Here is a 40,469-nt window from a genome sequence, read left to right on the forward strand (position 1 = left end):
AATGATTAAATATCAAATATATAACTATAGTTAAGCGATTAATATCGCATCAGTACTATTTTGCCATTGTGAATGATGAGGCCCTTGTAGTCAGCTCCCACGCGTTGCCCTTGGATGTTGTAGCGCTTGTCGTCTGACGCCTTGTCGGCATGAATGTCGTGAATGCCGGCGGGCAGGGTGTAGGGTATCAGTTCGACGGGAAAGTTGGTGGGGACGTAGTAAGTGGTGTGGTCAACCGTTCCGTCGTCGTTGATGGTGAAGTAACAGGGACGCTTGTTGCGGAGGTGATACCATTGGGTTCCTGTGGCCTTGCGGAAGTAATAAGGGGTGCGTGTGCTGGCTGTCATGCGCATGGTGAGGGCCAGGTAACGCTGGTCGGCCAAGTTCTGCAAGTCGTAGCAGGGACCGTCGACGTTCTCATTGGTAACCTTCCAAGCCTGCTGTTGCAACGCATCACCTTCCTTTTTGGCTGTAAACGTGGCGTTGGCGTAGGGCAGGCCCTCCACGGTGTTGTTGGTGAGGTAGGTGTCGTGAAACCGGTCGCGGATGAGATAGTAGCCCTCGGGAATGGCGCTGTCGAGCGTATCGCTGAGGTAAGCGACGTAGCAAACGGTGTAGCTCTTGCCGAAAAGGGTGTAGACGAGCGTGTCGACGATGGTGGCTTGGATATCATTGTAGGTCACGCTGCGGTCGGTAGAACCGCTGCTCCATTGGAAACGGATGTCCTTGAACGTGCTGGGAACGTAAGGGGCAAAGGCCACCTTATCGCCCGGTTGGCACAGGCATTGCACCGTGTCGACCTTTACCTTGCCGTTGACGGCCATCTGGGGACGGAAGTATTTCAAGTGGACGCGTATTGTGTCGTATGAGATGGCACCTCCTTGGTTCTTGAATGCCACGGTGAACAGGGTGTCCTTGCGGAGGTTTTTCACTGTGATGTTGCTGCTGGTGGCGCCTGTGCTCCATGCGAAAGATCCGAAACCGTCCTTGGAGGCAGCCTTCAACGTGATGGCGTCGTCGTAGAATATGGTGATCGAATCGGTAGCCGTCACGCCATTGTAGGTAGCCGACACCTCGACGGGAGTTGGTTCGCAATCGCCTTGAACGGCAATGGAGAAGCAGAGATAGCTCTTCACGCCATGCTTGTTGGTGTAGCAAACGCGATAGACATAGCTCTCGTTGGCGGTGACGGTGAGGTTGCGTGTGGTCTCGCCGGTGTTCCATTGCCACTGGCCGGTGTCCTCGCTGCCGTCGCGAAGCTGCGGCAACAACTTGATGACCGTTCCCTTGGCCACACCTGTGTTGTTGTTGGTCTTGAAGGTGTTGGCCAGTCCACCCAACTCGTTATGGCAGAGCGTGTCGTTGCCCACCACCATCTTGGGAGCGAGCAGCGTGGGCACTTCCTCTGTCGTGGCCTTGTGGTCGCGGTAGTTCATCAGCACCGAGTAGCCCAGGTGGTCGTAGCCTCCACTTGTGGATCCTTGTCCACCGCCATCGGGTCCGTTCTTGATGAGGTTGGCGTAGGCCATCTCTGAATAAGGCATGTCTTTGCCAAGCACGCCTTGGTAATGGCCAATCACCGTTCCCCAATAGGGGCGAATTTGGTTGCCAAGGGCCGGACCGGTCATTGTCCAGCATCGGTTGTCGGTGTAATACATGCCATTGGTGCCATACTTATAGTTGGTCCAGGGCAGACCTTCGATGTTTTGCGTCTGTGCGGCAACAAACTCTATGCCGGCGGCCAAGCGGTTGTCCATGAACGAGAACAGGTCGTCGCCTTGGTTCCAAGCCATGTGGGCGATGTCGATGGCCAAGCCGGCGGCCATCGTGGCGTGGCCGATGTCGCGGCCACTCTCCTGCATCTGTCCGATCGTTCCGTACGAAGAGGCTTTCAGGTTGGCGGGAGTGTTGGTAACGGTCACCACGAGATTGCCCATGAACTCGGTCAGACCATCATTCAAAATGGGATTGGCCGTGCGGGGATCGGTGAACGTTCCCACCTGGTCGTACTTTATATAGCTCAGGCCTTGGTTATAGATGAACACGTCGTCGCACAGCACACCGATAGACATGACACACAGGGCGTTGCACAATCCCCAGTTGCTCCAATAGTGCCCAGGGGCTTGCCACCATCTCCCAACGTTCTCCCAGGTGCCATTGCGGCCACGAAGGAAGCCCATGGCAGAGGGGTACCACACCTGCAACATCCATTGGCGGAACTGCTCGAAGCGCTCGGGCGCCCAACCTTCATAGTCGCGCAACAGCTCGGCGGCTTGCGCAAACTGGTAGCCGTAGAGGCCTGCAGCGAGGGCGTAGTTGGAGTCGCCACCGATGCCCTTGGTGGTGTTGGCCCATTGCATGAGCACATTGATGGCATGGCTGGCATTGGCCTTGTTGCCCGTTATTTTCCAAACGAGGGCGTTTTGGTAGGCTATTGTGGCACCGCGGGCTGCGTTGATGTAGTTCTCTCCCTTACCGCCACCGCGCACAATGGTTTGCACGGGCGATGTGCCAGCGGTAGATTGTGCGTAGGCGGCTTGGGTCAGCACTTTGACGGCGGCCGTGATGGTGGGGTCGCCCTTGGCCAACAAGTCTTTGATGCGGTCGAAATCTTCCTGCGTGTGCAGGCCTCCGGGATGTACGAATCCGCGGTTGGTGTTGTAAGATTGGGCCGTTACTCCTATTGTAAGGAGCAAAGTGGTGAGAAGTGCGTAGATCTTCTTCATGGTTGTTTATGTATTTCTGTAGTTTTGTTTCTGATGTTCTCCCTCATCGTTGAGGGTGTTTAGATGCGTTATTTGAGGTGTTTCGCTGCGTCGCTGAGGGTGTTTCGCTGCGTCGCTGAGGGTGTTTCGCTGCGTCGTTGAGGGTGTTTGGATGCGTTGTTGTGGGTTATGAGGACTTGCGTTGATGTGTCTTGAAATCGAGAATCGTGAGTTTCGCGCTTGCCCATCTGTGGGTTAGAAACCGGCGGCCTTGAGCGTTCGTCTTACGAGAAGGCGCGTTCGGTAAAGCCGACCCTCCACCCCGCGCAGCGAGAAGGAGGTGATTTGCATGATTTCTTGTGTCGATTTGTTGTCGAACCTACTGAGTTTGTAGACCCATGCATCCTTGTCGGACATGCGGTTGACGACGCGCTGCTCGACCTGTTCCATTTGTTGGCATTCCAACTCGTGCTGTTCCACGATGGTCTGGGGCCTCATTTGGGTCATCATACGCCTGCAATAGGCTTGGTGGCGCAACCAATCGGTGCGTTTCTGATAGGCAATGGTGATGGCGAGACCTTTTAGACCTTCGGGAAGGATGATGTCGATCGTCAGGATTTTGACGAACACCTCTTGCACGAGATCCCTGGCGTCTTCTTCGGGTATGTTGGCTTTCTGGAAAATGGCCAGCAGCATGGGAGATGTCTCCTCATACAAACGACTGATCGTATCGAGATGTTGGGTGGCTCTTGTTTCCATATAGGGCAGCTTTAGAATGATTTTCTGCCGCAAAGATAAGGTAGAAATCCTAAGGCCGCAACGATTTGCCCCACCAAGAATATCTATCCCACCAAGGCGATGCACTTATCGTCTAACAGTTTGATATTTAACTGATTGCGGAGAAATAGCCTTTGCACTTTTCCGTGGGAAAGTGCAAAGGCGCTTACTCTTTCAGGCTTTTCATGTAGTCTTTCGGCGTCATTCCTGTGGCTTTCTTGAAGGCCACGAGGAATGGGTTGCGGCTCTTGAATCCACAACGCTCGGCAAGGGCGGTGATGGTAAGGGTGCGACTGTCTGGTTGTTGGGCCAACTTCATGAAGGCTTTGATGCGATATTCGGCAATGAAGTCGTAGTAACTGCGGTTCAATACCTGCGAGAACACCTGCGATAGCGTGTGGGTGGAGCACCCGATCGCTTGGGCCAGGTCGGCCATTTGCAGGTCGGGGTTGAGGTAAGGCTTCTCCTTTTCCATGTAGCTAAGCAATGCCTGCTGCCATTTCCGGCCTTCCTTCTTGTCGAGTCGGCTCTTTTGGTACTTCACGGGTTGCGGCGCGAAACGCTTCCAGAAGTAAGGCTTTTTATGGTAACGGCACCACGCCACATGGCCGATGAGCGCCAACAGCAACAACACTATAATAAGGAGGAGGATGGCGCCCGATGTCATGGGCACGTCGACCACGATGCATCCATTCACTTCAGGCATGCCCACCGCCTCTATGCGGAGCGTGTATCGTCCAGGCCACAAGTTGCGATAGGCAATGATGCGTGTGCGGTCGGCCATGTTCCAGTGGTCCTCGTGGCCTTCCAACTGATAGCGGAAGGTCAGGTCGCGCGTGTTTCCGAAGGCGAGAGGTGTGAACCTCACGGTGAATTCATTGTTGTGTCGGCTCAAGGTGAGCAGGCTGTCGAGCAGCACGCCACTGATCTCTTCGGGTGTGAACCAATGGTCGGTTTGTATCTCCGACAATGTGATGGGGATATGGCGGAACTTTGTTTGGCGGATGTCGCTTAGCTTGGCGTACACCAATCCGCCATTGGTGGCGGCCCAATAGGTGCCGGATGACTCGTCGATCTGTATGGCGTGCGACTGGAATTGCGAGTTGGCAAATCCGTCGATGTGGCCAAACCGACGCGCCGTACCTTGTTTGTCGACGAAATAAATGGCATCGGAACAGGTAATGATATAGCACTTGTCGCCAAACGGTAGGATGTCGAGGAGCGTGCTGTAGCTGTCCAGATCATTGAAGCTGAGTCCCCTTAGGATGCCTTCGGCGGGGTCGATCGTGCCTGGAAAGCCGTTTTGTGGGATAAAGATCATGCGCCCATTGGCCAACCGCTTGATGCTTCTCAGCATGCCCATCTTAACCAACCTCGGCATCATGCCTGACGTGGTGATCATGTGATAGTAGGAATTCCACATACATTGTCCACTTGCTGTGGAGATCCAACCTTGTCCATCGTTCGCCAATCCGATGCAGAACACTTCGTTGTCGGGCAGTTGCGAGTTGCGCGTGGTGTAGAGATGTAGCGCTCCCGAGCCGTTGCTGTAGTGGCCCAATCCGGCCGATGAGCAGATCCACACTCCTCCCTTGTCGTCGCTCACCATATCGTAGATGTTGGCTCGGGCCAGTTGGGCCAGTTGGGGCGAAGGCATAGGTGCGAGCGTGGTGGCGCTTATGCGGTGCACCCCACCCCCAATGGTTCCCACCAGATAGGCATCGCCCACCTTTCGTATGCTTGAAACGATGTCGGCGCCCAGCGTCTCACGCCCCACGTAAGCAGCCGTTTTCCGCTTTTGGTCGACCACATAGAGTCCATTGCGTGTGCCCATCAATATGCGGTCGCCATCCAACAGGAAACTGCGTACGGCATGATCGGCACTGTCGAACACCCCAGGCAGGCGGAACGTATGGAAGATGCCACGGTTGAGATAGCTGTAATCGACACCGAAGAACTTATATCCGATCCAGTCGATTCCCTCGTTATCGCGACAAAACACCATGGCATTATTGATGCGCATCCTTGTTACATCGGCAGACGAGGCCAAGGGTTGGCTTGTGTATCGGTGGGTGATCGTGCGACGGTTGGGGTCGACCTGCATGCAGCCGTCGAACGCCGTGACCACCAATAGCTGGCCTTGGGCATCGACCGAAAGGTTGGTTGCCGCATGGATATCGCTGATAAAGGAGGAGAATTGGTTGGTTTTGGGGTTGAAAACGAGTAGGCCATGCTCACGCGTTCCCAAGTAAACACGCTTTTTGTCGCTGGCCATCGATAAGAGAGTGGCGTGGGTGAATGGTGCGGGCAGGCTGTGGAAACGAGCCGCCTTGGGGCGTTCCACCGGTGCTGTTGCCACCCGATTGGCAGCGAGGAGGCACAAATGCTTTCCGCAAACCGCCGTCTTCCTCACACTATGGCTGTTTGTCGGCTGATGGGCAAAGATGTTAACCGCCTCCACCCGGTCGTGGCTCATCTTGAAAAGCCCTTGTGCCGTGGCGATGAAAAGCGTTCCATCGGAGGTGCGCAAGAGGTCGAACACCTCCGTGTCGATGACGTCTTGATGCACGCGGCGCATGGAAAGATGTCGCCGGTCGACTTTCCATAGGCCCACATTGTTGCCTATCAGCAGCGTTTCCCGGTCGTTCTCCATGATGGTGTTGACGCGCAAGTTTCTTTGCGTGTTGTTTTCGGGGAAGTCGATGTTGAGGAGATGTGTGCCGTCGAAGCGCGACACGCCCTGCTCGGTGCCGAAGAACACGAAGCCATATTGGTCGCGTAGCACACTCGTCACCGTCGCAGAGTGCAGTCCGTCTTCTTCAGTCAACGTACCCCATTGCCTTGTTTGCGCTACGCTGCCCAAGGTCAGTAGGAGCAGGAGATATAGTAGGTTTTTCTGTTTCATGCGATGAGGGATGATAGGGGTTATCGGCACCCGTTGCGTATGTTTCGTGGGTGATGGCAGAGCACCGCCTGTCGGAGCGACTCGTCGTCCATGTGGGTGTAGATTTCGGTGGTTGCTATGTCGGCGTGGCCCAGCAAAACCTGTATGACGCGCAGGTCGGCGCCTCCCCTTAACAGGGCCGTGGCGAAGCTATGGCGTAGCGTATGGGGCGACAGGTTTTTCTTGATGCCCGCCGCCTCGCCCAGCCGTTTCACCATGATGAGGATCATGGTACGCGTGAGGTGGTGCCCCCTTCGGTTAAGAAACACATAGTCGTCCTCTCCGGGCTTGATGCGCATCTGCCTCCGATCGTCGAACCAAAGCTCCAGTTCGCCCACCGCCCGTTCGGAGATAGGCACCAGCCGCTCCTTGCCTCCCTTACCCACGACGCGCATGAACCGCTCGTTGAGGAACAGGTTCGACAACTTCAGTTCCACCAGTTCGCTCACCCGCAAGCCACAGGAGAAGAACACCTCGATGATGGCTCGGTTGCGGTGGCCCTCCGCTGAGGTAAGGTCGATGGCGGCCTCAAGCCGGTCTACTTCCTCGGTTGTTAGGTATTCGGGCAGGTGCTTGGGCAGATGGGGCGACTCCAACAGTTCGGTAGGGTCTACCTCAAGGTATCCGTCGACCACGAGGTAATGGTAGAACGTGCGTACCCCACTGAGGATGCGCGCTTGGCTTTTGGGCCCTATGCCCCGCTCGTGGATCCAAGCGGCAAAGCGTTGCAGGTCGTCGAGCTTCACGTCGGTTGGCGTGAGGCCCTGCTCACTTAGGTGGTTGAGCAGCAGGTGGAGGTCGTGGCGGTAGGCGTCGATGGTGTTTGGCGAGTAGTTGCGCTCCAGTTTCAGATAGCGTATGTAGCGCCTGATGAGTGGCGCCAGCGTTGTGCCGTGGGGGGCCTCACCCTGTATTTTTGTGAACGATTTGCTTTGCGCTTTATCCATTTTAGCTTACCTTTGCATGAGATAGATGGCACATGGCAACCCGAAGGCATGCTTTTCGTGGCACTCGTGCCATCTATCAATATGGCAAAATTAGCGAAAACGAAGCAAAAGACCAAGGAAATGAAGAAAATTCAGATTGTAAACGGCCCCAACCTCAACCTGCTGGGAAAGCGCGAGCCGGGCATTTACGGCAGCCGTTCGTTTGAGAGCTACCTGTCCGCCTTGCGCGAGCGTTACCCCGATGTGCAAATAGATTATTACCAAAGCAACATCGAGGGCGAACTCATCAACAAGATGCAGGAGGTGGGTTTCGATTATGACGGCATTGTGCTCAACGCCGGCGCTTACACCCATACGTCGATCGCCCTGCTCGACTGCATCCGTTCGTTGCGTTGCCGGGTGGTGGAGGTTCACATCTCCAATGTGCACCAGCGTGAGGAATACCGCCACCACTCCATGATATCGGCGGGCTGCAAGGGTGTTATCTGCGGCTTTGGCCTCGACAGTTACCGTTTGGCCATCGAGGGATTGCTGGCCGATATGAACCAAGCGAAGGGCTGATGATGACTCTCGACGACTACATTCTCAATCACATTGAGCCCGAGGGCGACTACCTTCACCGCCTTTGGCGCGCCACCAACATCCACACCATTCATGGACGCATGGTGAGCGGCCACCTGCAAGGGCGCCTGCTCAAGTTGCTGGTGCTCATGCTCAAGCCCCAGCGCATCCTCGAGGTGGGAACCTTCTCGGGCTATTCGGCCCTCTGCATGGCCGAGGGACTGAAGCAGGTGCACCTCTCACGCGGCACCGAAGGCGTGCGCCCCATGCTCTACACCTATGAGATCAACGACGAGATGGAGGACTTCACTCGGCCCTGGATTGAAGGGTCGGATGTGGCCGACTACATCGATTTCCGCATTGGCGATGCCATAGCCGAGGCGCCCCGGTTGGGGTTGACGTTCGACATGGCGTTTCTCGATGGCGACAAGCGCACCTATGTGGAGGCTTACGAGACCCTGTTGCCCCTCATCAACTCTGGCGGCGCCATCCTGGCCGATAACACCTTGTGGGACGGGCACGTCGTTGACCCAGCCTACGACCACGACCATCAGACGGTGAGTATACGCCAATTCAACGACCATGTGGCCGCCGACCCACGTGTGGAAACCGTCATCCTGCCCGAACGCGACGGCATGACGCTCATCGTGAAAAGGTGACCGCGCCCTCCTTTCCCTAAAAGACATGAGATAACACCAGTCGGAATTGAATTAACCCCTTGTCCGATTTGGCTTATCCCCCCGATCGGTCCCATAGAAATCTAATGTCCGATTTGGGTTAAACTGCGAGCTCCTATTTCAGGATGTCATCCCGAAATAGGAGCTCGTGGTGTGATGCGTTTTTGAGTTGTGCGCCAATGGTGGCTAATGGGTTTCCTGGATGAACGCGCCGTTTTGCTTGACATACTGGATGAGGCGGTTGAACACCCGACTCTTTTGGAGCGTAGGGATGTTGCCCGTGAGGATGAGTTGCTTGCGCGCCCTTGTGAGCGCCACGTTGAGTTTGCGGTCGATGACGCGCCCATCCTCGGTAAACGAGTTGGCGGTGAGGAACTCGAGTTGGTAGCGTTGCTGAATGGTGAACGAATAGATAATGACATCGCGCTGCGACCCTTGGTAGCGCTCTACGGTGTCGATGCTGATGTTCTCCAGCTCGGGCATGCCCAACTTCTCTATCTCCTTGCGTATCATGGCAATCTGGTTGCGGTAGGGCACAATGACTCCCACGGTCTTTGCGGGGTCGAACTGTTCGCCGTAGAAGCGCCGTGTGCGTCGCAACATGTCGGCCACGATGCGCGCCTCGTCGGTGTTTACCTTGTCGGAGATGTCGGGGCGTCGGCAATCGGCCGAGGCGATGAAGATCATTCGGTGCTCCGAGAGCGCGCGGTCGAGGTCGTCTTGGCTCGTTGCGGTGTAGGCCAACGATGTGGCCCTTTGGTGGGCGAGGGGCACAGGCTGCAACTGTTCGGCAAAATAGAACTCGTGGTTGGGGAACTCCGCGATGTCGGGATGCATTCGCCCCTGCCGTGAGAGGATGCCGATAAACTCGCTTCGGTGGTTCTTCTGCTCGATGCGTATGAGGCGTTCGAAGAGCGAGTTGCGGCAATCGGTGAGCCCGATGGCGTTGAGCCTCTCGTCGTCGACCACCGATTGGCTGGCGTCTTGCTGCACTACGGCTGGCAGTTGCTTATAGTCGCCGACGAGGATAAACTTGTCGGGACGGGTCAGCAAGCCCACGATGTTGGGTTCCAGGATTTGGCTGGCCTCGTCGACGATGGCCAGGTCGAAGTGTTTGAGGTCGAAGAGGTAGGTTCGGCTGAGCATGGTTGCCGTGGTTCCCACGATGACCTGCGTGTCGAGAATCTTGCTTTTGATCTCCACCAACTTGCTATATTGCTCTAGTGCGTGGTCGAGCAGGTGGTTGCGAAAGCGCTTGTCGCACGTGTGCTCGTTGCCGATGCGCAAGAAATGGATGCCGTTGTCGCATAGCATGCCGCATATCTCGTCGACCGCCCGGTTGGTGTAGGCCATGAGAAGCACGTTCTTTCGAGGGGCCGTGGCGTCGCCGTCGGCTTGTCCCTCCGTGTTGGGCGCAATGGTCTCCTTGACCAGGTATTGCAGGGCCATGCTCGTCTTGCCCGTTCCCGGCGGACCGATGAGCAGGAAGTAATCGTTGGCTTGCATGGCGCGCAGCACGATGTCGTTGTAGGAAGGATTGTAGTTGCGGCTGAGGCGAACCGTCGGGTTGCGCTCGGGTTGGCGCTGGCCGAGCAGCAGCGCACATTTCCCCGTTTTGTCGTTGATGAGCTGGTGGAGGCTGCGCAAGGCCGATGTGGCGTTGGCTCCGGTCTCCGCATGCTCTATGCACCACGCCACGGGATGGTTGCCCACGGTGTTGCGCCGTCCCGCCTCCTCAAAGATGTCGGGGTTTTGCTGGCCATCGCTCAGTTGCACCGTTACCTCGTCGGAACGAATCTCGGTAAGGGCGCCCCGGAAGAGCAACGACCTACGCACGTCGGGCAGCCCCTCCTCGAAATACGGATAGAGGTAAACCACGTCGCCCATGCGGAAGTTGGGCAGGAAGTCCTCACCCTGGTTGGGCACGCTTAGCGTAATGATGTCGTAGCCGTTGTAGGTCGACGATTGGCGCTTGTTGGTGATGCGCAGGTTCGTATAGATGTTTCCCGTTTCCTTTTTCTCCGTGAGGGGCATGTTCCAAAGGTCGGCCGCCGCATTGCCCGTGCCTTCCACAACGCCCAGTCGGCTTGCCAGTTGCTCGCGGTAAACAAAGTTGGCCATGTGGCAGAAGTAGCTATGCGTGAGCGGGTCCATGTCGTGCAAGGGCTCTGTTACCGCACATAGTTGTGGGTAAAGGTAGTTGTTCCACAATTTCTCGTTCACCTTCTGAGTGCGAAGGGCCAGTGGGTCGAGCTCGTCGATGATGGAGTTGAAGCCATTGCGGGCAATGTTGAACTCCGTCGTCACTATCTGGTTGCGCAGCTGGATGGCCTCGTCGATGAGCTGTCGGAAGTAAGTGGCTCGCGGAAGGCCCATGGGCATGGGATATTTGGAGTAGAGCAATCGGCCGTCGATGCTGTTGTAGGGCAGCGAGAAGTTGCGACTCAGACACTCGTAATAGAGCAACAACTGTACGTAGTGGGGCTCGGTGAGCATGCTTCCATGCACCGTGGACCGTTGGGTTTCGAGCGAGAAGTTCTTGCCCGACTTTTGCTCGACAAGCAGCCGGAGGTCGGTCGTCATGAGGTCGATGCGTCCTTGCAGTCCCATCTGCTCGCATACGAAGCTCGGTTCGAGAATGGCCTTGTGCCGGTCGTATGTCGATCGGAAGAGCGCATCGACCGCCTTCTGTATGTTTTCCACCTGTTTCCGTGCCTCCAGGTGGAACGATGTTTGCTTGTTGAGGTCCTGGCAGGTGCAGTATTCGAGGGCTTTCTCTCGGAAGTTCGACTTGAACGTCACCGTCCAGTCGTAGTCCTCGCCCTTGTTGATGATGTCGTCGAGCGCGCTTCCGGCAAAGTTTCCGATGAGGATGGCTTGCGAGTTGGCCGCCTCTTTCAGACGCTTGAGGGTGTAGACGAAAGGCGAATGGCCATAGGGCGTGAAGCAAGCGGCCAGCGAACTGATGTCGATGAGAAAATCGGGCTCCACGATAACCTGCCTCACTTGGCACGCCTCTTGGCCCTGTTGGGGAGCCACGTCGATGAGGTTCACCTGCGTTCCCGCCTGCAACAGGTCGGCGAGGTACTGCAAGCGCGGCTCGCTGCAGTCCACTTGGAGCATTTTTTGATCAGCGTCTTGTGCCGTCTCCACCGTTACCATGTAGCCTTTCACGGCACGCACGATGCACCGCACACATCGGCGGTCGATGTGTCGCATGGAGGGTTGAGGCTTGCGCGACATGGGTATGTGCCCGATGAGCTCGGCAGGAATGTCGGTGTCGAACACCTTGGAGATGAGTACCGCCAGCGCGCGACAGTCGTAGAGCAGCTCCTCGCGTTGGAGTGGGGCGGCGCTGTTGGAGTCGTGTCGCATCTTTTGGATGTCGAAATAATCGTTCGCCCCGATGCGTTTCAACTTGCAGAGCACGTCGACCTTGGCAAAGAGCGACCCTATGGCGTCGGGTGTTCCGGCCAGTCCAGCGGCGCATGTGAGCACCAATGTCTCGTGCATCAGCTTGTTGAGCGTGGCGGGTTTCACCTCTGTCGCCGTGGCGATGTAGGCCACGCGATGGAAGAGCTCGGTGGCGGTGATGTTTGAAGTCATGCTTGTCGGAGGTCTACTGTTGGTTTTTGTCGACCTGAGCCTTCTCCCATTCGATGAGGCGGCGCTTCAGGTCGCGCCCCCAGTGGTACTCTCCGTAGGTCCCGTCGCTGTGTATCACGCGGTGGCATGGCACCAGTACGGCTATGGGGTTCTGCGCAATGGCCGTGGCCACGGCGCGCACCGCCGTAGGCTCCCCTATGGCCTCGGCCACCTCTTGGTAAGAGCGCGTCTGCCCGAAGGGTATTTTCAGCACCTCCTGCCACACGCGAAGTTGAAACGCGGTGCCCCGCAGGTCGAGCTGCAGGGGATGGTTGAGCTGCCCAAAGGCCACGCGGCTCACGGTGTGGGCCATGTCGTCGTCTTGCGTGGTGGGTGTGTATTCGCCCCATCGCTCGGCCAATTCGTGGATGGTCTCTAGTCGGTTGAAATCAAGAAACTGCAGGTCGCAGACCCCTTGCTCGGTTCGTGCCACGATGATGTCGCCAAAGCGGCAATCGCTAAATCCGTATACTATCTCGTTACTCATACTTGCAAAGATAGTGTTTTGAAGTTAAAAAAAAGCGGTAAATGGTTAAAAAGTGGTGGCCTTTCGGGTGGTTCATCCCGAAAATGCTTACCTTTGCCCTTCCTGCCCAATGGGTGGGTGGAATCCTATGTTTACAAAATCAAACGATATGACACAAGAAGAACTGATGCGCCGGGCCATTGCCCTGAGCGAGAAGAGTGTGAAGACGGGCGGCGGGCCTTTTGGCGCCGTCATTGCCCGTGGTGGCGTAGTGGTGGCCGAAGCCTCAAACAGCGTGACGATCGACGACGACCCGACAGCCCACGCCGAGGTGAACGCCATCCGCATGGCATGCCGCGGACTGAAGACGTTCGACCTGAGCGGGTGCGACATCTACTGTTCGTGCGAGCCCTGCCCCATGTGCCTGGGCGCCATCTATTGGGCGCGCCTCGACCGTGTGTATTATGCCAACGACCGCAAGGACGCGGCCCGCATAGGCTTTGCCGACAATTTCATCTACGACGAGTTGATGATCGACCCCGACAAGCGCAACAAGCAGTTTAGCGTGTTGCTGTCCGAGGAAGGTCGTCGGGCCTTCGACATGTGGATGGAGAAGTGCGACAAAACCGAGTATTGATGCCTTGCCGGGCAACGTAATGGCACGGTGGATTATTGTCCGCCGAGCCGTTCGAAGAAGGTGATGACGTCTTCCCAGGTTTTAAACTCATCCGACCCGAAGGCCAGAGCGGTGCCCAGAAATCCCTCGCAGGGTTCCGCGTCGATGAAATAGTCGCCGTAGAGCAGCGCCTTCTGGTTGGTGTAAACCACGTGGTCGTGGGCGGGTGTGCTGAGATATTGCTCCGTCCATTCGGCCATCTGGCTCAGGGCGTTGTGGCCGTTGGTGGGCGCCGGCCCGACGATGTACACCTGATAGCGCTCCACGAGCATGGCAAACGCCTTTTGCAGGCACGACTTGGGATGGCCGTAGCTATCCTTCAGCGTCGACGAGTCGATGTAGACGATGGGGCGCTCGCGACCCTCCTGGCGGTCGTCGATCCAGCGTATGACGGGCACCACGCCATCGAGAAACGACCGGTCGTCCATGCGGTGGGCGCCATGGAAGTGGGCCGCCTGCGGATAATGGGCGGTGAACAGTCCGAACGTGTCGACCAGTTCATCCTTATCGCCAAACAGTCCCCAGACGCGTTGCTGCTCGCGCTTGCGCTCGTCGGCGTCCATGGCCTCGAGCGTGGTGAAGCACTGTTCGGTTATTTCCTGGTACTCCTTCTCGAGCGCCTTGGTCATCATAAATTCCTTCTCGCCGTCCTGTCGTGGGTTGGCCCACACCTGCTTGCCCGTCATACCATGGCTTTTTAGTGTCTTGGCCATCTCGAAGGCCGGGTTCACGCAGATGCGGTCGTATCCGTAGAGCATCTCCGTGTACATGCCGCCCATTGATGTGCCGATGATGAGGTCGGGACGCTCCTCCGCCGCTTTGGCGCGCAGCAGCTCCATGGCCTCGGCAGGATGGAGCGGTAGGTCGAATGCCACCACCGTGGCCTCGGGAAACGTTTCTTGGATGCGCTTCACCGTGCCCGAGGCAGCCGACGAGGCGAATCCGTGGTTGTACATAATCTTCTTTCCCCGCATCAGGTCGGGGAATTGTTTGATGTATGGATTTTCCATTTTGGGCTTGTATTTGTTGTGGTGCAAAGTTAATGTTTTTTGTCAGAAAACCATCAATCATCGGGGTGAATAAATTGTAGGAATGTGCCCGATTGTTTTTGCCTCAACCCCAATCGGTCATGAATGATAGAAAGAATGGCTACCCATTCGGCCGATAAGGCTCAGCCCACCCTTGGGGCTAATAGGTAATCGTTCGTGTTCAAACAAGAGAAAATGGGGTGGGGGAAGTAGGTTAAGAGGTTGGGTTGACGACCGATGCTCAATGGAGGGCGCCTCTGAATTAAGCCAACAATCTATAGCCGAATCTACACATTTCTTTTCCACGACGGATATATTTGGCCGAAATACGCCATTCTCGGTGCGTTTTCGTAACAGCCTAACACTCAAACGCTTATACTTGTTGCGCATCGCTCAACATTCCACATTTAACATTCCACACTATAAAACATGCCTTTTCGCAACGCGAAACATGCCCATCGGCAATGCGGAAGACGCCAAACGGTGGTGCGGTTAGGCATCTTTCGCAACTCGAAAGATGCCTTGTCGCAAGCGGAAGTCACGTTTTTGTCGCCTCCATTCCGCAAAAACGCCCATTTCGTTCGCTGGTTCACGCAAAAATCCGACACAACTTTCTAACCAAAAACTCTGACAGGCTTATCCATTGTTCGCTTTCAACCCAAAGCCCATGCCTTTGTCCGGGGCGCAGATGCCCGCAAGTAGGGAAACATGGGACCGACCCCATGTTGCGCCCACCTACGCAGCCTCGGAATGGGCAAATGGTTGCCAAAATCCCTCAAATTCAACCCCAAATCCCTATAATTCGCCCTATGGGCAGGGGCTATTCTCGTTTCTTTGTTGTATCTTTGCAAAGCAATCGTGTAGTGGGCTGGCGACCTCTTACACTTTGCTGGGGCCAACAGGCCAACACCACGCTCCGCGTTGGGCGCACGGCACGATAAGCCATTGAAGAGCAAAAACAACATACTGAAAACCCGCAAAAATATGAGAAAAATCATTCTGACGGCCTTTGTGGCCCTCGCAGCCCTCGGTGCGCAGGCCAAGGGTTGGACGCAAGAGCAGGTAGACGCGACCATTGTTAAGGTCAACAACTACTGGCAGCAGCACAACAAGGCCGAGGTGAGGTCCTTCTGGGACAACGCCGCCTACCACACAGGTAACATGGAGGCTTACAAGCTCCTGGGAAAGACCGAGTGGATCGACTACAGCACACGCTGGGCCGAGCACAACAAATGGATGGGAGCCACCGAGGCCGATCCCGCCAAGTGGAAGTATCGCCACTATGGTGAGGGCCACCAGTTTGTGCTCTTCGGCGACTGGCAGATTTGTTTCCAAACCTACATCGACCTCTACTGGATAGCCAACGCCAAGGGTGCGTCGGCACGCAACGAGCGAATGGTGCAGCGCGCCAAGGAGGTGATGGGCTATGAGGCCTACTCCAAGCAGAACGACTACTGGTGGTGGGCCGATGCCCTCTACATGGTGATGCCCGTCATGACGAAGATGTACAAGCTCACCGGCGACAGCCAGTATCTCGACAAACTCTACGAGAACCTGCTCTACGCTGACAGCATCATGCTCGACGAGGAGACCGGCCTCTATTTCCGCGACGGCAAATACATCTATCCCAAGCACAAGACAGCCTCGGGCAAGAAGGATTTCTGGGCCCGTGGAGACGGATGGGTGCTGGCCGGACTGGCCAAGGTGTTGCAGGACATGCCCGCCGACTATGCCCATCGCGACTTCTTCGTGAAGAAATACCAGCGTCTGGCAGCTGGTGTGCAGAAATTGCAGCAGAAGCAAGGCTACTGGACACGCTCCATGATGGACCCCACCTTCGCACCCGGTCCTGAGACCAGCGGCACCGCATTCTTCACCTATGGATTCCTCTGGGGCGTGAACAACGGACTGCTTGACGCCAAGCAGTATCGCAAAACCATCGACCGCGCATGGAAATACCTAACCGAAACGGCATTGCAGCCCGACGGAAAGGTGGGCTACGTGCAGCCCATCGGCGAGAAAGCCATTCCCGGACAGGTGGTCGATAAGAACTCGCAGGCCAATTTTGGCGTGGGCGCATTCCTGCTCGCAGCCTGCGAATACCATCGCTATTTAGACAAACAGAAATAACTTAAAACCATCGACTAATGAGAAAAGCATTAATCATCACCGCTATGGCTGCCATGGCACTCAGTGTGAGTGCAGCTAAGGTCAAGGTGAAAAAGGTCGCCGAGCCTGTGGAGCAGATGCCCACATGGACCGAATGGCACGACCTGCAGGTCAATGAGGTGAACCGTTATGGTCTCCGCACCAACTTCTTCGCCTATGAGAATGAGCAAGCCGCACTCGCCGGAAACATGGAAAAGTCGGCCAACTATCTCTCGCTGGAGGGTACATGGAAATTCAACTGGGTGGCCGACGCCGACCAGCGCCCCACCGATTTCTATAAGGCCGACTACGACGACTCGGCTTGGAAGACCATGCAGGTGCCAGGCATCTGGGAGCTCAACGGCTACGGCGACCCCGAATATGTGAACGTGGGCTTCGGATGGAGATACATGTTCAATGGGGATGACTACTTCAAGGGTTTCAAGAAGGAGTATAAGGTGACCAATGACAGCCTGCCTGTGCCTATCACCGACAACCACGTGGGCAGCTATCGCCGCGTCATCGAGCTTCCCGCCAACTGGGATGGAAAGCAGGTGGTGGCCCACTTCGGTTCGGTTACATCCAACATCTACCTCTTCGTAAACGGGCATTATGCCGGTTACGCCGAGGACGGCAAGGTGGCTGCCGAGTTCGACATCACCAAGTTTGTGAAGCCCGGAAAGAACCTCATCGCCTTCCAGACCTTCCGTTGGTGCGACGGTTCGTGGGATGAGGACCAGGATTTCTGGCGCCTCTCGGGTGTGGCACGCAACTGCTACCTCTTCGCCAAGAACCCCGCCGTGCAGGTGAGCAACATCAAGATAACCCCCGATCTGCTTAACGACTATCAGGATGGTGAGCTCCTCATCAACGTGAACGTGAAGGGCAACCCCATCATCGACTTCCAGCTCATCAACGCCAACAACCAGGTGGTGGGCAAGTCGTCGGGCAGCTTCCACAGCATGCTCACCGGTTCGGCACGCTTCACCGTGCGTAACGTGAAGAAATGGACCGCCGAGACACCTTATTTATATACGTTGCTCACCATCGTCAAGGACCGCAAGGGCAACGTGGTGGAGGTAATCCCGCAGAAGGTGGGCTTCCGCAAGATTGAGATCAAGAACAGTCAGTTGCTCGTCAACGGTCAGCCCGTGCTCATCAAGGGCGCCGACCGTCATGAGATGGATCCCGATGGTGGCTACCTCGTTACACGCGAGCGCATGATTCAGGACATCAAGATCATGAAGCGCCTGAACATCAACGCCGTCAGAACCTGCCACTATCCCGACGATCCCGTGTGGTACGACCTCTGCGACGAGTATGGCCTTTACATCACGGCTGAGGCCAACCAGGAGAGCCACGGCTTCCAGTATGGTCAAAACTCGCCCGTCGTTACGAAGACCTTTGCCAAGCAGATCATGGAGCGCAACCAGCACAACGTGGAGATCAACTACAACCATCCGTCGGTGATTGTGTGGAGCTTGGGTAACGAGACCGACAACAGCCAGAACTTCGTGGACGCGTACAACTGGATCAAGGGTCAGGACAAGAGCCGCCCCGTGCAGTATGAGCGTGGACTCTGGGGCCATGGCGACGACTCGGACATCTATTGCCCGATGTATATGTCGCACGATGGATGTGAGAAGTATGCGAAGAACGACGCCAACAAGCGCCCGCTCATCCAGTGTGAGTATAACCACACCATGGGTAACTCGAGCGGTGGATTCCTCGAGTATTGGGATCTCATCCGCAAGTATCCGAAGTACCAGGGTGGATACATCTGGGATTTCGTAGACCAGGCACTCCATCGCACACCCAACTTCAAGGCTTCGCGCACATTGGCCGACTATGAGGCCATCTCGGCCAAGTATGAGGCTGGATCGGGCAACATGTCGCCCGTCTACACCTACGGTGGCGATTACAACAAGAAAGACGCTTCCGACAACAACTTCAACTGCAATGGCGTCATTGGTCCCGACCGCCAGCTCAACCCCCATGCCTACGAGATTGCTTACGTTCACCAGAACATCTGGGCCGAGGCAGTGGACCTTGCCAAGGGACAGGTGTCGGTCTACAACGAGTATTTCTTCCGCGACCTGAGCAATTACGAGCTCGTTTGGACGCTCATGAAGGACGGAAAGGCCATCGAGAACGGCAAGGTGGCACAGCTCAACGTCAAGCCACAGCAGAAGGTTACGCTCACATTGCCTTACAATGTGCCCGCCGAGGGCGAGGTGATGCTCAACATCGAGTTCCGCTTGAAGACCGCCGAGCCTCTCATGGACAAGGGACAGGTGGTGGCTTACCGCCAGTTCGCCGTGCGCGAGGCTAAGCCCGCAACCATGCAGCAGCCCACACAGAAGGCTAAGCTGAAGGTGAAGGACGACAAGAAGGGTGGCGTCATCAGCGTAGAGGTGAAGGATCAGATGAGCGTTGTGTTCGACAAGACCACTGGCTTGCTGAAGACTTACAACGTGGCTGGCAAGGACCTGCTGCCCCAGGGTGGCACGCTCCGTCCCAACTTCTGGCGTGCCGTGACCGACAACGATATGGGTGCCGGCCTGCAAAGCCACTTCAAGGCTTGGCGCAACCCCATCATGAACCTCACCGCCATCTCGGCTGCGAAGGTGGGTAAGGTGGGCGCTCGCGTGGTGGCCGTGTACGACATGCCCGACGTGAAGGCTACGCTCACCATCACCTACGACATTGATGGCGAGGGCGCCATGACCGTTCAGCAGCAGATGAAGACTACTCCCGACGCCAAGGTGAGCAGCCTGCTGCGTTTCGGAATGGTGATGGATCTCGACTATAACATGGATAAGAGCGAGTTCTACGGACGTGGCCCCATCGAGAACTATATCGATCGCAAGGCCAGCCAGAACATTGGCATCTATAAGCAGACCGCCGACCAGCAGTTCTACCCCTTCATCCGTCCGCAGGAAACAGGCACTAAGAGCGACATCCGCTGGTGGAAGCAGACCACGGCTGAGGGCTTGGGCTTCTGCATTACGGCCGTTAACAATTACTTCGACGCTTGCGCTCTCCACTATAACATTAGCGATCTCGACGAGGGCGACCAGAAGGCCCAGCGCCATTCGCCCGAGGTGCCCAAGAGCAAGTACACCGAGCTCAGCATCAACCTGGCACACTTTGGCTTGGGTGGCGAAAATAGTTGGGGCTCATGGCCGTTGCAGCAGCATCGCCTGTCTTATCAGGACATGACCTTCACCTTCCATCTCACACCGCTGGGCGTGAAGTAAGACGAACCCTCGCATGAGCTGAGGCAAGTCGATTGCTATCGCGCGACGCGCCAAGTTCATACGGAATCATATCTCAATCCTTGTGGATAGATGGCCTACGGGCTATCCCATCCGCAAGGATTTTTGTTTTGTCGGCTTATGAGAGTGGAAATGGTAAACCCCAATCGGTCATTAGATTTTAATTCTTGTTAGCGTTTGTTTCGAGCAGGTTGCGACAGGCGCGGTGAAGCCATAGCGGGCTATGGCGAAACGCGACTGGAAGTAAGATGCTCGAAAGAAACGCTGACAAGAGTTGAAAAGAAGCTATAAGATCCTAACCATTCGCCTGTTTCGGTCTAATGACCGTTTGGGGTAAAACACACCAAGCGCCCTGCAAAGGCAAAAGTATCTAATGGGTTATGTACCAATACTTTTGCGCTTGCAGGGCGCTTGCTTATTGATCGCTATACGCCACAGGGCGTTCCTTTGCCTCCAAGGGGAGGGAAGGTAATGGTTAGACGAAGTCCTCGCCCTTTTTCATCTGTGTCTCGTTCACGTATTTGCGGACGAGGTCGGATGAGTCTTCTTTCTTGCAGATGAGCAGCACGTTGTCTTTCTCGGCCACGATGAAGTCCTCAAGGCCGTAGATGACACCCAGTCGGCCCTTGGGCAACTTGATGATGTTGCCGTGGCAGTTGTCGAGAATCACGTCGGAGTCGATCACTACGTTGTTCTCGTTGTTCTTCGGCAAGGCCTCGTAGATGCCGTGCCATGTGCCGACGTCGGCCCATCCAAACTCACATTTCATCACACTCACATGGTCCGACTTCTCCAGGATTCCCATGTCGACCGACAGGTTGGGATAGGCCGTGAAGTGTTCCTGCATGTAATTTTCCTCTTCCTGAACGCTGGCGTGGACGTTTATCTCGTCGAGGCTGCGCAGAACGGGCGGCAGGAAGCGGGAGAACTCTTCGCGAAGGTGGTTGACGTTGGAGAGGAACAGCCCCGTGTTCCAATAGAATTCGCCACTGTCCATAAACATCTTGGCAAACTCCCGGTCGGGCTTCTCGGTGAACGACTTCACCTTATACACATATTTCTCCTGCGGGTCGCCCATCTGGATGTATCCGTATCCAGGCTCGGGGCGCGTGGGTTTCACACCCATCGTGAGGAAACTGTTGTTGGCCGCCACGAAGGCCAGGCCCTCGAGCACGTTCTTTTTGAACGCCTCCTCGTTGAAGATGATCTGGTCGGAGGGGACGGCAATCATGCAGGCGTCGGAGTCGATGTGCGAGATGCGGTGGTTGGCCCAGGCTATGCTGGGCGCGGTGTTGCGGTGAATGGGCTCGGCCATGATACGCTCGCGCGGCACATCAGGCAGTTGCTGCGTAACAAGGTCGAGGTATTCGACATTCGTGTTCACAAATATGTGGCTGGGATCAACAATCTTAGCCATCCTGTCGTAGGTCTGCTGCAACTGCGTGCGGCCCGTGCCGAAAAAGTCGATGAACTGCTTAGGGAACATCTCGCGGCTCCAGGGCCATAGGCGGCGTCCCTTGCCGCCAGCAAGGATGAGACAATAGTTATGATCAACAGGTGTCATGGGCAATGTATAGATTAAGTATTCTACAATGCGAAGTTACAATAATTAAACGACAAGACCATCGCCTTTAGTATTTATTTAGACCACTTTTTAATATTTTTACCAATCCATTCTTGTCACCCGTTTCTTTTTGCTAACTTTGCACTCGTAATTAATCAACCATGACAAAGAAGCAAATACTCCTAATAAACGACATTTGCGGATATGGCAAGGTGGCCACGGCGGCCATGTTACCCATCCTTTCTTATTTAGGACATTCCACCTACAACTTGCCGACCGCTATTGTGTCGAACACGCTCGACTATGGCAAGTTTAATATTCTCGACACCACCGACTATATCCAAGGTGTCTTTCCGGTGTGGAAGGAGCTTGGCTTCCATTACGACGCCATCGCCACAGGCTTCATCGCCTCTGAGCGCCAGGCGCGCATCGTGTCGCAATACTGCCGTGAGCAGGCCGCCTCTGGCACCACCATCTATGTGGACCCCATCATGGGCGACGAGGGAAAGCTCTACAATGGCGTGACACCCGCCGCCATCCAGAGCATGCGCGAGATGATTGCCGTGGCCGACCTCATCTACCCCAATCACACCGAGGCTTGCTACCTCACCGACCACGAGTATCACGCTGAGGGCGTGACGCAGGCCGAGGCCGACGCTTTGGTGGACGGATTGCGCGCCATCGGAACCCGCTCGGTGCTCATCACCTCGATTGTGGTCGACGGACAGCCAAGCGTGGTGGGCTACAACCACCTGACCAACGAGCGCTTTGCGCTGCCCTATACCGAGATACCCGTACATTTCCCCGGCACGGGCGACATCTTCTCGGCCGTGCTCATCGGCCATCTGCTCGATGGCGACGAGATCCAAAAGGCCACGCGTCAGGCCATGGACGCTGTGTACAAACTGATTGACCTCAACAAAACCAACGAAGATAAGAACCGCGGCATTCCGCTTGAAAAATACTTAAGCATTCTCTAATGAACTGGTTACAATCGCTTTTCTCCACCCACTCGGCTACCGGGTCGGTCATTATCATCTCTCTGATCATTGCCGTTGGCATGGGCTTAGGCAAGATGAAGGTGAGAGGAGTATCGCTGGGCGTGGCTTTTGTGTTCTTCATTGGCATCCTGGCGGGCCACATCGGCCTGTCGGTCGACCCTACCGTGCTCGACTATGCCGAGACCTTTGGCCTCTCCATGTTTGTTTATTGCTTGGGCCTACACGTAGGTCCCAACATCTTTGGCTCGTTGCGCCACGAGGGCATGGCTCTCAACTTGTGGAGCCTCTGCATCGTGGTCGTGGGCACGGTGTTCGCCCTGGCCTTGGTGCCCTTTACCGGCATCAGCCTTCCCGACATGGTGGGCTTGCTCTGTGGAGCCACCACCAACACGCCGGCGCTGGGTGCGGCCACGCAGGCCTTGGACATCCTTGGCAAGCCTTCCGATAGCGTGGCGCTGGCCACGGCTGTCACTTACCCGCTCGGTGTGGTGGGTGTCATACTTGCCATGATGTTCATCCGCAAGTGCTTTGTGAAGCCCTGCGACTTGGAGTCGAAGCCTCTTACCGACGACGACCACACATACATCGCGCAGTTTATCGCCATGAACCCGGCCATTGCCGACAAGTCGATCGTGCAAATCGCGGAGATGACCCACCTCAAGTTCATCATCTCGCGCATCTGGCGCAATGGGCAGGTCATCGTGCCTGTGGCCAACACGGTCATCAAGATGGGCGACTCGTTGCTCGTGGTGACCTCCAAGGAGGACGAGGACACCATGGTGGTGCTCTTCGGTAAGCAGGTGGAGAAAGACTGGAACGGCGAGCAGATCGATTGGAACGCCATCGACTCGAACGTGGAGAGTCGCGTTTGTGTGGTGACCCGCCGCGCGCTCAATGGCCGCCACTTAGGGCAGCTCCAGTTGCGCCACACCTATGGCGTCAACGTGAGCCGTGTGTTGCGTGGCGACATCAAGCTTCTGGCCAGCGACGACCTGCGCTTGCAGTATGGCGATCGTGTCACGGTGGTGGGACGCCACGATGCGGTCGACAACGCGGAGCACTTCTTCGGCAACTCGGTGAAGACGTTGGAGAAACCCAATATCGGAAGCATCTTCTTAGGTATCGTGCTGGGCTTGTTGCTCGGAGCCATCCCCGTGAACCTTCCAGGCATGGAGTCGCCCATCCGATTGGGCATCGCCGGTGGTCCCATCATCATGGGCATCATTGTCGGAGCGTTGGGGCCGCGCATGCATTTCATCTCCTATACCACCCGATCTGCCTCGCTCATGCTCCGCAGCTTGGGTCTGGCCCTCTATTTGGCCTGCCTGGGCTTGGTGGCCGGTAAGGACTTCTTCGCCACCGTGGTGCGCCCCGAGGGCTTGCTCTGGGTGGGCATCGGCTTGCTCATCACGGTCGTCCCCACCATTGTGGTGGGCGTCATCGCGTTGCATAAGCACAAGTATGATTTCGGCACGGTGTGTGGCATCATGTGCGGCAGCATGGCTAACCCGATGGCCTTGGGCTACGCCAACGACACGCTGAAGGGCGACACGGCCAGCATTAGCTATGCGTCGGTTTATCCCATGGGCATGTTTGTCAGGGTGGTGATCGCCCAGTTGCTCATCATGTTCTTGGCTAATTAGCCTACCTTTGCGGCCTAAGCTAAAATGGAGCCTTGGCCGTAAAGGTAACCATCTTGCCCGTCGAGGGATGGCGAAAACTGATCTGCTCGGCGTGGAGATATAGTCGGTCGGCCTTCATGCCATAGAGCTCATCGCCCAAGATGGGGTTGCCGAGGCCCGATGGGTGGGCGCAATGAAGGCGCAACTGGTGGGTTCGACCCGTGAGTGGGTAGAGGTGCACACGCCTGTGGCCCACTTGCTTATAATCCGACACCGCCTCTCGTCCGTACACCTCGTCGACCACCTGTCGCGGACGGTCGTCGAGGTCGGGTCGCAAGGGCAACGCCACCCGTCCCGAGGGTGTGTCGAGGTCGCGACTGAGCACCGCCACGTAGCGCTTGCGCACTTCGTGGCGTGCGAACTGCGCTTGCAGGTCGAGGTAAGCCTTCATGGTTTTCGTGATGATTAGGAGGCCGCTCGTGGCCATGTCGAGCCGATGCACGATGAGCGGACAGGCCGCTTGCGGATAACGTTGGCGCATGATTTGTTCCACGCTCTCGCGCCCACTCTTGCCTGGCACGCTGAGCATGCCGGCCGGCTTCATCACCACGCACAACGCCTCGTCCTCGTAAATGATCTCCAATTGATGGCTTGTGGGTTGCTCCAAGGGGTTGGGCTCCACGTCGAGCCCCTGCATCATCCATCGCAGGATGGGCTTGCACCGTTTGTTGCAAGCCGGGTAGTATTGTCCCTCGTGGCGCACCTCCTGCCTCGGGCTCTCGCCCCACCACATCATAGCCATGCTGATAGGTCGCAGGCCGTGGTTGTAGGCGTATTGCAAGAGCTTCGGTTCGCAACACTCGCCGCTTCCGCTGGGCGGCACCGATCCGAATATTTGCAGCAAGTCGCGCCGCTCTCCGCGTGCGTTCGCCATCACGAAATGTGAGAAGAGCCAATGCTGTAGGTTGTCGCTTTTTTGTCGCCGCAACCGCTTGAGCCTCAAAACACGGTTTTCTTCCTCTTGCCTTTGTTGTTGCCATTGGGCAGTCCGCGCCTTGTGGCGCACCTTCCATCGGTGCAGCTCGGCGTTCTCAAACTGTCGCCTCCTGATGTATTCCTCATCCGTCTCGCCCTCCTTCTTCCCCTTGGGAAAGGTGGGACGCGGGTCGCCCTCGTCGGTGTTGGCCTCCTCGTGGCAGACGTGCCTCAGCTCGTCCTCCCTGCGCTCAATCTCGTGGTTGAGCTCCACAATCTCCGCCTCGTGGCGCTTGAAATGGCCGTCGGGCTGCAGATAGTCGAACACGGCCGGCACAAACAGGGGCCAATCGCTCAGCCCACACACCTGTCCGCTGTAGCCGGCGAGGTAGCCCACGGCGCCGTCGGCCTTGCGCTCCACCACCAACACGCCAAACATCTTGCCCCTTGCGGCCTCCTCACGGAAGGGCGCCGTGGCGGGAGTGGGTGCGAACCGCTGGTCGGCGCCTTGCAGCCACGCCACCAGTTGGCCCATCGCCTCGCGGCAAAGGGGATGGGGCTCATAGTAGAAAGGGTTGTTGAATTGTTGGGGCAACGCGCCCCACGCTTGTAGGTGATGGAACAAAGAGTGTGTCATACGATAGGAGAGGGCGACGTTACCATTCGTCGCCCTCCATGAAATGGTTGCTAATACTTGAAAGAACTGCCGCCCAGGAACTCGCGCAAGAGGCTGGTGGGCGGTATGTCGCGGTTGGGAATGGGGCGGAGATATTTCAGAAACTTACGCAATCGGTAAGCCTCCGAATACTCCTCGCAGTTCTCCGGCACCTGCTCGAGCAAGGGCTCCGCCTGCTGCTTGATCACGGCCAACTCGAAGAGCATGGCCGAGTTGAACACCGCGTCGGCGTTCTCCTGATAGGGGAAGATCCATTTGTTCTCGCCCGCCCTCACCGACGGCCATCGGTGTATGGAGTCTTGCGCGTTGACGCCCCGGTACTTGTAGTCGCGTATGATGCGTCGCAACAGTCGGTTGTCGGTCGTGGGGATGTAGTTGTGGTCGTCGAGGAGAATCGTTGTCAGGGCCGACACATACACGCGGAACTTCTGCCCCTCGGGTATCTGCTCCGTCAGCACGGGGTTCAGGGCGTGTATGCCCTCCACCACCAGTACGTTGTCGTCGGCCATCTTCAGCTTCTTGCCGCTTTTCTCGCTGGTTCCCGTTTGGAAGTTATACTTGGGCAGCTCCACCTCCTCGCCTCGGAAGAGGGCGTTAAACTGGTCGTTGATGAGCTTCAGGTTGAGCGCATACACACTCTCGTAGTCATACTCCCCATTCTCGTCCTTGGGCGTGAGGTGTCGGTCCACAAAGTAGTCGTCGAGCGAAATCTGCAACGGTTTAATGCCGTTGGCGAGCAACTGTATCGACAGCCGCTTGCACGTGGTGGTCTTTCCCGACGACGACGGCCCGGCGAGCAATATGAGCTTCACGCCCTTCCGGTTGGCGATCTCGTCGGCGATGCGCGCAATCTTCTTCTCCTGCAGGGCCTCCGACACGTTGATGAGCTCCGTGGCTTTCCCTTCGCTCACCATCTCGTTGAAGTCGCCAATGGTGCGAACGCCCATGATGTCCTGCCAGCGGTGGTGCTCCTTGAATATCTCGAACATCTTGTCCTGGTGCGTCATCTCGGGTAGCACGCCCGGGTTTTTCAGGTCGGGAATGCGCAGCAGCAGTCCGTCGAAATATTTTTCCAACCCGAAGAGGTAGAGCTTCGACGTGTTGGTGAGCAGCGAGCCGTAGTAGTAGTCCACATAATCGTCGATCTGGTAATAGAGAGTGTAGAGCGCCCCCGACGACCTGAGCAACTTGGCCTTGGCGCAATCGCCCTTGTCCTCAAACATCTTCACGGCCTCGTCGGTAGGCACCTCAAAGCGCCTCACGGGCATCTTGGCGTCGATGATCTCCTGCATGCGTTTCCTGATGCGCTCCGTGTCCTCGAGGCTCACGGCGCGCCCTATGTACAGGTCCACGTAGTAGCCATTGCTCACAGGAATGTCGATGACCACGCGGCTGCCCGGGTAGAGATCGTGCACGGCCTTCGAGAGCACGAAGAAGAGGGTGCGCGTGTAGCACCTCGACCCCGATCCGCTGGTCATGTCGAGAAACTCCACATCCTTGTTGTGGTAGAGGCGGAAATTCATGCCCTCCACCTTATTGTTAACCTTCGCGGCGATGGGGCCGTAGGGCATTTCTAAATTTAATTCGCTAAAAACATCAGAAAGTGTGCTTCCGATGGCTACCTTTTTAGTTTTTTTATTATTTTTGCAACGGATTTGAATTACTTGTTTCATCTTGATGACATTTTAAGTGACCGTGTGTTGCTTGTGAAATCGGTTGTAAATGTAGTCATTTTCCCCTTAATCCCCAAGATATCGCGCAACAAATTATGTGAAAATATGTGGATTCTACTATTAAAAATCGTTGGAGCCTTGGCCCTTCTTATCTATGGTATGAAGGTAATGAGCGAGGCTCTGCAGAAGTTGGCAGGACCCCAGCTTCGCCATGTGCTTAGCGCCATGACCACCAACCGCGTATCGGGAGTGCTCACGGGTATGTTTACAACCGTCGCCGTACAGTCGTCGACCGCCACCACCGTGATGACCGTCTCGTTCGTCAACGCCGGATTGCTCACCCTTGTCCAAGCCATCTCGGTCATCATGGGCGCCAACATCGGAACCACGCTGACGGCCTGGATCATGTCGGCCGGCTTCTCGTTTAAGATAAGCAATTTCGTGTGGCCAGTTTTCCTCATCGGATTGCTGCTTATCTATTCTAAGAAACGCCGTTACATAGGCGATTTCCTCTTTGGTATATCCTTTATGTTCTTGGCCCTGACCACCCTCGGCGAGTCGCAGGTGCCACCCGAGGAGATGGGCGCCCTGCAGGCCTTCTTCGCCAGCTTCGACCCCAATAGCTTCGCCACCATCCTGTTGTTCCTGTTCTTTGGCACCATCCTGACGTGCATCTTGCAGAGCTCCGCGGCGCTCATGGCCATCACCATGATGCTCTGCACGCAGGCCAACCTGCCCATTTACCTCGGCATTGCGCTGGTTATGGGCGAGAACATCGGCACCACGCTCACGGCCAACCTCGTGGCGCTCACGGCCAACACCGAGGCGCGCCGCGCCGCCTTCGGCCACCTGTTCTTCAATGTGGTGGGCGTCATCTGGGTGCTCGCAGTGTTCCGCCACTTCGTCAACATGGCGTGCGGACTCGTGGGCTTCGACCCCACCAACCCCGCGCTCACGCATACCCCCACACAGCTCACCTTCTCGTTGGCTGCCTTCCACACCTGTTTCAACATCTGCAACACCGTCCTGCTCCTGCCCTTCGTGAAGCAAGTGGCGCGCGTGTGCTGCTGGGTATGGAAACCCAAGCCCAACAAGGACGAGGACGATTTCCGTCTGCGTTTCATCTCTTCGGGTATCATGAAGACGCCCGAGCTCTCTGTGCTAGAGGCGCAGAAGGAGATCCAGAGCTTCGCCGAGCGTATCCACCGCATGTTTGGCATGGTGCGCGAACTGCTGGGTGAGAAGGACGACGACAAGTTTGTGAAGCTCTACACGCGCATCGAGAAGTATGAGGGCATCTCCGACAATATGGAGGTGGAGATCGCCAAGTATCTCGACAACGTGTCGAACGCCCACCTCTCCGACGAGACGAAGGAGAAGGTGCGCGCCATGCTTCGCGAAATCTCCGAGATCGAGAGCATCGGCGACAGCAACTACAATCTTGCACGCACCATCAGCCGGTTGAAGAACAGCAAGGAGGGATTCTCCGAGACGCAGTATGAGCACATCCACCAGATGTTCGAGCTTACCGACGACGCCCTGTCGCAGATGTCGGTCATGCTCAAGGGCCACCGCGACGAGCTCGACGCCAACCGCTCTTTCAATGTGGAGAACGAGATCAACAACTACCGCAACCAGCTCCGCAACCAGAACATCGCCGACGTCAACGACCACCAATACTCCTATACCGTGGGCACCATGTATATGGATATCATCCAGGAGTGTGAGCGCCTGGGCGACTTCGTCGTCAACGTGGTCGAGGCGCGCATGGGCGTTCGCCAGAACCCCGCATAACCGCTCTCCACAAGTAGCGCGTGCCACCATCAGCCCCTTCCCCCTAACGGAAGGTAGGAGGGGTAAAATTAAGTCAAGCGAAACGGGCCGGGAAAGCCCAATAATCTCCTTATCTCAGGGCAGACGCCCTGCGATGGATAACGATCAATAAGCAAGCGCCCTGCAAGGCGAAGTATTGAGCCATAGCTCGTTATACTTTTGCCTTTGCAGGGCGCTTTGTGTGTGTTTGCCATCCGTCCATCCGTTCGTGGCGGGGCTTACGGCAGGGCTTTCAGGCGCATGAGCGCCTCGAGGTAGTAATAGTCGGCGTAGATGATGCTGGCGTCGATCTCCGAACCCGCAGGATGATGACCCGTGCTGTGGAGTAGGAAACTCACGTTTTTGTCGCCGCTCTGGTAGGCGGGCGTGCTCAACTGCCGCAACGTCTCCATGGCAAAGCGGTGGTAGAACGCGCCATCGTCGCCCTTCACATATTGGCCCAGCTCTATCAGGGCGTCGGCCACCACACATGCCGCGCTGGCGTCTTTCGGCGCTTGCGGGTCGGGGTCGTCAAAGTCCCACTTCGGGATGAGATCGAAGTCCTCGAGATCCGTCGCCTGAGGCGCTGGGCGGCCCTCCTCCCTACGCAGCCTGCCCGTCGTCAGGGCGCGGATATACACGTCGGCCACCCGTCGTGCAAACTGCAGAAACACCGGTTTGCGCGTCCACCTATACACCATCGTGTAGCCGTAGATGGCCCACGCGCCCATGCAGCCGCCGCGGCTTGCCATAGGAAGAAGCTATATGCGAAAGGCACGCTGAACGAAGAACAGTTGGCGGTTCGTCATCGCGTTATAAAATAGGTGAAGGGCAAACCTACGTCGCCCCGTTTCTATGATATACGCCGCAATGACGCAAAACACTCAACGCATGCGGAATAAAAAACAATGGGGAGGAAAGAACGGGGAGGGGACGCAAGCGTTGCGTGAGGAAAAAGCGTAACAATCTATAGCAAGAACTACACATTTCTTTTCCACGACGGAAATATTTGGCTGAAATAAGCGATTCTCAGCGTATTTTTGCAATCTGTTGATATTCAGTATGTTAGAAACAGAGCGTAGCTTTTGCTACTCCAAATTCCGCATTTTGCATTGCAAAACATGGCCTTTCGCATTGCGAAACATGGTCTTTCGCAGTGCAGAACATGCCAAACCGAGACGCGAAAGATGCCCATCCGCAACTCGATACATGCCCATTCGCAAGTGCTGCTCTTATTTTAGGGTGTTCGATTCCTTAAAAATGGCTTTGGGGTTCTCTGGAAGCCCCACAAAGTCTCATCATTTTTTTTCAGAACAATCCCTACACTTTTTTCACTAAGGTGTTGAAAGATTTGCTTCAATGGCAATTATTTCTTATTTTTGCACCCTAAAGAAGGGTTCTGTTATAAACGGAAGAATATGATAATGATGAGACGAATAGCCCGCAGCTTGTTGCGTCCGATCGTGGAGAACGGCGCATTTTTCTTTGCGATGTATGTTCTTGGCGTTCTTTGCGCCGTGCTTACGTTGCCCCATTGGCGTGGCGCCCACCTTTACGACCACTTGTTTTCCGAGCTTTTCCTCGATGTTTACGTAACCTGCGTGTTGCTCACGCTGCTCCCCCGCAAGGTGCGCCTGTGGGTTCGCCGCGCGCTCTACGTGGTGCTCTACGCCGTGGGCATGGTGGATGTGTATTGCTTTTGGAAGTTTGGCTCCACGCTGACCCCTACGATGCTTCTTCTTGTAGGCGAGACCGACGCCCGCGAGGCGAGCGAGTTTTTCCACGCCTACCTCACACCTGAGGTGTTCTTCTCGCCTGTGGGGTGGCTGCTGGTGCTGGCCGTGGCCCATGCCCTGTGGGCGGGCCGTTGGCGCATGTGGCGGCTGGCCAACCGCGCCAGCTTGGAGCGTTGGCGCGCCTGGGAGGCTCGTGAGCTGCGCACCCCCCGCATGGTGCGCGCGCAGGGCGTGTGCGCCGTGGTGGTGGCCCTGCTGTTAGGCGTGAGCGTGGCGCAGAGCTACCACAACAAGGTAGGCATGACCCAGCTGATGACCGCCCATAGCGTGGGCGCCGTGGAGCACCTGCTGACCCAGAAAGATTGCGGCAACATGTATCTGCCCATCTATCGCCTCGTGTTCAGTTGGAACAGCAACCGCCTGGCCGACAAGCAGGTGACCCAATGCATAGAGGCCGCCAAGAGGGTGACGGTGGACAGCTGCTCGTTTCGCTCCCCCACGATTGTGCTCATCATTGGCGAGAGCTACGCCAAGCACCACTCGCAGCAGTATGGCTACGGCCTGAAGACCACGCCGCGCCAGGTGCGCCGCGAGGCGAGCGGACGGCTCACGAAGTTTAGCGACGTGGTGACCTGCTGGAACCTGACGAGCTTCGTGTTTAAGAACATCCTCTCGATGCATGTGGTGGGCGAGAAGGGCGAGTGGTGCGACTACCCCCTGTTTCCCGAGCTGTTCCGCAAGGCCGGCTACCGCGTGACGTTCCTCACCAACCAGTTCTTGCCCAAGGCGAAGGATGCCGTTTACGATTTCTCGGGCGGCTTCTTCCTCAACAACCCCACGCTCAGCGAGGCCCAGTTTAGCCTGCGCAACGACAAGACCCACCGCTTCGACGACGGGCTCATCGCCGACTACGACCGCTTGGTGGGTGACGGCAAGATCAAGCTCAAGGGCGACTCGGCCCACAACCTCATCATCTTCCACCTCATAGGCCAGCACGTGAACTACCGCACCCGCTGCCCCAACAACCGCCGCGTGTTTGGCCCCGAGGCCTACAAGGAGCGCCGCCCCGACCTCAACGACCGCCAGCGCCGCATCATGGCCGACTACGACAACGCCGTGATCTACAACGACTCGGTGGTGGACGCCATCGTGCGCAAGTTTGAGAACCAAGACGCCATCGTGATCTACATGCCCGACCACGGCGAGGAGTGCTACGAGCCCGGCCGCGGCTTCATCTGCCGCAACCACAGCGCCCGGGTCGACTGGCCGTTGGCCCACTACGAGTTTGAGATACCCTTCTGGATCTACTGCTCGCGCCGCTACGCCCGCCGCCACCCCGACGTGGTGCGCGCCGTGAAGGCCGCGAAAGACAAGCCCTTCATGACCGACGCCCTGCCCCACATGCTGGTGTGGCTGGCCGGCATCGGCTCGAAAGACTACCGCGACAGCTACAACCTGCTCTCGCCCGACTATGACGCGCGGCGCCCCAGGATATTAAAGAACAGCGCCGACTACGACGAGCTACGCCGCGGCGCGCAAACCCACAACACCCATGAATGAACCCTTGCTCACCCGTGCGGAGTGCGCCGCCTTGCGCGGCCTGGCCATCATTGGCATTTTCCTCCACAACTACTGCCACTGGCTCGGTCCGGTGGTGAAGGAGAACGAATACACGTTCTCGCAACACAACGTAGACTGGCTGACGGCCGTCATGGCGTCGCCCGACGGGCTGCTGCCGGCCCACCTCGTGTCGTTCTTCGGCCACTATGGCGTGCCCGTGTTTCTCTTCCTCAGCGCCTACGGCCTGGAGCTTAAGTATGGCCGCTCGCTGTATGCCCCCGCTTTCCGCTTCGTGGCGTACCACTGGAAGAAGTTGTTCAGCATGATGATCGTGGGCTTCGTGAGCTTCACCATCGTCGACGCCATGACCCCCGGCCGCTGGCACTACACCCTGACGCAGGTGGTGGCGCAGCTGGCCATGGTGAACAACCTGCTGCCCGACCCCGACCATAACATCTGGCCCGGGCCGTTCTGGTTCTTCGGCCTCATGCTGCAGCTCTACGCCGTGTACCGCCTGCTGCTCTACAAGCGCCACTGGGCGTGGACCGCGGGCGCCATGGTGGTGTGTCTGGGCGTGCAGCTGGCCTTCGCCCCCGAGAGCGAGGCGCTCAACTGGTACCGCTACAACTTCATGGGCGGCATGCTGCCCTTCGGCCTCGGACTGCTCTACGCCCGCTACGGCAACCGCATCATCCTGACGAACCTCAACACGCTGAGCCTGCTGGTGAGCGTGGTGTTCTGCGGGTTCATGGTGATGTGGATGAGCGCCAGCTACCTGCTGTGGTCGCTCGTGCCGCTGGTGGTGTGCATCCTCTGCGTGTATGTGGTGAAGCTCCTGTCGCAAGCCGCCCGTCGCCCCGTGGGCGCCTGGCTGATGGAGAGGCTGGTGTGGATGGGCGAGATTTCCGCTGCCCTCTTTGTGATACATCCCACCCTGCGCAAGGTGTTCATACCCATCTCGCGTCACGGCGACATCTATACCGGACTGCTGCTCTACGCCATTGCCGCCATCGGCGCGGCCTGGCTCATACGCCTCGTGATGACGAAGATACCCAAGCCACAGATGTAACACCACGAAACATCAATCGACCATGAGAATACCCGACATCGAACTGCAAAACATCAGTCGTTACCGTGGCGAGCTGATGGGCGCCGCCATGCTCTTCATCATGCTCTTCCATGTGGAGCTGGCGCGCTCCGACCTGTTCTTTGGCTTGCGCCGCATGGGTAACATCGGCGTGGACATGTTTCTCTTTCTCAGTGGCGTGGGACTGTGGTTCTCGTGGATGAAGAACCCCTCCTACAGGCATTTCTACACACGACGACTGGTGCGCATCTACCCCACGTGGCTCATCGTGGCATGCCTCTACTACATACCCCGCCTGCCGGTGCACGACCTGCGGTCGGGCGTGAACCTGGTGATGGAGATAGCCATCAACTGGAACTTCTGGTTGCACGATGAGCTCAACTTCTGGTACATTCCAGCCATCATGGCCCTTTACCTCTTCGCCCCGCCCTACATGGCCCTCATCCGCAAGCATCCCGTGTACCGGTGGCTGCCGGTGGTGATGATCATGTGGTGCATCCTCGTGCAATGGGTGACCCCCATCCACCATGCCGTGGGCCACTTGGAGATCTTCTGGAGCCGCGTGCCCATCTTCTTCATTGGCGTGAACATGGGCGAGAGCGTGCGGCAGAAGCGCACCATCGACGGCCAAGGCATCTGGATGCTGTGGATCATGTTTGCGATGGCGCTGGCCGCAAGCATCTTCCTTGAGCAGGAGCGGCACGGACGGTTCCCCCTGTTCATAGAGCGCATGCTCTACATACCGCTCACGGTGACCGCCATACTGCTGCTCAACCGCGTGTTCCGACGCCTGCCGCAATGGCTCAACCGCCAGGTTGCCCTCGTGGGCGCCCTAAGCCTGGAGTGTTACCTCATCCACATCCACTTCGTGCTCAACAAGTTGCCCCACGACTGGACCTACTGGCCTAAGTTCTTCGCCTGCCTGGCGATCACCCTCCCGCTGGCATGGGCCCTGAGCAAAGGCGTGGCATGGCTCACCCGTAGGCTGCTCGGCCGTTGGGCGTAGCCGCAAAAAGGCGACCGGAAACCCATACCGAACAGATAAAAATTGCTATATTTGCACCCTCAATTTATCGTACCCCAACATGACTGAACCACATTTTCGCCCCACGACAAAAGTGGGAATGCTGAAATCGCTGATACGGCTGATACGCCCCTCCCAATGGATCAAGAACCTCTTTGTGTTCGCTCCTGTGCTGTTTGGAGGCGCCCTGCTCGACACGCGGGCGCTGCTGGCAGGCTTGGTGGCCTTCCTCGCGTTTTGCTTCGCTGCATCGAGCATCTATTGTTTCAACGACATTCATGACGTGGCCGACGACCGTCGCCACCCCGAGAAGTGCCAGCGGCCCATCGCTAGCGGAGCCATCAGCGTGGCGCAAGCCTACGGCGTGATGGCCGTGATGATAGCGCTGGGCGTGGCCGTGACGTTCCTGTTGCCCCTCATCGGTCCCATCGCGCCCGCCGACGGGTTAGCCATCGACATGCCCACCGTGCCCGAATGGGGCGGCGTGAGTGCCACACTTTTCGTGGTGGTGTTCTACTGGTTGCTCAACCTGGCCTATTGCGTGAAGCTCAAGCAATACGCCATCATCGACGTGTGCATCGTGGCCTTCGGCTTTGTGCTGCGCATGTTGGCGGGCGGCGAGGCGGCAGGCATCGAGCTCAGCCATTGGATCGTGCTCATGGCGTTCCTCATAACCCTCTTCATGGGATTTGCCAAGCGGCGCGACGATGTGCTGCAAATGGAGCAGACGGGCGAGGCGCCAAGGAAGAACACCGTGAGATACAACTCCACGTTCATGGACCAGGCCCTCACCATCACCGCATCGGTGACGCTGGTGTGTTACATCATGTACACCGTCAGTCCGGAGGTGATGGAACGGTTCCAGACAAACAAGCTCTACCTCACAAGCATCTTCGTGCTCGTGGGACTGTTGAGATACATACAGGTGGCCGTGGTCGACAAGCGGAGCGGCAACCCCACGAAGGTGGTGCTGTGCGACCGATTCATACAGTTCGACGTACTGGCATGGATCGTTACCTTCATTCTGATCATTTATGTGGGATGACCCCCCATTGGCCGTAAGGCAAGAATCATAGCAAGATGACAACCAAACGACACACACTATACGTCTTCGACTTCGACGGGACGCTCACCACGAACGACACGCTCATCGAGTTTATACGCTACGCCAACGGCACTTGGAGCCTCGTGGGAAGCCTATGCCGTATGCTGCCCAAGCTGCTGATGATGAAATTGCACCTGCGCGACAACGGCCTGACGAAGGAGGAACTCTTCGCGCGCCACTTCAAGGGCATGACGATAGAGGCCTTCGACGAGGTGTGCCAACGGTTTGCCGCCCACCACCAAGCGTTGCTCCGACCCAAGGGAGTGGCCACCATGAGGCGCGCCATGGAACAAGGCGTACGCGTGTTGGTGGTCAGCGCGAGTGTGGACAATTGGGTGGCGCCCTTCTTCCCAGGCGTCGACGTGCAGGGAACGCAGGCTGAGGTGACCGATGGGCGGCTGACCGGACGCTTCCTGACACGCAACTGCTATGGGCAGGAGAAGGTGAACAGACTGAAACAGGCGGTTCCCGAACTGAAGAACAACCGCCAACAATATTATATAGTAGCCTTCGGCGATAGTCGGGGTGACAAAGAAATGTTAGAATTTGCAGATGAACAACATTACAAACCCTTCCGGAAATAAGCGCGAGCGTTGGGGAGAAATCCTGCGATTTGCCATAGTCGGCACAACGGCCGTGGCCATACAGTATGCGGTCTACTTGGTGATGATACACCTTGCCCACACAGGGGTGAACGTGGCCAACACCATGGCATACCTCGTTAGCTTCTTGTTCAATTTTGTTGCCTCCACACGTTACACGTTCAAGGTGAAGGCAACAGCGGGGCGTGGATTGGCTTTCGCCTTCTGCCACGTGGTAAACTACCTGTTGCAACTGCTCATGCTCAACCTGTTTGTGGAGTGGGGCGTGGGAAAAACGTGGGCGCCGCTGCCCATGTTCGCCGTCTGCGTGCCCGTCAACTTCCTCCTGGTGCGCTACTTCCTGAAGCAAGAGCGCTTGCAAAACCCATTCTACATCTTCCGCATCAAGCGTGAGGAGCGATGGGTGGCCATAGGGTCGCTCCTCTATGGCGTGCTGGTAAATATGCTGGTGATTTGCGCCTATTGGCTCGACCTCAGTCAGATCACCGACAACTACCGCAAGGTGGTGATACGCGTGTTCCACATATCGGGCTACGACCCCATCAGTTACCTGGTGCTCACCGACTGGAGCGCAGGCTACAACATCTACCGCCACCCGCTCTTGGCCTTCTTTATGTGGATTCCCTGCCAGATCAACCAAGGACTGATGGCCCTCACGGGTGTGAACTGCGACATGGCGGTGATGGCCGTCATCCTCACGTTCTGCTGCGTGTATAGCGCCGTGTTCCTCTTCCGTATCTTGCGAGAGATCATCGGATTGGCGCAAACCGACGCCACCCTGCTCACCGCTTTGCTTTTCTCCTTCGGCTATACGATGGTGGTGACGAGCGTCCCCGACCATTTCTGCCTGTCGATGTTCATGCTCATCCTCACGCTTTATGTGGCGGGAAAGAAGATGAACGCCAAACACATGTACACCAAATGGCAGACCGTGCTCTTCTTTATCATCACAGCAGGCATATCGCTCAACAATGGCATCAAGGTGTTCTTGGCCAACCTCTTCGTCAACGGCAAGAAGTTTTGGAAGCCCTCCAACCTCTTGCTGGCGGTCATCGTGCCGTCGGCTGTGATATGGATCGCGGCACGATGGGAGTGGAAAACGTTAGAGCGACCCAACTACATAGCGCGGCAAATGCAAAAGAAGGTCAAGGCCGAGCACGACAAGGAGAAAATCTACAAGGCCTTTTGCGACACCACGAAGCTAACCGACAGCACCCAGATTGCCAAGGCCGTGGACGGCATCATCAAGAAAAAGATACGCGCCAAGTTTATCCGCGACCATAAGAAGGCGTGGAACCTCCATAAGGGAAAGCCCATCGACAAGTCGGAGTTTGGGTCGTGGACCGATATTTCGACGCCGCGCGACTCCTCGCTGGTGGAGAACATCTTCGGCGAACCTATACAGCTCCATCAGGATTATGTGCTGAAAGACGTGCTCGTCAACCGACCCGTGCTCGTGCAATACCGATGGGTTTGGAACTACGTGGTTGAGGGAGTTGTCGCCTTGTTGTTCCTTGTCGGAATATGGTATGGTAGGAAGAGCCGCTACTTGTGGCTCGTCATGTCGTTCTTCGGCTTCGACATGTTCATCCATTTCGTGCTGGGCTTCGGCCTCAATGAGGTCTACATCATGTCGCCCCACTGGCTGTTCGCCATCCCCATCGCCATGGCTTACCTGGCGCAACGTGTGGAGACGACACGCCTCCGCGTGCCTTTGCGTGTGCTGACGCTCCTGCTCACCCTCTACCTCTTGGTGTGGAACGCCGTGCTCTATGTAGACTATATGCTGTAGCCGCCTTTGCGCTCTCCTCTTTATACAACCGAATAATTGTCTGGGCGACAAGTTGTTAGAAGTATATTCTTTAGATTTTTATCGTGCGCATACGCATATCTGCACGATAAAAATCCAAAGACGTTCCATTTCATGGCACGTTTTCTCGCCATGGCAGAGTCCGAGCAAGCTCGGTTCTGCTCATCTGGCTTAACGAAAACGTTCCATTTCATGGCACGTTTTCTCGCCATGGCAGAGCTGAAGCAAGCTTCGCTCTGCTCATCTGGCTTAACGAAAACGTTGGAAAGAATCCATAAAAGTATCATAACTCACACATTTCGGTCTAATGACCGATTTGGGTTAATTCATATTACTCCGTCTTTATGCTCTCCACCGGATTCTCCGTGGCTACATGCCACGACTGTGCCACTACCGTCAGAACAACTACCGCCGATACGCCCACGAAGCTCAGCGGGAAGAGCCACCAATAAATCGGCGTGTGCTCGGCGAAGCTCTGCAGCCATTGGCGGCTCAGCCAATAGCCGAGCGGTGCGGCAATGACGAACGATGCGACGAGAGGCACGCTATAGCGCACGGCAAACAACCGCACTACCGCCCCCACCGAGGACCCCATCACCTTGCGGATGCCTATCTCCTTGCGGCGGTATTCGGTTTCGAACATCGTGAGCGAGAACACTCCTATGATGGTTATTATGATGCAGATGATGGCGAAGAGCTTAACCTGGGAGATGAAGCGGAACTCATCCACGTAGGTACGCTGCAGCGCATCGTCGAAGAACTTCATCTTATAGTCGCCGTATGAGGCATCCAGACGGTTGAGCACCTTTTCTATGTCTCGCTTTGCCTCTATCTTGTCATGTCCCTCTGCCACACGCACGAAGAGATTATAGCAGCGGTCGCCCATGCGATTCATTGCCAAAGGGTCCAACACGAGGAAAGCGACGGAGAGGATGCTGTTGTCGTTGCGCACTGACTTCATCCTGAAGTTGTTGCACACTCCCACGATGAGGTAGTTATTGTCGCCCCATTCGCTCCGGCTGCCTATCGAGTCGCCCACGTGCAGCCATTTGTATTTGTCCATCATCGTGCGGTTCAGGATATACGCCCCTGTCTGGCTGTCCGACTCCTTGAAGTCGCGTCCCTCCTCAATCTTCAGTCCCATCGTGCGCAGATATCCGGGGTCGCACAGCATCACCTGCATGTTCATCGACTTGTCGCCGTTGCCGCGAAACCACACCATATATTGGTCGCCGGCACCTATTACTTCCTGTGCATACCCCACGCTCTCCACGTATGGCAGCTTCTGCAGTTCAGCCCGTATGGCAGCTTTCTTCTGACAAGCCTCCGCTGTGAGTCCGGTGAAGAGCACCTCGTTCTTGGCGAAGCCGTAGTCGCTGTTGAAGATGTAGTTCGACTGGCTCGCCATCACACCGATATATATCGCCAGGACGAAAGCCACGCAGAACTGCACTCCCATTATCGCCATGCGCAGTTTCCTGCCGCGCGGCGATAGTCCGAAGGAGCCTTTCAGCACCATTGCCGGTGTGAACGATGTGCTGTACCATGCCGGCACGACAGCCGACAGGCCACCCACAGCCAGCGCTGCCACAACCATTACAGTAGCCAGCATTGCATTTGCCCCGAAACGGATGTCTCCCGACACGAGATTCATGCAAGTCTCGCTGCGCAGGAAACCCATCACGATGAGGAAGGCTATGAGGAGACCTATAAAGGCGAAGCCCACATTCTCCATTATCATCTGCAGACGCAGACTGCTCTGCGAGGCTCCCATCACGCGGCGTGTGTTTATGCTGCGTATGCGCATCGGCACTTCGGAGAGCGTGAAGTTCAACAGGTTCAGCAGAGCTATGAACAGGATGAATACCGATGCCACGGTGAGCACATTCACCAGGTTGCGGTTGCCTTTGTCGCCAAGACCTACGCCGGAGAAATATATATCATCTACCGGGGTGAGCCGGAAGCTCTGACCGGATTCCTTCTCGAATTTCTTCTCGTCGGTATAGCCCGTCTGCCTCATCACTTCCTTCTTGAACGCACGCTCCACAGCCGCCTTGTTAGCCGGATTGTCAAGGCGCACGAAGATGTTGAAGCTCCACTCCGATGCGTCACCGGCCTCTTTCGGGTTTTCACACATGTAGAGTCCGTTGCCTATGGTGCAGTTGTCGGGCATGTCTTCGCTCACTCCAACAATGGTGATAGGCATATCCACTCCGTTTTCCTTCAGGCTGAACGTCTTGCCCACCGCCTTGTCTGTCCCGAAGAGTTTCTCGGCTGTGCTGCGGTTTACGATAGCCGTCGCCCCGTAGTCCCATGTCTTGCTGCTGCCGTACAGCAGCTTGCCGCAGAAGAATTCCACGCCGGGTTTCG

General features: G+C 56.6%; 25 protein-coding genes and 1 pseudogene. 14 read left to right on the forward strand and 12 right to left on the reverse strand.

What is annotated here, in order from left to right; translation table 11 throughout:
- Positions 1 to 38 precede the first annotated feature (38 nt).
- The 4 genes from WKK33_RS04845 to xerA form a co-directional block, all read right to left on the reverse strand.
- A complete protein-coding gene (locus WKK33_RS04845; RefSeq protein ID WP_337932740.1) occupies positions 39 to 2,726 on the reverse strand; it encodes an alginate lyase family protein in 2,688 nt (895 codons plus the stop codon).
- Positions 2,727 to 2,960: 234 nt separating this feature from the next.
- The gene (locus tag WKK33_RS04850; protein WP_337932742.1) at positions 2,961 to 3,464 is read right to left on the reverse strand and encodes a sigma-70 family RNA polymerase sigma factor; all 504 of its coding nucleotides are present in this window, start codon (positions 3,462 to 3,464) and stop codon (positions 2,961 to 2,963) included.
- Between the two features lie 184 nt (positions 3,465 to 3,648).
- Positions 3,649 to 6,387, reverse strand: a complete 2,739-nt coding sequence (locus tag WKK33_RS04855; RefSeq protein ID WP_337932744.1) for a helix-turn-helix domain-containing protein — start codon at positions 6,385 to 6,387, stop codon at positions 3,649 to 3,651.
- A 20-nt stretch (positions 6,388 to 6,407) separates the two neighbouring features.
- On the reverse strand, positions 6,408 to 7,373 hold the full coding sequence (gene xerA / locus WKK33_RS04860; protein WP_337932745.1) for a site-specific tyrosine recombinase/integron integrase: 966 nt from the start codon (positions 7,371 to 7,373) through the stop codon (positions 6,408 to 6,410).
- Positions 7,374 to 7,493: 120 nt separating this feature from the next.
- Between xerA and aroQ the strand changes: the two genes are divergently transcribed.
- Positions 7,494 to 7,934 carry a type II 3-dehydroquinate dehydratase gene (gene aroQ / locus WKK33_RS04865; RefSeq protein ID WP_337932746.1) on the forward strand — a complete coding sequence of 147 codons (441 nt, stop codon included), beginning with the start codon at positions 7,494 to 7,496 and terminating at the stop codon, positions 7,932 to 7,934.
- Between the two features lie 2 nt (positions 7,935 to 7,936).
- The gene (locus WKK33_RS04870; protein ID WP_337932766.1) at positions 7,937 to 8,593 is read left to right on the forward strand and encodes a class I SAM-dependent methyltransferase; all 657 of its coding nucleotides are present in this window, start codon (positions 7,937 to 7,939) and stop codon (positions 8,591 to 8,593) included.
- 204 nt (positions 8,594 to 8,797) lie between these two features.
- On the opposite strand, the gene WKK33_RS04875 is transcribed toward WKK33_RS04870, so the two are convergent.
- Both WKK33_RS04875 and WKK33_RS04880 read right to left on the reverse strand, forming a co-directional pair.
- Positions 8,798 to 12,217 (reverse strand): AAA domain-containing protein, encoded by a 3,420-nt coding sequence (locus WKK33_RS04875; protein ID WP_337932747.1) that lies wholly within the window; start codon positions 12,215 to 12,217, stop codon positions 8,798 to 8,800.
- Positions 12,218 to 12,230: 13 nt separating this feature from the next.
- Positions 12,231 to 12,743: a methylated-DNA--[protein]-cysteine S-methyltransferase gene (locus WKK33_RS04880; RefSeq protein WP_287769585.1), complete on the reverse strand. Its 513-nt coding sequence runs from the start codon at positions 12,741 to 12,743 to the stop codon at positions 12,231 to 12,233.
- A 148-nt stretch (positions 12,744 to 12,891) separates the two neighbouring features.
- Between WKK33_RS04880 and WKK33_RS04885 the strand changes: the two genes are divergently transcribed.
- The gene (locus WKK33_RS04885; RefSeq protein ID WP_337932748.1) at positions 12,892 to 13,359 is read left to right on the forward strand and encodes a nucleoside deaminase; all 468 of its coding nucleotides are present in this window, start codon (positions 12,892 to 12,894) and stop codon (positions 13,357 to 13,359) included.
- A 32-nt stretch (positions 13,360 to 13,391) separates the two neighbouring features.
- Here WKK33_RS04885 and WKK33_RS04890 read toward each other — a convergent pair whose 3' ends face one another.
- Complete coding sequence (locus WKK33_RS04890) at positions 13,392 to 14,408, reverse strand: YqiA/YcfP family alpha/beta fold hydrolase (protein WP_337932749.1); 1,017 nt, start codon at positions 14,406 to 14,408, stop codon at positions 13,392 to 13,394.
- A gap of 1,002 nt (positions 14,409 to 15,410) precedes the next feature.
- On the opposite strand from WKK33_RS04890, the gene WKK33_RS04895 reads away from it, so the two are divergent.
- Both WKK33_RS04895 and WKK33_RS04900 read left to right on the forward strand, forming a co-directional pair.
- Positions 15,411 to 16,556, forward strand: coding sequence for a glycoside hydrolase family 88 protein (locus WKK33_RS04895; protein ID WP_337932751.1), 1,146 nt, complete (start codon positions 15,411 to 15,413; stop codon positions 16,554 to 16,556).
- Positions 16,557 to 16,573: 17 nt separating this feature from the next.
- Positions 16,574 to 19,834: a glycoside hydrolase family 2 TIM barrel-domain containing protein gene (locus WKK33_RS04900; RefSeq protein ID WP_337932752.1), complete on the forward strand. Its 3,261-nt coding sequence runs from the start codon at positions 16,574 to 16,576 to the stop codon at positions 19,832 to 19,834.
- A gap of 493 nt (positions 19,835 to 20,327) precedes the next feature.
- Here WKK33_RS04900 and WKK33_RS04905 read toward each other — a convergent pair whose 3' ends face one another.
- On the reverse strand, positions 20,328 to 21,416 hold the full coding sequence (locus WKK33_RS04905; protein ID WP_287769579.1) for a sugar phosphate nucleotidyltransferase: 1,089 nt from the start codon (positions 21,414 to 21,416) through the stop codon (positions 20,328 to 20,330).
- Between the two features lie 161 nt (positions 21,417 to 21,577).
- Here WKK33_RS04905 and WKK33_RS04910 point away from each other — a divergent pair, with 161 nt between their 5' ends.
- A complete protein-coding gene (locus WKK33_RS04910; RefSeq protein WP_215759057.1) occupies positions 21,578 to 22,396 on the forward strand; it encodes a pyridoxamine kinase in 819 nt (272 codons plus the stop codon).
- On the forward strand, positions 22,396 to 24,060 hold the full coding sequence (locus WKK33_RS04915; RefSeq protein WP_215759056.1) for a putative transporter: 1,665 nt from the start codon (positions 22,396 to 22,398) through the stop codon (positions 24,058 to 24,060). The genes WKK33_RS04910 and WKK33_RS04915 overlap by 1 nt, the downstream gene beginning before the upstream one ends.
- Positions 24,061 to 24,079: 19 nt before the next feature.
- Here the strand turns inward: WKK33_RS04915 and WKK33_RS04920 are convergent, their stop codons facing one another.
- Both WKK33_RS04920 and WKK33_RS04925 read right to left on the reverse strand, forming a co-directional pair.
- Complete coding sequence (locus WKK33_RS04920) at positions 24,080 to 25,651, reverse strand: RluA family pseudouridine synthase (RefSeq protein WP_337932754.1); 1,572 nt, start codon at positions 25,649 to 25,651, stop codon at positions 24,080 to 24,082.
- A 50-nt stretch (positions 25,652 to 25,701) separates the two neighbouring features.
- On the reverse strand, positions 25,702 to 27,363 hold the full coding sequence (locus tag WKK33_RS04925; RefSeq protein ID WP_215759054.1) for a nucleoside kinase: 1,662 nt from the start codon (positions 27,361 to 27,363) through the stop codon (positions 25,702 to 25,704).
- 105 nt (positions 27,364 to 27,468) lie between these two features.
- Between WKK33_RS04925 and WKK33_RS04930 the strand changes: the two genes are divergently transcribed.
- Positions 27,469 to 29,157 carry a Na/Pi cotransporter family protein gene (locus WKK33_RS04930; RefSeq protein ID WP_215759053.1) on the forward strand — a complete coding sequence of 563 codons (1,689 nt, stop codon included), beginning with the start codon at positions 27,469 to 27,471 and terminating at the stop codon, positions 29,155 to 29,157.
- Between the two features lie 257 nt (positions 29,158 to 29,414).
- Here the strand turns inward: WKK33_RS04930 and WKK33_RS04935 are convergent.
- Positions 29,415 to 29,900: pseudogene (locus tag WKK33_RS04935) on the reverse strand (hypothetical protein); the annotation flags it as partial.
- A 693-nt stretch (positions 29,901 to 30,593) separates the two neighbouring features.
- On the opposite strand from WKK33_RS04935, the gene WKK33_RS04940 reads away from it, so the two are divergent.
- The 6 genes from WKK33_RS04940 (at position 30,594) to WKK33_RS04965 (ending at position 38,081) form a co-directional block, all read left to right on the forward strand.
- A complete protein-coding gene (locus WKK33_RS04940; protein ID WP_330003422.1) occupies positions 30,594 to 32,471 on the forward strand; it encodes a sulfatase-like hydrolase/transferase in 1,878 nt (625 codons plus the stop codon).
- Entirely contained in the window at positions 32,464 to 33,540 is a 1,077-nt protein-coding gene (locus tag WKK33_RS04945; RefSeq protein WP_337932757.1) for an acyltransferase, read from the forward strand. Before WKK33_RS04940 ends, WKK33_RS04945 begins: the two co-directional genes overlap by 8 nt.
- A 22-nt stretch (positions 33,541 to 33,562) precedes the next feature.
- Positions 33,563 to 34,564 carry an acyltransferase gene (locus tag WKK33_RS04950; RefSeq protein WP_337932758.1) on the forward strand — a complete coding sequence of 334 codons (1,002 nt, stop codon included), beginning with the start codon at positions 33,563 to 33,565 and terminating at the stop codon, positions 34,562 to 34,564.
- A gap of 79 nt (positions 34,565 to 34,643) precedes the next feature.
- A complete protein-coding gene (locus WKK33_RS04955) occupies positions 34,644 to 35,627 on the forward strand; it encodes a decaprenyl-phosphate phosphoribosyltransferase (RefSeq protein WP_337932759.1) in 984 nt (327 codons plus the stop codon).
- A 35-nt stretch (positions 35,628 to 35,662) separates the two neighbouring features.
- Positions 35,663 to 36,271: an HAD family hydrolase gene (locus tag WKK33_RS04960; RefSeq protein WP_337932760.1), complete on the forward strand. Its 609-nt coding sequence runs from the start codon at positions 35,663 to 35,665 to the stop codon at positions 36,269 to 36,271.
- A complete protein-coding gene (locus tag WKK33_RS04965; RefSeq protein WP_337932762.1) occupies positions 36,240 to 38,081 on the forward strand; it encodes a DUF6080 domain-containing protein in 1,842 nt (613 codons plus the stop codon). The genes WKK33_RS04960 and WKK33_RS04965 overlap by 32 nt, the downstream gene beginning before the upstream one ends.
- 349 nt (positions 38,082 to 38,430) lie before the next feature.
- Here the strand turns inward: WKK33_RS04965 and WKK33_RS04970 are convergent.
- On the reverse strand, positions 38,431 to 40,469 hold a 2,039-nt coding region (locus tag WKK33_RS04970), incomplete at its 5' end, for an FtsX-like permease family protein (protein ID WP_337932764.1).

Source organism: Hallella sp. (assembly GCF_037460745.1).
Lineage (GTDB): Bacteria > Bacteroidota > Bacteroidia > Bacteroidales > Bacteroidaceae > Prevotella > Prevotella faecis.

What these genes read in the sequence shown, in the direction of transcription:
- WKK33_RS04945 (WP_337932757.1), top strand. Translation starts at nt 32,464, where the DNA reads ATGAATGAACCCTTGCTCACCCGTGCGGAGTGCGCCGCCTTGCGCGGC.
- WKK33_RS04845 (WP_337932740.1), bottom strand. Translation starts at nt 2,726, where the DNA reads ATGAAGAAGATCTACGCACTTCTCACCACTTTGCTCCTTACAATAGGA.
- WKK33_RS04925 (WP_215759054.1), bottom strand. Translation starts at nt 27,363, where the DNA reads ATGAAACAAGTAATTCAAATCCGTTGCAAAAATAATAAAAAAACTAAA.
- WKK33_RS04920 (WP_337932754.1), bottom strand. Translation starts at nt 25,651, where the DNA reads ATGACACACTCTTTGTTCCATCACCTACAAGCGTGGGGCGCGTTGCCC.
- WKK33_RS04855 (WP_337932744.1), bottom strand. Translation starts at nt 6,387, where the DNA reads ATGAAACAGAAAAACCTACTATATCTCCTGCTCCTACTGACCTTGGGC.
- WKK33_RS04955 (WP_337932759.1), top strand. Translation starts at nt 34,644, where the DNA reads ATGACTGAACCACATTTTCGCCCCACGACAAAAGTGGGAATGCTGAAA.
- WKK33_RS04910 (WP_215759057.1), top strand. Translation starts at nt 21,578, where the DNA reads ATGACAAAGAAGCAAATACTCCTAATAAACGACATTTGCGGATATGGC.
- WKK33_RS04940 (WP_330003422.1), top strand. Translation starts at nt 30,594, where the DNA reads ATGATAATGATGAGACGAATAGCCCGCAGCTTGTTGCGTCCGATCGTG.
- WKK33_RS04870 (WP_337932766.1), top strand. Translation starts at nt 7,937, where the DNA reads ATGACTCTCGACGACTACATTCTCAATCACATTGAGCCCGAGGGCGAC.
- WKK33_RS04890 (WP_337932749.1), bottom strand. Translation starts at nt 14,408, where the DNA reads ATGGAAAATCCATACATCAAACAATTCCCCGACCTGATGCGGGGAAAG.
- WKK33_RS04905 (WP_287769579.1), bottom strand. Translation starts at nt 21,416, where the DNA reads ATGACACCTGTTGATCATAACTATTGTCTCATCCTTGCTGGCGGCAAG.
- WKK33_RS04895 (WP_337932751.1), top strand. Translation starts at nt 15,411, where the DNA reads ATGAGAAAAATCATTCTGACGGCCTTTGTGGCCCTCGCAGCCCTCGGT.
- WKK33_RS04850 (WP_337932742.1), bottom strand. Translation starts at nt 3,464, where the DNA reads ATGGAAACAAGAGCCACCCAACATCTCGATACGATCAGTCGTTTGTAT.
- WKK33_RS04965 (WP_337932762.1), top strand. Translation starts at nt 36,240, where the DNA reads ATGAACAACATTACAAACCCTTCCGGAAATAAGCGCGAGCGTTGGGGA.
- WKK33_RS04875 (WP_337932747.1), bottom strand. Translation starts at nt 12,217, where the DNA reads ATGACTTCAAACATCACCGCCACCGAGCTCTTCCATCGCGTGGCCTAC.
- WKK33_RS04900 (WP_337932752.1), top strand. Translation starts at nt 16,574, where the DNA reads ATGAGAAAAGCATTAATCATCACCGCTATGGCTGCCATGGCACTCAGT.
- aroQ (WP_337932746.1), top strand. Translation starts at nt 7,494, where the DNA reads ATGAAGAAAATTCAGATTGTAAACGGCCCCAACCTCAACCTGCTGGGA.
- WKK33_RS04960 (WP_337932760.1), top strand. Translation starts at nt 35,663, where the DNA reads ATGACAACCAAACGACACACACTATACGTCTTCGACTTCGACGGGACG.
- WKK33_RS04915 (WP_215759056.1), top strand. Translation starts at nt 22,396, where the DNA reads ATGAACTGGTTACAATCGCTTTTCTCCACCCACTCGGCTACCGGGTCG.
- WKK33_RS04885 (WP_337932748.1), top strand. Translation starts at nt 12,892, where the DNA reads ATGACACAAGAAGAACTGATGCGCCGGGCCATTGCCCTGAGCGAGAAG.
- WKK33_RS04950 (WP_337932758.1), top strand. Translation starts at nt 33,563, where the DNA reads ATGAGAATACCCGACATCGAACTGCAAAACATCAGTCGTTACCGTGGC.
- WKK33_RS04930 (WP_215759053.1), top strand. Translation starts at nt 27,469, where the DNA reads ATGTGGATTCTACTATTAAAAATCGTTGGAGCCTTGGCCCTTCTTATC.
- WKK33_RS04880 (WP_287769585.1), bottom strand. Translation starts at nt 12,743, where the DNA reads ATGAGTAACGAGATAGTATACGGATTTAGCGATTGCCGCTTTGGCGAC.
- xerA (WP_337932745.1), bottom strand. Translation starts at nt 7,373, where the DNA reads ATGGATAAAGCGCAAAGCAAATCGTTCACAAAAATACAGGGTGAGGCC.